The 54,520-nt window shown below is 68.4% G+C and carries 56 protein-coding genes (1 of these 56 cut by a window edge); 25 read left to right on the top strand and 31 right to left on the bottom strand.

Going from position 1 to position 54,520, the window contains the following annotated elements:
- A protein-coding gene (edd, locus tag F3H57_RS12100) for a phosphogluconate dehydratase (RefSeq protein WP_149756175.1) crosses the window boundary here: on the bottom strand, positions 1-1,162 show its 5' portion. It extends 644 nt beyond the left edge of the window; 1,162 of the gene's 1,806 nt are visible here — the first part of the coding sequence; it begins with the start codon at positions 1,160-1,162; its stop codon lies off the left edge, out of view.
- Positions 1,163-1,348: 186 nt separating this feature from the next.
- On the opposite strand from edd, the gene F3H57_RS12095 reads away from it, so the two are divergent.
- The 3 genes from F3H57_RS12095 (at position 1,349) to F3H57_RS12085 (ending at position 4,276) form a co-directional block, all read left to right on the top strand.
- Entirely contained in the window at positions 1,349-2,575 is a 1,227-nt protein-coding gene (locus F3H57_RS12095) for an RSP_2647 family RNA methyltransferase (protein ID WP_149756174.1), read from the top strand.
- Complete coding sequence (locus F3H57_RS12090) at positions 2,572-3,111, top strand: RSP_2648 family PIN domain-containing protein (protein WP_149756173.1); 540 nt, start codon at positions 2,572-2,574, stop codon at positions 3,109-3,111. The genes F3H57_RS12095 and F3H57_RS12090 overlap by 4 nt, the downstream gene beginning before the upstream one ends.
- A 67-nt stretch (positions 3,112-3,178) precedes the next feature.
- Entirely contained in the window at positions 3,179-4,276 is a 1,098-nt protein-coding gene (locus F3H57_RS12085; protein ID WP_149756172.1) for an ABC transporter ATP-binding protein, read from the top strand.
- Here F3H57_RS12085 and F3H57_RS12080 read toward each other — a convergent pair.
- Positions 4,273-4,938: a helix-turn-helix transcriptional regulator gene (locus F3H57_RS12080; protein ID WP_149756171.1), complete on the bottom strand. Its 666-nt coding sequence runs from the start codon at positions 4,936-4,938 to the stop codon at positions 4,273-4,275. The genes F3H57_RS12085 and F3H57_RS12080 overlap by 4 nt on opposite strands.
- Before the next feature lie 217 nt (positions 4,939-5,155).
- Here F3H57_RS12080 and F3H57_RS12075 point away from each other — a divergent pair, with 217 nt between their 5' ends.
- From F3H57_RS12075 to F3H57_RS12060, 4 genes are read left to right on the top strand one after another with little or no spacing between them, the layout of a single operon-like run.
- Complete coding sequence (locus F3H57_RS12075; RefSeq protein ID WP_037257233.1) at positions 5,156-5,374, top strand: twin-arginine translocase TatA/TatE family subunit; 219 nt, start codon at positions 5,156-5,158, stop codon at positions 5,372-5,374.
- Positions 5,375-5,848: a Sec-independent protein translocase protein TatB gene (gene tatB / locus F3H57_RS12070; protein ID WP_149756170.1), complete on the top strand. Its 474-nt coding sequence runs from the start codon at positions 5,375-5,377 to the stop codon at positions 5,846-5,848.
- A complete protein-coding gene (gene tatC / locus F3H57_RS12065; protein ID WP_149756169.1) occupies positions 5,845-6,717 on the top strand; it encodes a twin-arginine translocase subunit TatC in 873 nt (290 codons plus the stop codon). The genes tatB and tatC overlap by 4 nt, the downstream gene beginning before the upstream one ends.
- 11 nt (positions 6,718-6,728) lie before the next feature.
- On the top strand, positions 6,729-7,553 hold the full coding sequence (locus tag F3H57_RS12060) for an ATP-binding protein (RefSeq protein WP_394349832.1): 825 nt from the start codon (positions 6,729-6,731) through the stop codon (positions 7,551-7,553).
- Positions 7,554-7,612: 59 nt separating this feature from the next.
- Here the strand turns inward: F3H57_RS12060 and F3H57_RS12055 are convergent, their stop codons facing one another.
- From F3H57_RS12055 to purF, 7 genes are all read right to left on the bottom strand, one after another.
- Positions 7,613-8,839, bottom strand: a complete 1,227-nt coding sequence (locus tag F3H57_RS12055) for a peptidoglycan DD-metalloendopeptidase family protein (RefSeq protein ID WP_149756167.1) — start codon at positions 8,837-8,839, stop codon at positions 7,613-7,615.
- A 104-nt stretch (positions 8,840-8,943) separates the two neighbouring features.
- A complete protein-coding gene (locus F3H57_RS12050) occupies positions 8,944-9,588 on the bottom strand; it encodes a protein-L-isoaspartate(D-aspartate) O-methyltransferase (protein WP_149756166.1) in 645 nt (214 codons plus the stop codon).
- Positions 9,585-10,370, bottom strand: coding sequence for a 5'/3'-nucleotidase SurE (gene surE, locus F3H57_RS12045; RefSeq protein WP_149756165.1), 786 nt, complete (start codon positions 10,368-10,370; stop codon positions 9,585-9,587). The genes F3H57_RS12050 and surE overlap by 4 nt, the downstream gene beginning before the upstream one ends.
- Before the next feature lie 275 nt (positions 10,371-10,645).
- On the bottom strand, positions 10,646-11,290 hold the full coding sequence (locus tag F3H57_RS12040; protein ID WP_149756164.1) for an SDR family NAD(P)-dependent oxidoreductase: 645 nt from the start codon (positions 11,288-11,290) through the stop codon (positions 10,646-10,648).
- Between the two features lie 32 nt (positions 11,291-11,322).
- Positions 11,323-11,583: a pilus assembly protein PilP gene (locus F3H57_RS12035; protein WP_149756355.1), complete on the bottom strand. Its 261-nt coding sequence runs from the start codon at positions 11,581-11,583 to the stop codon at positions 11,323-11,325.
- Positions 11,584-11,686: 103 nt separating this feature from the next.
- Positions 11,687-12,259, bottom strand: coding sequence for a DUF2199 domain-containing protein (locus F3H57_RS12030; RefSeq protein WP_188129673.1), 573 nt, complete (start codon positions 12,257-12,259; stop codon positions 11,687-11,689).
- On the bottom strand, positions 12,256-13,728 hold the full coding sequence (gene purF, locus F3H57_RS12025) for an amidophosphoribosyltransferase (RefSeq protein ID WP_149756354.1): 1,473 nt from the start codon (positions 13,726-13,728) through the stop codon (positions 12,256-12,258). Before purF ends, F3H57_RS12030 begins: the two co-directional genes overlap by 4 nt.
- A gap of 200 nt (positions 13,729-13,928) precedes the next feature.
- Between purF and F3H57_RS12020 the strand changes: the two genes are divergently transcribed.
- From F3H57_RS12020 to F3H57_RS12005, 4 genes are all read left to right on the top strand, one after another.
- A complete protein-coding gene (locus F3H57_RS12020) occupies positions 13,929-15,371 on the top strand; it encodes a cytochrome ubiquinol oxidase subunit I (protein ID WP_149756162.1) in 1,443 nt (480 codons plus the stop codon).
- Between the two features lie 10 nt (positions 15,372-15,381).
- Positions 15,382-16,410 (top strand): cytochrome d ubiquinol oxidase subunit II, encoded by a 1,029-nt coding sequence (gene cydB / locus F3H57_RS12015; RefSeq protein WP_149756161.1) that lies wholly within the window; start codon positions 15,382-15,384, stop codon positions 16,408-16,410.
- Positions 16,410-16,514, top strand: a complete 105-nt coding sequence (locus tag F3H57_RS12010; RefSeq protein ID WP_149756160.1) for a DUF2474 family protein — start codon at positions 16,410-16,412, stop codon at positions 16,512-16,514. The genes cydB and F3H57_RS12010 overlap by 1 nt, the downstream gene beginning before the upstream one ends.
- A gap of 602 nt (positions 16,515-17,116) precedes the next feature.
- A complete protein-coding gene (locus tag F3H57_RS12005; RefSeq protein WP_223163064.1) occupies positions 17,117-18,406 on the top strand; it encodes an Nramp family divalent metal transporter in 1,290 nt (429 codons plus the stop codon).
- A gap of 207 nt (positions 18,407-18,613) precedes the next feature.
- On the opposite strand, the gene F3H57_RS12000 is transcribed toward F3H57_RS12005, so the two are convergent.
- The 13 genes from F3H57_RS12000 to F3H57_RS11940 all read right to left on the bottom strand — a co-directional run bounded on the left by F3H57_RS12000 (position 18,614) and on the right by F3H57_RS11940 (position 32,509).
- The gene (locus tag F3H57_RS12000; protein WP_149756159.1) at positions 18,614-19,186 is read right to left on the bottom strand and encodes a CvpA family protein; all 573 of its coding nucleotides are present in this window, start codon (positions 19,184-19,186) and stop codon (positions 18,614-18,616) included.
- A 38-nt stretch (positions 19,187-19,224) separates the two neighbouring features.
- A complete protein-coding gene (gene radA / locus F3H57_RS11995; protein ID WP_149756158.1) occupies positions 19,225-20,592 on the bottom strand; it encodes a DNA repair protein RadA in 1,368 nt (455 codons plus the stop codon).
- Between the two features lie 41 nt (positions 20,593-20,633).
- Positions 20,634-21,467 (bottom strand): DNA repair protein, encoded by an 834-nt coding sequence (locus F3H57_RS11990; RefSeq protein WP_149756157.1) that lies wholly within the window; start codon positions 21,465-21,467, stop codon positions 20,634-20,636.
- A 174-nt stretch (positions 21,468-21,641) separates the two neighbouring features.
- On the bottom strand, positions 21,642-22,076 hold the full coding sequence (locus F3H57_RS11985; protein WP_149756156.1) for a paraquat-inducible protein A: 435 nt from the start codon (positions 22,074-22,076) through the stop codon (positions 21,642-21,644).
- Positions 22,073-22,465 carry a hypothetical protein gene (locus F3H57_RS11980; RefSeq protein ID WP_149756155.1) on the bottom strand — a complete coding sequence of 131 codons (393 nt, stop codon included), beginning with the start codon at positions 22,463-22,465 and terminating at the stop codon, positions 22,073-22,075. The genes F3H57_RS11985 and F3H57_RS11980 overlap by 4 nt, the downstream gene beginning before the upstream one ends.
- Positions 22,462-23,499 (bottom strand): alanine racemase, encoded by a 1,038-nt coding sequence (gene alr / locus F3H57_RS11975; protein WP_149756154.1) that lies wholly within the window; start codon positions 23,497-23,499, stop codon positions 22,462-22,464. The genes F3H57_RS11980 and alr overlap by 4 nt, the downstream gene beginning before the upstream one ends.
- Positions 23,500-23,740: 241 nt before the next feature.
- The gene (locus F3H57_RS11970) at positions 23,741-25,255 is read right to left on the bottom strand and encodes a replicative DNA helicase (RefSeq protein ID WP_149756153.1); all 1,515 of its coding nucleotides are present in this window, start codon (positions 25,253-25,255) and stop codon (positions 23,741-23,743) included.
- A gap of 194 nt (positions 25,256-25,449) precedes the next feature.
- The gene (locus tag F3H57_RS11965; RefSeq protein WP_149756152.1) at positions 25,450-26,130 is read right to left on the bottom strand and encodes an orotate phosphoribosyltransferase; all 681 of its coding nucleotides are present in this window, start codon (positions 26,128-26,130) and stop codon (positions 25,450-25,452) included.
- Between the two features lie 73 nt (positions 26,131-26,203).
- On the bottom strand, positions 26,204-27,244 hold the full coding sequence (gene pyrC, locus F3H57_RS11960; protein ID WP_149756151.1) for a dihydroorotase: 1,041 nt from the start codon (positions 27,242-27,244) through the stop codon (positions 26,204-26,206).
- 54 nt (positions 27,245-27,298) lie between these two features.
- Positions 27,299-28,288 carry a phosphoadenosine phosphosulfate reductase gene (locus F3H57_RS11955; protein WP_394349830.1) on the bottom strand — a complete coding sequence of 330 codons (990 nt, stop codon included), beginning with the start codon at positions 28,286-28,288 and terminating at the stop codon, positions 27,299-27,301.
- Between the two features lie 160 nt (positions 28,289-28,448).
- Complete coding sequence (locus F3H57_RS11950) at positions 28,449-30,788, bottom strand: glycosyltransferase family 2 protein (RefSeq protein WP_149756150.1); 2,340 nt, start codon at positions 30,786-30,788, stop codon at positions 28,449-28,451.
- Between the two features lie 3 nt (positions 30,789-30,791).
- Positions 30,792-31,484 carry a sulfotransferase family protein gene (locus F3H57_RS11945; protein ID WP_188129672.1) on the bottom strand — a complete coding sequence of 231 codons (693 nt, stop codon included), beginning with the start codon at positions 31,482-31,484 and terminating at the stop codon, positions 30,792-30,794.
- Complete coding sequence (locus F3H57_RS11940; protein WP_149756149.1) at positions 31,481-32,509, bottom strand: glycosyltransferase family 2 protein; 1,029 nt, start codon at positions 32,507-32,509, stop codon at positions 31,481-31,483. Before F3H57_RS11940 ends, F3H57_RS11945 begins: the two co-directional genes overlap by 4 nt.
- A gap of 274 nt (positions 32,510-32,783) precedes the next feature.
- Between F3H57_RS11940 and F3H57_RS11935 the strand changes: the two genes are divergently transcribed.
- From F3H57_RS11935 to F3H57_RS11925, 3 genes are all read left to right on the top strand, one after another.
- Positions 32,784-33,689, top strand: a complete 906-nt coding sequence (locus F3H57_RS11935) for an AAA family ATPase (protein WP_149756148.1) — start codon at positions 32,784-32,786, stop codon at positions 33,687-33,689.
- 127 nt (positions 33,690-33,816) lie between these two features.
- Positions 33,817-35,076, top strand: coding sequence for a vWA domain-containing protein (locus tag F3H57_RS11930; RefSeq protein ID WP_149756147.1), 1,260 nt, complete (start codon positions 33,817-33,819; stop codon positions 35,074-35,076).
- A gap of 112 nt (positions 35,077-35,188) precedes the next feature.
- Positions 35,189-37,318 (top strand): OmpA family protein, encoded by a 2,130-nt coding sequence (locus F3H57_RS11925; protein WP_149756146.1) that lies wholly within the window; start codon positions 35,189-35,191, stop codon positions 37,316-37,318.
- Between the two features lie 256 nt (positions 37,319-37,574).
- Here the strand turns inward: F3H57_RS11925 and F3H57_RS11920 are convergent, their stop codons facing one another.
- The 7 genes from F3H57_RS11920 to pheS all read right to left on the bottom strand — a co-directional run bounded on the left by F3H57_RS11920 (position 37,575) and on the right by pheS (position 44,813).
- Positions 37,575-37,961 (bottom strand): HesB/IscA family protein, encoded by a 387-nt coding sequence (locus F3H57_RS11920; RefSeq protein ID WP_149756145.1) that lies wholly within the window; start codon positions 37,959-37,961, stop codon positions 37,575-37,577.
- Positions 37,962-37,993: 32 nt separating this feature from the next.
- Entirely contained in the window at positions 37,994-38,560 is a 567-nt protein-coding gene (locus tag F3H57_RS11915; protein ID WP_149756144.1) for a sugar O-acetyltransferase, read from the bottom strand.
- Positions 38,561-38,564: 4 nt separating this feature from the next.
- Positions 38,565-39,281: a tryptophan-rich sensory protein gene (locus F3H57_RS11910; protein WP_149756351.1), complete on the bottom strand. Its 717-nt coding sequence runs from the start codon at positions 39,279-39,281 to the stop codon at positions 38,565-38,567.
- Entirely contained in the window at positions 39,278-40,570 is a 1,293-nt protein-coding gene (gene serS / locus F3H57_RS11905) for a serine--tRNA ligase (RefSeq protein ID WP_149756143.1), read from the bottom strand. The genes F3H57_RS11910 and serS overlap by 4 nt, the downstream gene beginning before the upstream one ends.
- A gap of 74 nt (positions 40,571-40,644) precedes the next feature.
- Positions 40,645-41,274 (bottom strand): trypsin-like serine peptidase, encoded by a 630-nt coding sequence (locus tag F3H57_RS11900; RefSeq protein WP_149756142.1) that lies wholly within the window; start codon positions 41,272-41,274, stop codon positions 40,645-40,647.
- 106 nt (positions 41,275-41,380) lie between these two features.
- Positions 41,381-43,774 carry a phenylalanine--tRNA ligase subunit beta gene (gene pheT, locus F3H57_RS11895; RefSeq protein ID WP_149756141.1) on the bottom strand — a complete coding sequence of 798 codons (2,394 nt, stop codon included), beginning with the start codon at positions 43,772-43,774 and terminating at the stop codon, positions 41,381-41,383.
- A gap of 37 nt (positions 43,775-43,811) precedes the next feature.
- Positions 43,812-44,813, bottom strand: a complete 1,002-nt coding sequence (gene pheS, locus F3H57_RS11890) for a phenylalanine--tRNA ligase subunit alpha (protein WP_149756140.1) — start codon at positions 44,811-44,813, stop codon at positions 43,812-43,814.
- Between the two features lie 238 nt (positions 44,814-45,051).
- Here pheS and yajC point away from each other — a divergent pair, with 238 nt between their 5' ends.
- From yajC to F3H57_RS11840, 10 genes are all read left to right on the top strand, one after another.
- Positions 45,052-45,345: a preprotein translocase subunit YajC gene (gene yajC / locus F3H57_RS11885; protein WP_149756139.1), complete on the top strand. Its 294-nt coding sequence runs from the start codon at positions 45,052-45,054 to the stop codon at positions 45,343-45,345.
- Positions 45,346-45,400: 55 nt separating this feature from the next.
- Entirely contained in the window at positions 45,401-47,071 is a 1,671-nt protein-coding gene (gene secD, locus F3H57_RS11880; RefSeq protein ID WP_149756138.1) for a protein translocase subunit SecD, read from the top strand.
- A 10-nt stretch (positions 47,072-47,081) separates the two neighbouring features.
- Positions 47,082-48,050, top strand: a complete 969-nt coding sequence (gene secF / locus F3H57_RS11875; protein ID WP_149756137.1) for a protein translocase subunit SecF — start codon at positions 47,082-47,084, stop codon at positions 48,048-48,050.
- The gene (locus F3H57_RS11870) at positions 48,043-48,795 is read left to right on the top strand and encodes a sulfite exporter TauE/SafE family protein (RefSeq protein ID WP_149756136.1); all 753 of its coding nucleotides are present in this window, start codon (positions 48,043-48,045) and stop codon (positions 48,793-48,795) included. The genes secF and F3H57_RS11870 overlap by 8 nt, the downstream gene beginning before the upstream one ends.
- A 14-nt stretch (positions 48,796-48,809) precedes the next feature.
- On the top strand, positions 48,810-49,163 hold the full coding sequence (locus F3H57_RS11865) for an Mth938-like domain-containing protein (RefSeq protein ID WP_149756135.1): 354 nt from the start codon (positions 48,810-48,812) through the stop codon (positions 49,161-49,163).
- 151 nt (positions 49,164-49,314) lie between these two features.
- Positions 49,315-49,926, top strand: a complete 612-nt coding sequence (ccmA, locus tag F3H57_RS11860) for a heme ABC exporter ATP-binding protein CcmA (protein ID WP_149756134.1) — start codon at positions 49,315-49,317, stop codon at positions 49,924-49,926.
- Positions 49,923-50,579: a heme exporter protein CcmB gene (gene ccmB, locus F3H57_RS11855; protein WP_149756133.1), complete on the top strand. Its 657-nt coding sequence runs from the start codon at positions 49,923-49,925 to the stop codon at positions 50,577-50,579. Before ccmA ends, ccmB begins: the two co-directional genes overlap by 4 nt.
- Positions 50,580-50,644: 65 nt before the next feature.
- A complete protein-coding gene (locus F3H57_RS11850; RefSeq protein ID WP_149756132.1) occupies positions 50,645-51,373 on the top strand; it encodes a heme ABC transporter permease in 729 nt (242 codons plus the stop codon).
- Complete coding sequence (gene ccmD, locus F3H57_RS11845) at positions 51,370-51,525, top strand: heme exporter protein CcmD (RefSeq protein ID WP_149756131.1); 156 nt, start codon at positions 51,370-51,372, stop codon at positions 51,523-51,525. The genes F3H57_RS11850 and ccmD overlap by 4 nt, the downstream gene beginning before the upstream one ends.
- Positions 51,522-52,079: a DsbE family thiol:disulfide interchange protein gene (locus F3H57_RS11840; RefSeq protein ID WP_223163063.1), complete on the top strand. Its 558-nt coding sequence runs from the start codon at positions 51,522-51,524 to the stop codon at positions 52,077-52,079. The genes ccmD and F3H57_RS11840 overlap by 4 nt, the downstream gene beginning before the upstream one ends.
- A gap of 11 nt (positions 52,080-52,090) precedes the next feature.
- Here the strand turns inward: F3H57_RS11840 and F3H57_RS22240 are convergent, their stop codons facing one another.
- Entirely contained in the window at positions 52,091-52,243 is a 153-nt protein-coding gene (locus F3H57_RS22240; RefSeq protein WP_188129671.1) for a hypothetical protein, read from the bottom strand.
- A 192-nt stretch (positions 52,244-52,435) separates the two neighbouring features.
- Entirely contained in the window at positions 52,436-53,749 is a 1,314-nt protein-coding gene (locus F3H57_RS11835) for a short-chain fatty acid transporter (protein WP_149756130.1), read from the bottom strand.
- A 145-nt stretch (positions 53,750-53,894) separates the two neighbouring features.
- Between F3H57_RS11835 and F3H57_RS11830 the strand changes: the two genes are divergently transcribed.
- Positions 53,895-54,236, top strand: a complete 342-nt coding sequence (locus F3H57_RS11830; protein ID WP_149756129.1) for a hypothetical protein — start codon at positions 53,895-53,897, stop codon at positions 54,234-54,236.
- Positions 54,237-54,520: the final 284 nt, after the last annotated feature.

Genomic DNA, 54,520 nt, shown 5'->3' with positions numbered 1-54,520 from the left:
GCTTGGGCTCCTCGCGGTAGCGCGAGAGCCCGTCGCCGGCGACGGTGCGCACGTCCTCGTGCAGAAGGCCGGCATCCAGAAGCTCTCCGATCATGAACGACAGGCCGCCGGCGGCGTGGAAGTGGTTCACGTCGGCAAGGCCATTGGGGTAGACCTTGGCCATCAGCGGCACGGCGTTGGAGATCTCGTCGAAATCCTCGAGCGCGAGCTGCACGCCGGCGGCGCGGGCCATGGCCGGCAGGTGCAGGACGAGGTTCGTCGACCCGCCCGTCGCCATCAGCCCGACGATGCCGTTGACGAAGGCCTTCTCGTCGAGGATGTCGCCGACGGGGCGGTAATCGTTGCCGAGCCCGGTGATCTGGAGCGCGCGTTCGGTGCCTGCCACGGTCAGCGCCTCGCGCAGCGGTGTGTTCGGGTTCACGAAGGAGGCGCCGGGCAGGTGCAGGCCCATGAACTCCATCAGCATCTGGTTGGAGTTCGCCGTGCCGTAGAAGGTGCAGGTGCCCGGCCCGTGATAGGAGGCCATCTCTGCCTCCATCAGCTTGTCGCGGCCGACCTCGCCGGCGGCGAATTGCTGGCGCACCTTGGCCTTCTCGTCGTTCGGCAGGCCGGAGGTCATCGGCCCCGCGGGCAGGAAGATGCCCGGGATGTACCCGAAGGTCGCGGCCGCGATCACGAGCCCCGGCACGATCTTGTCGCAGACGCCGAGATAGAGCGCCGAATCGAACGTGTTGTGGGACAGCGCGACCCCGGCGGCGAGCGCGATCACGTCGCGCGAGAAGAGCGAGAGCTCCATCCCCACCTGGCCCTGGGTGACGCCGTCGCACATCGCCGGCACGCCGCCCGCGACCTGCGCGGTGCCGCCCTGGGCGCGGGCGGCTTCGCGGATCAGGGCAGGGAAGGTCTCGAACGGCTGGTGCGCCGAGAGCATGTCGTTGTAGGCGGTGACGATGCCGATATTCGGTGCCCGGCTGCCGGCGAGCGCGTCCTTGTCGTCCCCCATCGCCGCGTAGGCATGCGCCTGGTTGCCGCAGCTCAGATGCGCGCGGCGGGGGCCTTCTTCGGCGGCACGGCGCATGCGGTCGAGATAGGTGCCGCGGCTCTCCTCGGAGCGGGCGCGGATGCGGTCGGTCACGGCTTGGATCGTGGCGTTGAGGGTCATGGGCGGGGCTCCTTGTCCCTTGGCTCGGCCCCCTCGGGAGCGCGCTGGGTCGGCGACAATTTCGATGTAACGCGGTTAGCGCTAACAGTAAAGACGGCGGCTGGCGGTCCGGGTTGGCTACGGAAAGCCGGTACCCGCATGCGCTCCGGCTTTCCCTTGTACCGCGGCGCGGCTAAGAGGGGCGGCATGACGCAGCCCCCCGACGCCCCCGACGAAAACACCGCCGCCGACCTGCCGGTCGTGCGGCTGAAGCCGAAATCCAAGCCGCAGGCGATCCGCCGCGGCTATCCGTGGATCTATGCCGACGAGCTGGTGACGGACCGGCGTACCAAGGCGCTGGCCCCCGGCACCATCGCGCGGCTGGAGGATGCCGAGCGCACGCCGCTCGCGCGTGTGGCGGTCAATCCCAACTCCAAGATCATCGCGCGGGTGATCGACCGCGAGGGGAGGGGGATTCCCGATCATGCCTGGTTCGTCGCGCGGCTGAAGCGGGCGCTGGCGCTGCGCGAACGGCTCTACGACGCGCCGTTCTACCGGCTGGTCCACGCCGAAGCGGACGGGTTGCCGGGGGTTGTCATCGACCGGTTCGGCGACATCGCGGTGATTCAGCCGAACGCGGCCTGGGCCGATGTGCTGATCGACCCGCTCGCCGCGGCGCTGGCGGAGGTTACGGGCGTCACCACGATCCTCAAGAACGCCGGCGGGCGGGGGCGTACGCTGGAAGGGCTGGACGCCGAGGACGAGGTGCTGAGGGGCAGCGCGCCCGAGGGGCCCGTCGAGGTTGCGATGAACGGCGCGACCTACATGGCCGACCTGACCGGCGGGCAGAAGACGGGGCTCTTCTACGACCAGCGCGAGAACCAGGCCTTCGCGGCGCGGCTGGCGCGCGGGGAGGACGTGCTCGACGTCTTCTCTCATGTGGGGGGCTTCGCGCTCGCGGCGCTGGCGAACGGTGCGAGCTCGGCGCTCGCGGTGGACGGGTCGGCCCCGGCGCTGGCGCTGGCCGAGGCCGGGGCGACGGCTTCGGGCGTCGCGGAGAGGTTCGAGGCGCGGCAGGGCGATGCCTTTGCCCAACTCGAAGCGCTGGGCGCTGAGAACCGCCGCTTCGGGCTGGTGATCTGCGATCCGCCCGCTTTCGCGCCGGCCAAACCTGCGCTTGAGGCGGGCCTGCGCGCATATGAGCGCGTGGCAAAGCTGTCGGCGCCGCTGGTGGCGCCGGGCGGCGCGCTGGTGCTCTGCTCCTGCTCGCACGCGGCGGACCTGGCGGCGTTCCAGGGCGCCTGCCTGCGCGGCATCGGCCGTGCCGGGCGGCGGGCGCAGCTGATCTATACCGGGCAGGCGGGGCCGGACCATCCGCTGCTGCCGCAACTGGCCGAGTCGGGGTATCTCAAGGCGCTCGTGTTCCGGTTGTGAAGGTGCTGATCGACACCTGCGTGCTCTACCCCACGGTGATGCGCGAGGTGGTGCTGGGCGTCGCGGGCACGGGCGCCTTCACGCCGCTCTGGTCGGCGCGGATCCTCGAGGAATGGGCCCGGGCGGCGCGCAAGCTCGGCCCCGGCGGCGAGGCGCAGGCGCGAAAGGAGATCGCGGAGGTCCGGGCGCGCTGGCCGGGCGCGGAGATGACGTGGCCGCCGTCGCTGGAGGCGCGGCTCTGGCTGCCGGACGGCAACGACATCCACGTGCTCGCGGCCGCCATCGCGGGCTCCGCCGACGTGATCCTGACGGTGAACGCGCAGGATTTCCCGCGCGGCACTCTGGCCGAGGAAGGGCTGTCGCGCGCCGACCCCGACGGGTTCCTGCTCGGACTCTGGCAGGCCAGGCCCGAGGCGGTGGCCGGGGCGGCCGGCGCCGTGCTTGCCCGCGCGCGCGACATCTCGGGTGAGGACTGGCAGATGCGCCCGCTTCTCAAGAAGGCCCGGCTGCCGCGTCTGGGCAAGGCGCTCGGCTGAGCGGCTTGCCGGGGGCGGCCTGCGCTGCTAACGCCGATCCCTGAGCATTTTCATTGGACACCGCGAGATGGCCCGAGACGTGACCGTCGATCCCCCCCGGCTCGAAATCCGCAACCTTGCCAAGAGCTTCGCGGGCAAGGCGGTTGTCGACGACGTGTCCCTGACGATCGCGCCGGGCAACGTGACCTGCCTGCTGGGGCCCTCGGGCTGCGGCAAATCCACGACGCTGCGGATGATCGCGGGGGTGGAGATGCAGGACAGCGGCACCATCCACGTGGACGGCGCGCTGGTCTGCGACACCGTGTTCCGCGTGCCGCCCGAGCGACGCTCCATCGGGTTGATGTTCCAAGATTTTGCGCTGTTTCCGCATCTTACCGTGGGTGCCAACGTCGCCTTCGGCCTGACCGGCCCTAAGGCCGAGCAGGAAGAGAGGGTGCGCCACCTTCTGTCGCGCGTCGGGCTCGAAGGCTACCGGGACAACTGGCCGCACGAGCTGTCGGGCGGGGAGCAGCAGCGCGTCGCGCTCGCCCGCGCGCTTGCGCCGCGGCCGCGCATCATGCTGATGGATGAGCCGTTCTCGGGCCTCGACAACCGCCTGCGCGACGGCATCCGCGACGAGACGCTGGCCGTCCTGAAGGAAGAGGGCACCGGCGTCCTGCTGGTCACGCACGAGCCCGAAGAGGCGATGCGCATGGCGGACGAGATCGCGCTGATGCGCGACGGCAGGATCGTGCAGATCGGCGCGCCCTACAACATCTACACCGCCCCCGCGGACAAGGAGGCGGTGGCCTTCTTCAGTGATATCAACGTCCTGCAGGGCGTCGTTCACGGGGCGCTGACCGACACGCCGTTCGGCGCCTTCCTCACGCCGGGCCATCCCGACGGCGCGCGGGTGGAGATTGTGTTCCGCCCCCAGCACGTGTCGATCGACTTCGATCGTGGCGGGCGCGGCCCGAACCCGACCGACCGGGCGGGCACGCCGGCGCGCGGCGTGGTGGCCCGGGCGCGCTTCATGGGCTCCGAAAGCCTCGTGGAATTCCGCATGGACCATGACGGCGAGGTGCTGCGCGCGACCGTCCCCAACGTCTTCCTGCCGGCGGTCGGCACGCCGATGTGGCTGACCGTGCGCCGCGACCGCTGCTTCGTGTTCCCGGCTGCGGGCTAGGGCGTGCGGGCGCGGTAGTCCGACAGCCGCTTGCCAGGCTCGTCGACGAACAGGCCCGGCAGAGGGCTCAGCGCCCGCACCCTGTCGATCCGGAAACTGGTGAAGTCGCCGGACCCTTCGTCCCAGGCGATGCAGGTCCAGACGCGGCCCCAGTAATCCACGTGCAGCGGGCGGATGTCGCGCGGCGCGTCCTCCTCCGCCAGCGTCACCCGCAGCTTCTGCCGCGCCCGGATCGCGCGGCGGATCGCCGGCATGTGGCGGAACCCCTCCGCCGCCTCCGCGAACGGGTAGGTGGCAAAGCCGAACCGCTCCGCCGCCATGCCGGTATCCTCGGGTAAAACCGCCTCGATCTTCGCGGACAGGGTGCGCGAGGCCTCGGCCATGTCGTCGAGCCCGCTGGCGCCGATGGCCGCAAGACCGAGATGCAGTGCCTCCAGCTCCGGCTCTGTCAGGTTGAGGGGGGGCAGGGTGATCGCCGCGCGTGCGGTGTAGCCGGCGCCGCGCTCACCCTCGATCGGCACGCCCGAGGCGGCCAGCACGTCCATGTCGCGGTAGATCGTGCGCAGCGACACGCCGGTGTCGCGGGCCAGGTCCTCCGCCCGGTGCAGGCGGCCATCCTTCAGCCGCGACATCAGCGCGTAAAGTCTGTCGGCGCGTTTCATCCCGGGTGATTCGCCCTGTGTCGGACTGTCATTCGAACGTCATACTGACAAAAACCTGACAACTGACAAGATAATGTCAAAACCAACCCCGGATTCATCGTCCCGCGCGCCGGAAATCGGTCATTGCCCGCTTTCGCGCTGGGCCGCGAAGCCTTAAATGTGCAGGACGAAGTCCGGCGGCGGCTCCACGCCGCCCGCGCATCCGGGAGACAGATCCATGCTCAACAATATCGGCCTGCCGGGCCTTCTGCTCATCGCCGTCGTGGTGCTCGTGCTCTTCGGGCGCGGCAAGATCTCGGGCCTGATGGGCGAGGTCGGCAAGGGCATCACCGCCTTCAAGCGGGGCGTGTCGGACGGCCAGAAGGAGCTTGACGACGACGAGAAGGCCGAGAGTGCCCGTGACGTCACGCCCGAGGAAAAGAAAGACAACGCCTAAATGCTCGACCTGGGCTTTGCCGAGCTTCTGATCATTGGGATCGTGGCGCTGATCGTCGTCGGCCCGAAGGATCTGCCGGTCCTTTTCCGCAATGTCGGTCGCTTCGTCGGCAAGGCGAAGGGCATGGCGCGCGAATTCAGCCGCGCGATGAACGATGCCGCCGACGAGTCCGGCTTCAAGGACGCGGCGAACACGTTCAAATCGGCGACCAAGCCCATGTCATCGGCCATGGACGGGGTGAAGGACGCGGCCCGCAGCATGACCGACGCCGCGCGGCTCGACGATATCGAGGAAGAGGGCGGCAAGAAGAAGGCCGCCGATCCCGAGGCGGAGGCCAAGCGCAAGAAGATCGAGGCCGCGAGCGCCCGCGCCGCCGCAGAGCGCAAGCGGCGAGAGGCCGACGAGGCCGCCAAGAAAGCAGACGAGATGGAATCGGCGCTCCCCTCCGACGACGACCGCAAGGGTGAGGCATGAGCGTCCGCGACGACGACGAGATCGAGGACAGCTCCGCCCCCCTGATCGAACATCTGGCGGAGCTGCGCACGCGCCTGATCCATTCGGTCGTGGCGTTCATCGTCGGCATGGTGCTCTGCTTCACCGTCGCGACACCGATCTTCAACTTCCTGACCGCGCCGCTCTGCCAGGTTCTGGCCGACCGCGGGCAGGATTGCGACCTGATCTTCATCTCGCCGCAGGAAGGCTTCTTCGTGGCGGTGAAGGTATCGCTGCTGGGTGGCTTCATGCTGGCCTTCCCGTACATCGCCAACCAGATGTGGCGGTTCGTTGCGCCAGGGCTCTACAAGTCGGAAAAGGGCGCGTTCCTGCCGTTCCTGGTGGCCTCGCCCTTCATGTTCATCCTCGGCGCGGCCTTCGCCTTCTACGTGGTCACGCCGCTCGCGTACGACTTCTTCCTCGGCTTCCAGCAATTCGGCACGGAAGGCGAGGCCGTGGTTGGCGAAGAGGTCAGCCAGGGCCTGTCGGTGGTTTTCCAGGGCTCGGCGCAGGAATACCTCAACCTGACGATCAAGTTTATCGTGTCCTTCGGTCTGTGCTTCCAGTTGCCGGTGTTGTTGACGCTGATGGGCAAGGCCGGGCTGGTCTCGGCCAAGGGGCTGGCAGACGTGCGCAAATACGCGATGGTCGGCATTCTGGTGCTGGCGGCGCTGGTGACGCCGCCCGACGTGATCACGCAGGTCATCCTGTTCGTGGTGGTCTACGGGCTATACGAAATCTCGATCTTCCTGGTGGCCCGGGTAGAGCGCAAGCGCATCGCGGAGCTGAAGGCGCAGGGCGTCTGGTTCGAGGATGAGGACGACGACGGCGACGAGGACACCGGCCGGTGACAGACGACGCGATGACACGCATTGCCGAGGCGCTGGAGCGGCTGGCTCCGGCGCCTTTGGAAACTCCCGACTTCGACACGGCCGAGGCGTTCGTCTGGCACACCGCGCCGGACCGGCTGGAGCCGGTGGCCCAGGTGAACCGCGTGCCGCTGGACCTTCTGCTCGGGATCGAGCGGACCAAGGCGACCCTGCTGGACAACACGCTGCGGTTTGCACGCGGGTTACCGGCGAACAACGCCCTTTTGTGGGGCGCCCGCGGGATGGGAAAATCGAGCGCAGTCAAGGCGGTACACGCCGAAATTCTGGCAAAGGGCGAAGACCTGAAGCTGGTGGAGTTGCAGCGCGAGGATCTGCCTTCGGTCGGGCGGCTCCTCGGCCATCTGCGGCGGTCGCAGCATCGCTTCCTGCTGTTCTGCGACGACCTGTCGTTCGGGCATGACGACCAGCATTACAAGAGCTTGAAGGCCGTTCTTGACGGCGGGGTCGAGGGGCGCCCGGCAAACGTGCTGTTCTACGCGACGTCCAACCGGCGGCACCTGATGCCCCGCGACATGATCGAGAACGAGCGCTCCACCGCGATCAACCCGTCCGAGGCGGTGGAAGAGAAGGTGTCGCTCTCCGACCGCTTCGGCCTCTGGCTCGGCTTCCACCCCTGTTCGCAGGACGAATACCTCGACATGATCCGCGGCTATTGCGCGGCGCACGGTGTGGAGGTGGACGACGAGACGCTGCACGCCGAGGCGATCGAGTGGCAGGCCACGCGCGGTGCGCGGTCGGGCCGGGTGGCTTGGCAGTTCTTCACCGACCTGGCGGGGCGGCACGGCGTCGCCGTCTGATCCGGGCGGCGCGAATAAGGCCGCCCAAGCATTTGACTTTCAGTAATTATCTGCGGGCCTCAGCCGCGTAGATAGGTCATCGGATCGACGCTTTCGAAGCCGTTGCGCACCTCGAAGTGCATCCGCGCGGGGTCGCCGGCCTTTACCTTGCCGATGGTCTGGCCGCGGCTCACGCTGTCGCCCTTCTTCACCGAGATCCCGTCGATATGGGTATAGACGGTCAACAGATCGCCGGGATGCTTGACCACCAGGATCGGGATGTCGTCGGTGTTGGTCGTGATCGCGGCCACGGTGCCGCCGGCGGCCGCCTTCACCGCGGTGCCGGCCGGGGCGGCGATGTCGATGCCGTCGTTCCGGCCCTTGCTGTACTCGCGGATGATGCTGCCGGAGACGGGCATCGCGAACTCGCCCTCGGACGCGCTGGACTCCGTGGTCTCTCCCACGTCGGGCGCGGGGGCATCGGGCGGCGGCGCGGCGGCGGTCTGCGTCTGCCGCGGCTCTGGGCTTTCCTCGGGCAGCGGCCGGGACGAAGAGGGCGGCGTCGGTGTTGGAGAGCCGCGGCCGGGCTCGGAGACGTCCGGTTCCGCTGCGGCGCTCTGCTCCTCCTGCGCGACCGGGATCAGCAGGTACTGTCCCTCGCGCAGGGTGAAGTTCTCGTCGAGCCCGTTCCATTCCGCCAGCGCGCGCGGGGTGACGTTGTAGAGCCGTGCGATGGTGAAGGCGGTCTCGCCACGTTCGACCTGGTGGCGCACCGGCTCCGGCCCCGACGGGGCGGGTTTGGGCGTCGTGCGGTTCGGCGGCTCAGCCGACTGGCCCGACGCTGGGGAACTGTCGATGGCATTTCCGGCGAGCGTGGCGATGTCGACGTTACCGGCGGGCTCCAGCGCCTGGGTGCCACCCGGCGTGCCGGTCTGACCGGAGGGCTCGGAAACCCGGCGCGGCAGCGACACGACCTCCCCGGCCCGCAGCCGGTCCCCGGTCTGCACGCCGTTGTGGCTCGCGAGTTCCTCGGCCGGCAGGCCCACGCGGCTGGCGACATCGGCAAGCGTGTCGCCCCGCCGCGCCACCGCGACCTGGTAGTTGGGGTAGGAGATGACGCCGCGGGCGTCCGGCTCCGGCCGGTCGGCGGTGGCGTTGACCGCCGCCTGCGACGTGTCCACCGGTCCGCCGAGCCGGCCGCGCATGTCGAGATCCATCGGCCCGTCGCAGGCCGCGAGGGCGGTGGTCAAAAGAAGCGCGGCGCCGAGGCGCGGCCCGGTCAAGGCTTTGAGACTGCTCTGCGTCATCGCGTCGTTCCTCGGATGCGCCCCTTGTGGCCGGGGCGTCATGGGTTCGGGCACCGTCGCCTGTTCTGGTGCCCATGGATGTCGTGACGCCCCGTCGGAGCGCGTCATGTTTCCTTGCCCATCCCCTCGACCAGCGGCACGAAGCGCACCGGGCGAAGTTCGTCGTAGTCGAACCCGTCCTCGCCGCGTGTCACCCGGATGAGGCGTTGCACCGTGTCGGACTGGCCAACCGGCAGAACCATGATACCGCCTATCTTGAGCTGGGCCAAGAGCGGCCCCGGCGGATCCTCGGCCGCTGCGGTCACCACGATACGGTCGAACGGCGCCTGGTCGGGCAGACCGTGGCTGCCGTCCGCCGTGAAGGCGGTGATGTTGACGAGCCCCAGCCGTTCGAACACCTCGCGCGCCTCGAGGACGAGCCGGCGATGGCGGTCGACGGTGTAGACCCGCCGGACGAGCTGGCTGAGGATCGCCGCCTGGTAGCCCGAGCCGGTGCCGATCTCCAGCACCTTGTCGCGCGGGGAGAGCTGCAGCGCCTGGGTCATCAGCCCGACCACCGACGGCTGGGAGATCGTCTGCCCGCAGGCGATGGGCAGCGGCATGTCGTCGTAGGCGCGGTCGGTGAAGTAGTGCCGGATGAAGGCGGCGCGGTCGATCTTCTCCATCGCCGTCAGGACGGCCTTGTCGGTCACGCCGCGTGAACGCAGCGCGTAGAGGAACTGCATCTTGCGTTCCGCGTCGTCGCTCATCCGAAGGCGGCCTCGATCCGGTCCAGCGCGTCGTGGGCGGTCAGATCGGCGCGCATCGGCGTGACGCTGACATAGCCGTCGAGATTGGCGGTGGCGTCGGTGCCGGAACCGGTCGCGCGCTGCTGGTCGCCGCCCCTGATCCACAGGAACCGCCGCCCGGCCGGCGACAATTGCGGCTCGACGCCGAAGCCGGTGCCGACGCGCCGGCCCTGGCGGACGATGCGCGTGCCCTTGACCTCGGCCGCCGGAACCGGTGGAAAATTGACGTTGTAGAACAGCCGGTAATCGTATCCGCCGTCCGGCGCGCAGTCGAGGATGCGGCGGACGATCCCGGCGCCGTGGACGCGGGCGGCCTCGAACGGATCGTCGATGGCTACGTTGGCGGGGCCGTAATACTGCGACAGCGCGATTGCCGGCAGACCTTGCAGGGCACCTTCCATAGCACCGCCGATGGTACCGGAATAGAGTACGTTCTCGGCGGCGTTGTTGCCGCGGTTCACACCCGAGAGGATCAGGTCGGGCGGCGTGTCCTTCAACACGTCGTGCAGGCCGGCGAGCACGCAGTCGGCCGGGCTGCCCTCCGCGGCGAAGCGACGCGGGGCCAGTTCGCTGACCATCATCGGCCGCGAGTAGGAGATGCAGTGCCCGACGCCCGATTGCTCAAAGGCGGGCGCGACGGTCCAGACCTCGCCGCCGTCGCCGGCGATCTCGGTGGCGATGCCGTGCAGCACGTCGAGCCCGCGGGCGTTGATGCCGTCGTCGTTGGTGATGAGAATGCGCATGAAGGTCCTGCCCTGGCTTTGCCACTCTGTAGGAAATGTGCCGCGGCGGGGCAAGCGGAGGGCGCGCAATGCCGGCCCGCGCGCTCGCCCGCCCACCCACCCCGCGCGCGCGCCGGCAATGCCAGGGCATCGTGCTGGAGCGAGAGGCTGACGGAGAGGCGCCGTCAGCGCCTCTGCCAGCCTGCCGCCGCCCGGATCCGCGTCAACGACGAGCCGCCTGCCGGAAGTCGCCTGCGGCGATCCTTGACCCGGCTCCGGGCGGCGGCGTCGCAGGTTCAGCTAAAGGCGGCGATCAATCGGGCGGCCTCGTCGGCGGGTGGGGTGAGGCGATCGCGGTTCTCACCGGGGTAGAAGCGGGCGCGCATCGCCGTAGGCATCGGCTGCGGCGTCAGGATACGGACCTGCGGGCCGTGCTTCTGCGTCTCTGCCGCCCAGGACCTGGCGAGCGCGATCTGCGCCGCCTTGGTCGCGCCGTAGAGGCCGAAGAACTTCGCGCCCGGCGCTTCGGGATCGTCGAAGAACACCGCGCGGCCCGTGCGGCCGAGCAGGGGGGCGATGTAGGGGATCAAGTGGCCCATCGCGGTGACGTTGGTGGCCACCGATTTCGACCAGTCCTTCTGGGTGATGTGATCCGCCGGGGTGAGCGGGCCGGCATGCACCGCCGTGTGGCACCAGAGCGCGGCACCGCCCCAGCGGTCGTGGATGCCGCGGCACAGATGCGCCATCGCGTCCGGGTCGGTCACGTCCATCGGCGCCAGCGTCGCCGCGCCGCCGCGCGCCTGGATGCGGTCGTCGAGCGCCTCGAGCGCGCCGGTGGTGCGGGCGACGGCGACGATATGGTGGCTGTCGGACAGCGCCTCGGCCAGGGCGAACCCCAGCCCTCGGGAAGCGCCGGTAATGAGGGCGACGGGTCTGGACATGGGCGCGGCTTTCGCCCGCGCCCCGCCGATTGTCAACTGCCCGGAATCTCGATCCAGCGGGCGCGGCCGCCCCGGACGAGGGCCAGGCGCGTCTCCTCGATAGCGGCAACCTCGCTGCGGCCGATACGTGAGCCGCGCGCGACGCGCGCCACCTTTCCGGAAGGCAGGCGGACGAGCGCGGTGGGCGCATCCTGCGTACCAGACGTGCCAAGCAGCGTGATTTCTCGAAGGTTCAGCGGCGCCTCTGTCGTGGCAGTCCTGGCGACCTGGTCTGGGGTCTGTTGCTGGGCCATCATGCACCTCCTGCCGGGGTTCGGTCGCCTTGTCTACGCTGCGGCGCGGCGAAGGAAAACAGGAGGTTTCGTAGGCTGGCGGGGCGGCGCCGATGCCGCAGCGTCAATCCGCCAGAAGGTGCGGGCGCACGTCCATGCCTGCCGCGTCGTAGATGTCGAGCAAGTGGTCGAAGGAAATGCCCTCTGCCTGCGCGCGCGCCAGCGGCCCCTCCTGGGGCCGAAGGCGCGGGCGCTCGCCCGCCTCGCCGGGCACGATGTCGCAGGGCACCGGATCGCGCCCGAGGTCGAAGCCCGGGATCGTGTTCATCAGGTAGCCGAAGCAGCCCTCGAAAGGTGGCCCCTCACCGAGTGCGGCGTCGAGGTAGTGATAGAACCGGTCGGGCGCGACGCCGGCCCAGACGCCGAAGGCGAAACGGTCGTCCGCCCCGCGCAGCGGCAAGAGCAGGACGCAGCGGATGAAGCGATGCTCCCCCAGTCGGCAGAGATCAGTGCCGAGCTTGTCCTCGCCAACGACCAGCTCGTCGCCCCCCTGGTCCTCGAGCGCGCCGTGCGGCCAGGGGTCGGGATGGTCGAAGCCGATGTCGAAGATGCCGTCGAACTGCCTGCCGCAGCACGGGCAGGCGCGATCGGGGTCGTTGAACCGCCGCCAGCGTGCGTCGAGGTCAAGAAGGTTCACTCGGCCGCCTTGAGCTGGAAACCCTTCTCGATCTGGTCGGAGGGCTCCACCGGGTATTCGCCCGAGAAGCAGGCGTCGCAATATTGCGGGCACTCGGAATTGCGGCCCTGCGATTCGCCCACCGCGCGGTAGAGCCCGTCGAGCGAGATGAAGCGCAGGCTGTCGACGTTCAGGTGCTGGCGCATTTCCTCTTCGGACATGGTGGCGGCCAGCAGCTTCTCGCGCTGCGGTGTGTCGACCCCGTAGAAGCAGGGCCACGAGGTCGGCGGGGAAGCGATGCGGAAATGCACCTCGGCCGCGCCGGCGTCGAGGATCATCTCCTTGATCTTGCGCGAGGTCGTGCCCCGCACCACCGAATCGTCGACGAGGATCACCCGCTTGCCCCTGATGAGCGCGCGGTTGACGTTGAGCTTCAGCCGCACGCCCATGTTGCGGATCTGCTCGGTCGGTTCGATGAAGGTGCGGCCCATGTACTGGTTGCGGACGATGCCCATGGCGTAGGGCACGCCCGATTCCTGGCTGAAGCCGATCGCCGCCGGCGTGCCGCTGTCGGGCACCGGGCAGACGAGGTCGGCCTCGACCGGGGCCTCGCGCGCAAGCTCCACGCCGATCTGGCGGCGCGTTTCGTAGACGGACCGGCCACCGATGATCGAATCGGGGCGCGAGAAATAGACATGTTCGAAGATGCAGAAGCGCGCGCGCTGCGGCCGGAACGGGCGCAGCGATTCGATCTTGCCGTCGGGGGTGATGACCACCATCTCGCCCGGCTCGATCTCGCGCACGAACTCCGCCCCGATGATGTCGAGCGCGCAGGTCTCGGACGACAGCACCCAGCCGTCGCCGAGGCGGCCGAGGACCAGCGGGCGCACGCCCAGCGGGTCGCGCACGCCGATGAGCTTGGTGCGGGTCATCGCCACGACCGAGAACGCGCCCTCGACCCGGCGCAGCGCATCCTCCATCCGGGAGGGGATGTCGCGTTGCAGCGACCGGGCCATCAGGTGAATGATGCACTCGCTGTCCGAGGAGGACTGGAAGATCGAGCCGCGCTCGATCAGCTCCCGCCGGAGCGCTTCTGCGTTGGTGATGTTGCCGTTATGGGCAATCGCCGCGCCGCCCATGGAGAACTCGCCGAAGAAGGGCTGAACGTCGCGGATCTGCGTCGGCCCCTTCGATCCGGAGGTCGAATAGCGCACGTGCCCGATGCCGAGCGATCCCGGCAGCGTCTCCATCACCGATTGCGAGGTGAAGGTGTCTCGCACGTAGCCGAATTTTCGCGCCGAGCTGAAACCATGTTCGGGGGCGTAGGTGACGATCCCGCCGGCCTCCTGACCGCGGTGCTGCAGGGCGTGCAGGCCGAGCGCGACGAAATTGGCGGCGTCGGACACGCCAACCACGCCGAAGACGCCGCATTCTTCATGCAGCTTGTCGGCATCGACGGCGTCGAAGTCGAAAGGATGTGATGGCGGCAGGGAAGGGGTCACGCGCGAGGGCTCCGCTCCGGCTCGTTACAGCGGCTACCTAAGCGAGTGCGCGCCGCTTGTCACGCCTCTGTCACGTCACGTCGGCGATATCGGGGGAAAAACTGCGGCCTGTTGGCGCAACTCGTGGGACATGTCGGAAACGTCGCCTAGGTGACGGAGCAAGACGAGGCAATCCGAAGGGTCCGATCATGGAGACGACGTTCCTGGGGCTGGACGCGCTGATGCTCGCGCGGATCCAGTTCGCGTTCACCGTCGCATTTCACTTCATTTTTCCCGCCTTCACCATCGGCCTGGCGAGTTTCCTCGCGGTGCTCAACGGGTGGTATCTGTGGTCGAAGGACGAAGCGTATCTGCATCTGTTCAATTTCTGGCTCAAGATCTTCGCGATCACCTTCGCCATGGGCGTGGTGTCGGGAATCGTCATGTCCTACCAGTTCGGCACCAACTGGTCGGTCTTCTCGGACCGCACGGGCCCGGTGCTCGGCCCGCTCATGGCCTACGAGGTGCTGACGGCGTTCTTCCTGGAGGCCGGGTTCCTCGGCATCATGCTGTTCGGGCGGGGCAAGGTCGGCAACGGCCTGCACATGGTGGCGACGCTGATGGTCGCGGTGGGGACCGCGATCTCGGCCACGTGGATCCTGTCGGTCAATTCGTGGATGCACACGCCGGCGGGCTTTTCGGTCAATGACGCCGGCCAGTTCGTGCCGGAGGACTGGTGGGCGGTGATCTTCAATCCGTCCTTCCCCTATCGCCTCATCCACACGCTGACCGCGGCCTATCTGACCACGGCCTTCATCGTCGGCGGCGTGGGCGCCTGGCACCTTCTGCGCGGGCGCTGGCAGAACAAGAGCGTGCGCAAGATGTTCTCCATGGCGATGTGGATGGCCGCGATCGTGGCGCCGCTGCAGATCGTCTTCGGGCATGAGCAGGGTCTGAACACCTACGAGTACCAGCCGACCAAGGTGCTGGCGATGGAGGGGCATTTCGAGACGCACGAGAACGGCATCCCGCTCTACCTCTTCGGCATCCCGAACCAGGAGGAGGGGCGGCTAGACTACGCCGTGGGCATCCCGAAGATCGGCGGGCCGATCCTCGGCAAGGGGTGGAACGCGTCGATGGACGGGCTCGACACCGTGCCCGAGGCCGAGCAGCCGCCGGTGGCGATGGTCTTCTGGTCCTTCCGGATCATGGTGGGCATCGGTTTCCTGATGATGGGTGTCGGCCTCTGGTCGCTCTGGGTCCGCTGGAAGGGACGGCTCTACGAGGATCGCTGGCTGCACAGGGCGGCACTGGTGATGGGGCCCTCGGGGCTCGTCGCGGTGATCGCCGGCTGGATCACCACAGAGGTCGGGCGCCAGCCCTACGTCGTATACGGAGAGATGCTGACGGCCGAGGCTAGCTCACCGCTCGATGCCGGTGCGGTCGGGGCGTCGCTCCTTGCCTTCATCGTGATCTATTTCGCGGTGTTCGGGGCAGGGGTCGGCTACCTCTTCAAGCTGATGGGCAAGACGCCGGAGCGCGCGCCCTACGAGGAAGATATCGACTACGGCCCGCTCAGGGCCTCCGGCATCGTGCCGGGGGTGCAGCAGGAAGCGCCGAAAGGCGGCAACGACCGGCAACCGGCGGAGTGAGGGACGCATCATGGACGCATTGGCGACATCTATCGACCTGACCATCGCCTGGGCACTGCTCCTGGCCTTTGCGGTCTACGTCTACGTCGTGCTCGACGGTTTCGACCTTGGCATCGGCATCCTCTACCCGTTCTTCCGCAAGAAGGAGGACCGGGACCTGATGATGAACTCCGTCGCCCCGGTCTGGGACGGCAACGAGACCTGGCTGGTGCTGGGCGGCGGCGGGCTTTTCGCCGCCTTTCCGCTGGCCTACGCGATCATCCTGCCGGCGCTCTATCCGCCGATCGTGGCGATGCTGCTGGCGCTGATCTTCCGCGGCGTGGCCTTCGAGTTCCGCTGGAAGGCTGTCGGCACGTTCCAGGCCCGGTTCTGGGACGCGGCCTTCATCGGCGGCTCCACCGTTGCGGCGCTGGCGCAGGGCATCACGCTCGGCGCGCTCCTCCAGGGGATCGAGGTCGACGGCCGCGCCTATGGCGGTGGCTGGTGGGACTGGCTGACGCCGTTCTCGGTGCTGACCGGGGTGGCGGTCGTCGCCGGTTATGCCTTCATGGGGGCGACGTGGCTGAACATGAAGCTCGAGGGCGACATCCAGATCCGTGTGCGTCGTTTCGCGCGGATCTTCGGGATCGCCACGATGGGGGCCATCGTTCTCGTCAGCCTCTGGACCCCGTTCCTCGAGCAGGAATATTTCTCGCGCTGGTTCTCGTTCCCCGCCGCGCTGGTGGTCGCGCCGGTACCGCTGCTGGTGGCGCTGATCGGCTTTCTGCTGTGGCGGTCGATCACGGAGGAAGGGCGTGACTGGATGCCCTTCGTGCTGACCTGCGCGCTGTTCGGCTTGTGCTTTCTCGGGCTCGGGGTGTCGATGTGGCCGTGGGTGATCCCGCCGACCGTTTCGATCTACGATGCGGCGAGCCCGGCGAAGTCGCAGCTCTTCATGTTCGTCGGGGCCATCGTTCTGGTGCCGATCATCCTAGCCTATACGGGCTACGCCTACTGGGTCTTCCGCGGCAAGCTCAAGCCTGGCGAGGGCTACCACTGATGCCGCGGGGGCTGAAACGGCTGGGCTGGTTCGTTCTGATCTGGGCGCTCTCGGTGGGGGCGCTCGGGATCGTGGCCTACGGGATCAGGGCGATGATCCTGTAGGTCGGCGGAGGCGGACGCGGCGGACCGCCCGGTCCGATGCGACAAAAGGCCCGGCATCCGGCCGGGATCGGACTCGCGGCGCCCGGTCCGGCTGATTCGCCGTTTCGCGCGTGGCGGCAGCGGCAATATCGCCCGGCGCCCAAAAAAAGGACACAGGCGCTGTCCGCAGCGGCTCTGTCGCCGAAGACAGCGGGCGGCCATCTGCAATTACGAGGCCGACCACGAAAGCCATCATTGCGACCCTTCGTTTATTGGCGTTTTCCCATTTCGGGAAAGAGGGCGGCTCAAGCGAGAGAGGCATTTCTCGCGGGCAGTGATAACCAACTGTTATCGCGCGATAATTAAAAGCATGGGCATTTTTTGCGTGCCGGCAAATAAGTCTTCGTGGCTCTGAATAAGCCGAGTAATGGATTCGTCGGGCGGTGTGTAGGTGGAGGGCACCGCCGCCCGGGACCGGCATTTTCGGCCCGGTATATCCATCGGGAGGAATACCTTTGACGACCACAGATACTGGCATCATTGGAGGCGCCGGAACTGCTCCGTCGGGCGTCGACATCGAGATGCGCAATGGTGTCGTACATCTCAAGGCACCGGGGACGACCATGGGCGATACCTGGCGTGCCATGGGGCCCGGCGTCGCGGCGGCGATGACGGGTATCGGCGCGAGCCACATCATTCACGGCCCCACCGCGGGCGCGCAGTACGGATACCAGATGCTCTGGATCATCCCGGCTGCCTATATCCTGAAATACTGCGCATTCGAATTCGCTCACCGATATACCATGGTGAAGGGCGAAAGCGTGATGGAGGCCTATGGCCGCGTCGGCCGCTGGCCGTTCTGGTACCTCGGTTTCCAGTCGGTCGTGAACGCCGTCGGTATCGCCGGCCGCGCGCTCGGATGCGGCGCGATGTTCTACGCCGCCTTTCCGTTCATCCCGCTGCCGGCGTGGGCCGTTCTGATCCTGCTGTCCTGCGTCGCGATCCTGTGGGCCGGCAAGTACGCGGCTGTCGAGACGGTCTGCAAAGTTGCTCTCATCGTCTTCGCGCTGTCGACCTTCGTTGCCTTCGCGCTGCAGGCGCCGCCCCCGGGCGACTACATCGCCAACCTCTTGCCGGCGCTTGCTCCGGCGGGTGCGATGATCCTGTTCGGCGCGATGTGGGGCTACTTCCCCACCACGGTCGAGGTCGCCCCGATGCAGTCGAACTGGGCGGTCGCCAAGGGCGCCGGCATGGTGCGCGTGCGCCGGCTGGAGGCCGAAGGCCACAAGGTCGAGATGGAGCCGAACTACCTGAAGAACTCCATGACCCTGTTCCGCCGCGACATGAACCTGTCCTATGTCGTGTCGGCGCTGACCGGGATGATCTTCCTGATCATCGGCGCCGCGGTGCTGCATCCGATCGGGCTCGTGCCGTCGGGCAGCGAGATGGGCAACACCATCGCCCGGATCTACACCGACACGTTCGGCGCGTGGATCTTCCCGCTGATCATCGCCGGCGGTGTTGCGGCACTCTATTCCACGGTGTTCACCTATTTCGACGGCCAGGCCACCATCGTCGAGGAATGCGGCGCGCGGCTCTTCAAGTCGCTCGACAATCCGGGAACACGGATGCTGATGTACAAGGGCTTCCAGGTCGTGCTTCTGGTCATCGGCATCGCGGTGATCGTCGGTCTGCCGAAACCCGTTCTGGTGGTTCAGGTCGCCTCGGTGCTGGCGCTGTTGTTCTCGCCGATCCTGTACTGGCTGAACATCAAGGCGGTGAAGGACGGCTTCAAATCGCCGTTCGAGCGGGATTTCATGCCGTCCGCGCCGCTGATGGCCTTGGCATGGATCGGAGCCGTCGGCATGGCTGTCGTCAGCCTTTACGTCCTCTCCACGATGTTCCTCTTCTGAAATTGACATCCGAGATGCGCGACACCGAGTCGTGACCTGTAGGGCCCCCGCCGAAAGCCGGGGGCCTTTTGGTTCGGGCGGGGCGCGCGCAGGTCCCGAAATGTCGACAGGCGGGAAAAGTATACGGATTTGACGCGATCGGAGGAGTCTTCGGATCGATCCATCGCCGCCGCGTGCGCGGGGTGGATGATCCACCCACTTGGCCGATCAGGCGTCGTTCGGCCCCGGCGCCACGCAGATACCGACGAGTTCCTCGTATTGCAAAGTGATCCAGCCGAGCGCCTGATCGGGGTTCTGGGCCTGGATCCGGTCCGTGAACTGCGAGAAGACCGCCGCCGAGCGACTGTTCTCGACCATCTCCACGGTCTGCGTCGTCACGATCGTCTCGTAGACGAAGAACCCGATCGCAACGAGCAGGATGCCCCGTGCCACGCCGAACAGGAACCCCAGCCCCTGGTCGAGCCCGCCGAGCGCCGAGCGCTGCACCAGGCTCGAGAACAGCGGCGTGAACAACGACACCACGATCAGCGCCACCGCGAACACCGCTGCGAAGGCCGCGATGATGGACAATTCGCAGCTGTCGGCCAGGAACTCGCCGACCACCGGCAACTCCTTCACCAGCGGCTGAACCGGCGGCGCGAACATGAAGGCCAGAATCGCCGCGGCGATCCAGCCGAGGATCGCCAGCACCTCGCGCACGAGGCCGCGGGAATAGGCGAGAAGCGCCGACAGGACGATCACAACCGCCACCACGGCGTCGATAGCGGTGAAGCCTTCCATATGCCCTCGTTCTTTCCCTGCCCGGCGGCGCGCGGATCCTATCCGGCGCCGAAGATCTCACCCACGAAGCTCGTCAGATCGCCCATCTGGGTGAGCGTGAGCCCCGATGCATCCCCGGCCTTGCCGCCGCGGGGCGCAATCGCCGCGGTGAAACCAAGTTTCTGCGCCTCTTTCAACCTGTTTTCGGTCTGCGCGACCGGACGCAGCGCGCCCGAGAGGGATATCTCTCCGAAAACCACCGTCTCGGGCGGCAACCCGCTGTCCTCCCGCGCCGACAGAAGCGCCGCCGCAACGGCGAGGTCGGCGGCGGGTTCGGTCACCTTCATGCCGCCCGCGACGTTGAGATAGACATCGAGCCCGGCAAAGGGGATGCCGCAGCGCGCCTCGAGCACCGCGAGGATCATCGCCAGCCGCCCGCCGTCCCAGCCGACGACCGTGCGCCTGGGTTGCGCGTGCGGGGTCGGCGCGACCAGCGCCTGCATCTCGCATAAGACGGGGCGGGTGCCCTCGATCCCGGCAAAGACCACCGATCCCGGCGCCGGCGTGCCGCGTTCCGACAGGAACAGAGCCGACGGGTTGGTGACCTCCGACAGGCCCGCGCCGGTCATCTCGAAGACGCCGATCTCGTCGGCGGGGCCGAAACGGTTCTTCACGCTGCGCAGGATGCGGAACTGATGGCCGCGCTCGCCCTCGAAATAAAGCACCGTGTCGACCATGTGCTCGACCACGCGCGGCCCGGCGATCTGGCCGTCCTTGGTGACGTGGCCGACCATCATCACCGCCGCGCCGCGGGCCTTGGCAAGGGTGGTGAGCTCGTGCGCCGCCGCGCGCACCTGGGTGACGCTGCCCGGCGCGCTGCCGACATTGTCGGCCCACATGGTCTGGATCGAATCGATGATGGCAAGGTCGGGCCGCTCCGCCTCCAGCGTCGCGAGAATGTCGCGCAGGTTCGTCTCGGCCCCGAGCCGCACCGCCGCGTCGCCGAGGCCGAGCCGTTCGGCCCGCATCCGGACCTGGGCCGAGGCTTCCTCGCCCGAGATGTAGACCACCTTCAGGCCCGCCTCGGCGAAGGCCGCCGCCCCCTGCAGCAGCAGCGTCGACTTGCCGATGCCGGGATCGCCGCCGACGAGGATCGCGCTGCCCGGCACGAGCCCGCCGCCGAGAACGCGGTCCAGCTCGGCCATGGCCGAGGAGGTGCGGGGCGGCGGCGTTTCGGCATGGGCCAGATCGGTGAGTGGTACCGTCCGACCCTTCGCCGCGCCGAGCGATTTCGAGGGAGGGCCGGCACTGACCGGGCGCTCTTCCTGGATGGTGTTCCATTCGCCGCAGGCTTCGCAGCGGCCCGACCACTTCGACGTGGTGTTGCCGCAGGCGGAGCAGACGAAGATTGCCGGGGATTTGGCCATGCCCCGCGCTTTAGCCCGGCGCGGGACAGGGCTTCAAGCGCTCACTCGGCGGCGCGCTGGCCGAGGATCGACACGATGCGCGCGTCGTCCTGGTGTGGCGCGGCCTCGCGGCGAGCAGCCACCTCCGGCGACTCGGCGGATTCGGTCACCAGGCTCGGCGCCTCTTCTGTATCGTGTAGCTCGGGCAGGATCTCCGTCAGCTCGTCGCAGAGGCGGGCGAGCTGCGATTCGGCAACCGCCTCGTCAATCTCGACCCGTTCGAGCCATGTGCGCATCTCGGTCGCGACGGACTTGGCATGATCGAGCCGGCGGTTGAAATCCTCCACCTCCTGCTGGCGCTGGATGAGGAAGTCGCGCGCGCGCGCGACGTTTCGGTCGGAATAGACCCCGGCCAGCTCGCGCGACAGGTGGCTCATCTGCGAGGCCAGCTCCAGCACCGAGGGCTCCAGTTCCGACAGGTCGGGATGTTCGCGCAGGAAGGCCATGCGCTCGCGGATCGAATCGAATTCGGATTTCAGGTTGAAGACGCCTTCGCGGTCCGCCTTGTGGGCGACGTGATAGGCGCGTGCCACGTCCTGCATGCCGACGTGAAACCGGCGATGCGACGTCTCGAGGGCCATGATCCGCCCATTGCCCGGGAGGTAGAAGCACAGCCCGAGGGCAAGCGCGGTCACGCCGAGTTGCACGAAGGTGCCCGCCTCCGCGTAGGTGACTGCCCCGAAGGTCAGAGGCAGGTCGAGCCAGGCGGCATGACCGAAAGCGGATGCGACTGTGTATCCCAGAAGCCCGAGGGCCAAAACGACGATCAGGAGCATTGCGGCCCGCTGCATCAGAAACTGAACGACAAGGTAACTGGACCGCATGGTCTGAATCATTTCGGCGCCCTCGCTGGTATGGTCGCTCACTATCAATGGTGGCGATTTTACGCCGAACGCCCGAAATTACCTAAAGTTTCTTTGCCTAGGGTATTGAATTCCCCACCAGAGCATTTTTCGGCCCCCTGTCGGTGCGGGAGTTTCCCTTGCGTCGACAGTCTCCTGCGTCACGCGTTATCGTTCGCGGTTCCATTCGACGGCAAGGCTGGTCAACACGCATAGGGTGAACAGGTAAAGGCCCCATGCCGTCTCCACGCGTCCGACGCCGATGCCCTTGGCAACCGCCACGTAAAGCGCAATGAGGAAGATGTCCGCCATGGCCAGTCGCCCGAGCGCCAGAAGCGCCATATGGGCGCGCGGTCCGAGGGGGCGAATCACGTCGATCAGCAGGCCAGCGAGCTTCAGGTAGGGCGCGACAATTGCGAACAGCGCCACAACCAGCGCCAGCGCAGGGTCGGTGTCCCACAGCGTGGCGAGACCGGAGAGAACGCTGATTTCGGCCAGGCCGAAGAGCGGCAGCAAACCGGCCCGCAGGAGCGGCGCGGTCCAGGCAACCGGGTAGAGCAGCACCAGCACCGCGAGGATCGCCAGCCTGAGCCGCCGGCTCATGTCAGCGTCGCGACGGCCCAGAGCCCGAGCACTGCCGCGACCACAAGCGCGTGCAGCACGTCGATCCACATCGCGCGGCGGCCCGGCACCAGCGCCGAGACCGCGAAGAGGACAGAGACCGACAGCGGCAGCCCCAGCCCGCCGCCCGAGGTCAGAGCGCGGGCCGATGCCGGATACCAGGCGGCGCCGGTCAGCCCCAGCGCCGGGGCGAAGACGGTCGCGGTGATCCACGCGGCCGCCAGCGCGGCCAAGAGCGCCACGAGGCGCGACGCCCCCCGGGCGAGGAGCGCTCGGCAGAGCGCGAGGAGCAGCACCGCTTCGGCCAGCACGAATTTCTGCGCGATGAATAGCGCCGCGACCGGCCAGCTGGTCTGCAGAAGCGGGCTCATCCGCAGGTATAGCTACGGTGGTAGCGGTCCCCGAGGGCGGTAAGGATCTCGTAACCGATCGTGCCCGCCGCGTCGGCCAGCGTGTCGATGGATTGATGCCGGCCGAGCACCTCGACAGTCTCCGGCACCTCGGGCGCATCGGTGACGTCGACCCCGATGAGGTCCATCGACACCCTGCCGAGCACCTTGCACCGCGTCTCACCTGCAAAGACCCAGGCGTTCGGCCCCATGATCCGGTGAATGCCGTCGGCGTAGCCGGCGGCGATGGTGGCGACCTTGGTTTCGCGCTCCGCCGTCCAGGTGTTGCCGTAGCCCACCGTCTCTCCGGGCGCGACGTCGCGCAGCTGGATCACCGGGACGTCGAGATGGACGACCGGCTGGGCGTCGACGAAGGGCAGACCGCCGTAGAGGCCGACACCCGGGCGGGTCACGTCGAAATGGTAGTCCGGGCCGAGCAGGATTCCGCCCGTCGCCGCGAAGGAGCGGGGCGCGTCGATCCCGTCGGTCATCTCGCGGAAGGCCGCGAGCTGGTGGGCGTTCATCTCGTGATCGGGTTCGTCCGCACAGGCGAGGTGCGACATGATCAGCCGGGGACCTTGCGAGACGGCGATCTCGCGTAACGCCTGCCATTCCGCGGGCTCCATCCCCAGACGGTTCATCCCGGTGTCGAGCTGGATGCCGAACGGATGCCCGGGCAGCGCCTCCACGTGCCGAACCATCTGGTCGATGGAATTCACCATCGGCGTCAGGCCGGCCTCGGCGATCGGGCGGGCGTCGCCGTCCATATGGCCGTTGAAGACGCAGATCTCCGGACCTTCGCCGAGTATGCGGCGCAGCTGCGTCCCTTCCTCCGCGAGCGCGACGAAGAAGGTGCGCACGCCTTCGCGCGCCAGAACCGGCGCGACCTTGGACATGCCGAGCCCGTAGGCGTCGGCCTTCACGACGGCGCCGGTTTCGGCGGCGCTGGCGGCGGCAAGGTTGCGCCAGTTGGTCACGAGCGCGGCGAGGTCGATGGTCAGGGTCGGTGCAGCCATGGGGGCTGTTTCGCACGGGGGGCGGCTGCGTCAAGACGTTTTCGCGGGGCACGGGCGCCGTCGGCGGTGGCCGGCACCGGCAGACGGCGTAGTGCCTGTGGATAAGTCGGGGGAGTTTTCCCGGCCACGCCGGGGCGCGTTCCGGCGATCCCAGAGCGGTCGCCGCGCCCGGTGGCGGCACCGGCAGGACGACTGCCGCCGACAGGTCCGGCCGCGCCTGCCTGCTCGGGCGTCTTGTTCCCTAGAACTGTTCCACCTGGTTCTGCTGCCAGGGTTTCACGAGGTTGCCGAAGCGGGTGAAGCGGCCTTCGAAGGACAGCTCCACCGTGCCGATGGGCCCGTGGCGCTGCTTGCCGATGATGACTTCGGCCTTGCCGTGCAGGCGCTCCATCCGCTCCTGCCAGGCGGCCATCTCTTCCAGCCGGTCGTCCGAGGGCTTCTCGCGCTCGACGTAGTATTCCTCGCGGAACACGAACATCACCACGTCGGCGTCCTGCTCGATGGAGCCCGATTCGCGCAGGTCCGACAGTTGCGGGCGCTTGTCCTCGCGGCTTTCCACTTGGCGCGAGAGCTGCGACAGGGCGATCACCGGGATATTAAGTTCCTTCGCTATCGCCTTGAGACCCATGGAGATTTCGGCGATCTCGTTGACCCGACTCTCGCCCGATTTCCCGGTGCCGCGCACCAGCTGGAGGTAGTCGACCATCAGCACGTCGAGCCCGTGGGTCCGCTTCAGCCGCCGCGCGCGGGCGGCAAGCTGCGCGATGGGCAGGGCCGGGGTGTCGTCGATGTAGAGCGGGCAGGCCTCCAGCGACTTGGCGGCCTCCACGAAGCGGCGGAACTCGTCCTCGGTCATGTCGCCGCGGCGGATCTGCTCGGACGGGACCTCGGAGGCTTCCGAGAGGATCCGCGCGGCAAGCTGTTCGGCCGACATCTCGAGCGAGTAGAAGCCGACCACGCCGCCCTCGACCGCGCCCTCTGTACCGTCGGGCTTGGTGCCCTTGCGGTAAGCCTTCGCGACGTTGAAGGCGATGTTGGTGGCCAGCGACGTCTTGCCCATCGAGGGGCGACCGGCGAGGATCAGAAGGTCAGACGGGTGCAGCCCGCCGAGCTTCTTGTCCATGTCCACGAGGCCTGTGGATATCCCCGAAAGCTGTCCCTCGCGCTGGTAGGCGGCATTGGCGACGTTGACCGCGTCGGTGACCGCCCGGAGGAAGCTGACGAAGCCCTGTTCGCCCTGTCCCTGCTCGGCCATGGAATAGAGCGCCTGCTCGGCCTCGACGATCTGCTGGCGCGGTTCGGACTCGACGTCGACCTTGGACGCCTTGGCGGAGATGTCGCGCCCCAGCGCCATCAGGTCGCGGCGCACCGCGAGGTCGTAGATCATCTGCGCGTAGTCGCGCACCGCGAAGGACGACACCGCCGCGCCGGCGAGGCGAACGAGATAGGCACCGCCGCCGAGCTCCTTCAGGCCCTCGTCCTCGTCCATGAACGCCTTGAGCGTGACCGGGGAGGCAAGCTGGTTGCGGGCGATGCGGGCGGCCGCGACCTCGTAGATGCGGGCGTGGACGGGATCGTAGAAATGCTTGGCCGACAGGATCGAGGCGACGCGGTCGTAGACGTCGTTGTTGGTCAGGATCGCGCCGAGGAGCTGCTGCTCGGCCTCGACGGAATGGGGCAGGGTGTCGGCGGTGTCCGCGGTCGCTTCGGGCGCGGGATTCGCGCCGGTGGGATCGAATGCGGCGACCTTCGACATGGGGGGCTCCTGACGAATCTGAGATGCGGCGGCTGGGGCCGCCCGGATACCGCGAACCTGCCGCGCGGGGCAAAATGTATCTTTCTGTGGGTATCTCAGTATAACGAATGTGATTGATCTTCGCTACACTATATTGAGTTGTGGTCGGCTCGCCCCGCAACATGCAGCCGCCCGGCGGACGGGCGAAAAGCCGCTCAGCCTGTTTTGTGGGCATCCTGCCAGGTGCGCGGATCGCTCAGGAAGGACTCGACCTCCGCCAGGGTGGCGGCGTCGAAGGCGGCGCTGGCGCGCGCTTCGGCAAGAACGTCCCACCAGGTGCAGAGGTGGTGCAGGGCGACACCGTGATCGCCGAGCCGCGACTGCGTTTCGGGGTAGATGCCGTAGGAGAAGATCACCGCCGTATGGGCGCAGGACGCGCCGGTCTCGCGGATCGCGTCGACGAAGGACAGCTTGGAGCCGCCGTCGGTCGCCAGGTCCTCCACCAGCAGCACCCGGTCGCCTTCGGACATGACGCCCTCGATCCGCGCGTTGCGGCCGTAACCCTTTGGCTTCTTGCGCACATAGGTCATCGGCAGGGCCAGCCGCTCGGCCACGAAGGCGGCGAAGGGGATGCCCGCTGTCTCTCCGCCAGCGACGTTGTCGAAGGTCTCGAAGCCCGCGTCCCGCATCACCGTGACGGCGAGGAAATCCATCAGCGTCGCGCGGATGCGCGGAAAGGAGATGAGCTTGCGGCAGTCCACATAGGTCGGCGAGGGCAGGCCGGAGGCGAGCGTGAAAGGCGTCTCGGCGTTGAAATGCACCGCCTCGATCTCAAGGAGGGCGCGGGCGGTCAGGCGGGCGATCTCTTCGCGGGGCGGGAACGCGGTGGGGATCATCTTTGGTACCTTTCGGACGTCTCGCGGCGGGGTCCCGCCAATTGTACGGTTTCGCCGCCGTATCGCACGGCCGTTATTGCGCCACGCGCCAGTGCAGCGGCATGCCCGGGTCGAAGACGGTCACGGTCTCTCCGCCGGCGTCGATCTTCGCGGGGTAATCCACCGGCGCGGCCTTCTCCAGCGTGACCGTCTCTTCGTTGCGCGGCAGGCGGTAGAAGTCCGGACCGTTCAGCGAGGTGAAGGCTTCGAGCCGATTCAGCGCGCCGTTCTGCTCGAACACCTCGGCGAGGATCGACAGCGTGTTGGTCGCGGTGAAGCACCCGGCGCAGCCGCAGGCGGTTTCCTTCGCGGTGTCAGGATGCGGCGCGCTGTCGGTGCCGAGGAAGAACCGGCCCGGCCCGGCCATCGCGGCGGCGCGCAGTGCCTGGCGGTGGCTTTCGCGCTTGGCGACCGGCAGGCAGTAATAATGCGGCCGGATGCCCCCCACCAGCAGGTGGTTGCGGTTGATCACGAGGTGATGGGTGGTGATCGTCGCGGCGATATCAGCGCCGCCCTCGCGCACGTAATCGACGCCGTCCGAGGTGGTCAGATGCTCCATCACCACGCGCAGACCCGGCGTCGCGCGGCGGATCGGGTCGAGCACGCGGTCGATGAACACCGCCTCGCGGTCGAAGATGTCGATCTCGGGGTCGGTGACCTCGCCGTGCACGCAGAGCGGCAGACCGATCTCGGCCATCCGTTCCAGCACCGGGCGCACGCGGTCGAAATCGCGCACGCCGGAGGCGGAGTTGGTGGTCGCGCCCGCCGGGTAGAGCTTCACCGCCGAGATCAGGCCCGAGGCATGCGCGGCGGCGACGTCCTCGGGGTCGGTCTCCTCGGTCAGGTAGAGCGTCATCAGCGGCGTGAAGTCCGCGCCGTCGGGCCGGGCGGCGAGGATGCGGTCCCGGTAGGCGGCGGCATCGCCGGACGTGACCACGGGCGGCACGAGGTTCGGCATGATGATGGCGCGCGCGAAGTGGCGCGCGCTTTCGGGCAGGACGGCCTGCAGCATCGCGCCGTCGCGCAGGTGCAGGTGCCAGTCGTCGGGGCGGCGGATCGTGAGGCGCGTGGTCATGGCGCGGGCGTTAGCAGAGGCCGGGGGGCCGCGCCAGTGGCAAGCGGCGCGTTCTCAGCCGCCCTCGGTGCCGGTTCTGGCAGGCGCGAGGCGGGCCTCTTCGGCCGCTTCCAGCGCCTGCAGGCGGCGCCGGAAGCGCGGCGCGCGCATCCGGCCGGTCACGTTGCGGCAGAGCATCTTGATCAGGCCGTGGCGTTCCTCGGCCTCCAGCCGCGTCAGCAGGCGGCGCAGGTAGGTGCCGTAGTCGCGCCTCGCGCGGGCGAGCCGGGCGAAGCTCAGGGTATCGAGCTCTCCGGTCATCGCCGCCTCGAGGAGCGGCGCGTGGATGTCGAGCGCGAGCGTGTCGCCCTGCAGCGCGCCGCCCATGGACGGCAGCCGGAAGCGCTGCACGTTGCGGCGCGCAAACAGCGCGGCGTGCATCGCGTCGAGCGGCTCGCGCGGGTCGTAGACGATATAGGCGGCCTCGGCGGCATCGATCATGTCGGGCGCAAAGCCGTAGCGGTCGGTGAACGAGGTGCGGCGCCGGTGCACGAAGCGGTCGTCCCATTCGGTCATCCGCGGATCCAGCGTCGCCTGCGGTTGCAGCGCCAGCACTCGCGCGCCCGGAGCGGCGACCGAATAGGCGCAGGCGGCATAGCCGCAGGGGCCGGCGCCGTAGAACAGGATGGATTCGAAATCGTCGAAGAAGCCGTCGTCATTGAGCTGGTCGAAGAACTCGTAGACAGCCGGGTCGCGAAACCAGGTGTCGCGGCGTGCGACCACGGCGAGATGCGACCAGCCCGCGCCCTCGGCGACATCCTGGCCCAGCGGCAGGCCGCTGTCGGACAGCGCGCGGATCGCCGGGTAGCTCTCGAAGGTGACCAGCAGGCGGCTGCCGTCGGCTTCGAGGAAATGGGCGTGGTGATCGTCCCCGAGGGGCTCGAAAAAGCCGGCCGCGCTGCCGCGCCGGTCCATCTCGGTCACCCAGTCGGGGTAATCGAGATCCAGAAGGTCGCGGTCGGCCGCGTCCGTCTCCTGCCGATCGTCCTGAGGCTTGTCCTGCATTGCCAACTCGTCCCTGCTTTACCCGATCCGGCCGGACAGCCAGCCTCGGTCCGGACATTGCGCGCGTATCTGGGCGGAAATGCGCCCGCCCTTGGGAAATTAAGAGAAGTTCGTGGCAGACAAGGCCGGTCTGCCCTGTGCCTTCGGGAGCGGGGCCAACTCAGCTTTCCGTGTCGAGGGCAAGAGCGTAGGCGACGCGCTCGGTCTCGGTCAGGCGGAGGGAGAGCGCCCGCGTGTAGAGATCCTCGAATTCGGGCGTGGCGTGCAGTTCCTCGGCCTTGGCGCGGTGCCAGGCGAGAGCATCCGCGTGCAGCCGTGCCAGTTCGGGATCCGCCATCAGGCGATCGTATTCGGCCCGCAAGCGCGGCAGATTGCGCTTGATGGTGATGTCGCGGGCACCCGACCAATCCATGCGGATCCAGTAATTCAGCCCGATGGACCGGTCCACATGCAGCGCGCGGCCGCGCTGGCGCTTGATGAGGAAGCTCTCGGCCGAGCGCAGCGCATAGTGGTTCAGTTGCAGAAGGTCGTAGCCGATCGTGCCCTTGGAAGACCGCCAGCCGTTCCGGGCCGCCGCGCGCGTGATGTCGGCGCCCGAGCCGTTGACCCAGCGCACGCGGTCCTCGAATCCGGGCGCCAGCTTGTTGGGGCGGTGGCACGAGATCTTCTGATAGGCGCCGATGTTGCGGGACATTGTCTTGTAGCCCCACGCGGTGTGGGGCTTGGGGCAGAAGGCAGGCGCGCATGCCTCGAACTGGTCGATGACGAAACGGTCCGAGAGCCGCGCCACGCCGTCATGGCCGAAGAGCCGCCAGGTCATGGCGACGTTGGTCGCCTCGGGCACGCGGGCCAGGAAGGCGTCGAGCGTGCCGTCGCCGCAGCGCACGTTGATGAACTCGTCCACGTCGATGTGGATGATCCACTCGGCGTCGCGGATCACCGGCTCTGTCAGAGCCCGGTTGAGCGCGTGCTGCTGGGGCGAGTTGCCCGTCCAATTGTCATTGGACCGGTGTTGCACGACACCCATCGTTTGCAGCCGCGACAGGATCGCGTCTGTGCCGTCGTCGCATCCGTTGGTGTAGATGAGGAAGTGGTCGATGCCGATGGCGCGATGGTAGGCCACCCATTCGACGATGTAGGGGCCTTCGTTCTTCATGCAGCCGACGATCACGCGGCCCGAGGTGCCCTCGGGCAGGACCCGCTTGGGCGTCGGCGGGTAGGGGGCCGCAAGTTCCTCCTCGTTCACTCTGCCGAGCCGGTTGTGTGGCGCGTAGGGCGAGCCCTTGAGTTTCTGGACGTGCATGCGCGCGAGCGGCGGCAGAACCTCGCGCGCGGTGTCGGTCAGCCCCTCGGTGGGCGCGGCCCGACTTGCCGCTTCGTCCTCGGCGCGGTCGGCGGCCTTCATCTCGGGGATCGACTTGCCGTTACGCTCCAGCGCAGGGCCGAACGCGGTGAGGTACTGCGTCGCGCGGTAGCCGAAGAGCGGATCGGCCTCGGCCCAGGGTTTGGCGGGGGCCGGGGGCGACAGGTGGCCGGCCAGCGCCGGAAAGCGCGCTTCTAGACGCGCGTTGGCCGCCGCGAACCGCTCCGACACCGCCGAAAGCGCGCCGGGGTCGAGCGCGGGGCCGTCCACCGCGATCTCACGCGCGAAGCGGCGGCGCAGGTCGCGCGGGCAGTGCAGGCCGCGTCTGGCCTGCCAGGCGAGCAGCACCTCGTTGAAGCGGCGCAGGCGCGTTGTGGTGGCGGCGCTTGGCGGCGCGCCGAGCGCCATCGGCTCGGCCGGGCCGAGCCGGGTGTCGAGGCTCAGCGCCTCGGCCAGAACCTGAGGCGCGTCCCCGGACGCCAGGCGCCCGAGGTCGAGCGGGCGCAGCGTCATGCTGCCGGCGCCGAACGTGTCCTCCCAATGCGCGACGAGCGCTTCGTAGTCGAGCCAGTGGGCCGGCGCCTCCAGCATCGGGTAGCGGGCGAGATAGGGCCGCGCGTCCGGCCAGCGCGAGAGCGCGCCATCCCACCACGGCCCCGGATCGCGCGCGAGCGCGAGCTCGGCGGCGAGCGGCGTGATCCGCCCTTCCGCGACGCGGCCGGGATAGAGGCGGGCGAGGTGGCGGGACTGCTCCTCGACATGCGCGGTGATGCGGATGTCGCCGGAGAGGCGCGACAGGAGCACGCGCAGGCGCCGCAGCTCCTCCGGGCGCGGCATGAGGCGGCCGAGATGGCCCGAGACGATGACCAGCGTGTCGATCCCGATATGTCCGAGCGCGTCGATCTGCGACTCGAGCTCTGCCAGAAGCCGCGTCTGCGCGCCGACGCTGCGGTAGCCGCGGGCGAAGCGCAGGATACTGGAGATGTCGGGCTCGGAGCAGGCGAGATAGAGCCGGATCGGGTTCCAGTCGGGCGCGCCGATCCGGAGCCTGGCGAGCGCACCGGCCTTGTCCTTCAGAAGTCCGCGCAGCCGCGCCGCGGCGCGCTCCGACGGGCCGACAAGAAGGTGGATGCGCATCGCTCAGCGCGCCTCGCGCGGAAGGGGTGGGACCTCATCGGCCGTGCCGGCCTCTTCGGTCGGATCGGTGTCTGGCACCGCGGCTTCGTCGGCTTCGGGATTGCTGTTGGACACCCCCCACCAGGGCAGCGCGCGGCCGATGAAGGCGCCGATCCGCGCCGGAGCCTCCCGATCCTCGATGTCGTAGGCCAGGAACCGGTCCGAGCCGGCGAAGATCGCGGCGCAGAAGCGCTGGTGCCCGTCGATCCAGCGCGCCAGTTCGGTTTCGGTGCCGCCCCAGCCCTTAGGCAGGCCGGGCACCTGGTGGCGCGGCAGGCGGCGTGTGCCCATTGCCTTCCAGCGCATCATGCTGCCGGCGGTCCTGGCCGGGTCGCGCCAGGACAGGATGAACCGCGTCTCGGGATGATGCGTGCGCATTGCGTCGATCAGCGCCCAGTCGGTCTGCGGCCAGTAATTGCCGCGCGGTGACAGGGCGTTCATCTCGGTGATTCCGTCGAAGACCTTCAGCCGCGCAAGCGGATCGCCGGTAGCGAAATAGTCGGTATAGAGGATCTCTCCGACGAAGGCGCCGTGCATGGCGGCATCGTCGGTCTGACCGGCGCGCACCTTCCAGTCAGCGGTACTGAGCCCCGCGCGGCGCAGAGCCCGCGACAGCGTGGTGGTGCCGGTCTTGGGCAGGCCGAGATTGATGATCATGCGAGGCCCAGCTCCGCGCGAAGGGCGGCTTCGGTCGGCGGCAGGCGCGGCGCGGCGCGGAGCGCACCCAGCAGGGCGCGGTAATGCGGATCCGAGATGAGCGCGGCGGCGCGCGCACGATGGGCTGCGACGGCGGCGTCGTGCAGCGCGGCGACACCCGGCAGGGCCTTCAGCCGGTCGATCTCCGCCGTAAGGGCCGGCAGGTAGCGGTGGATGGAGGCGTCCTGCCACGCGGCATCGTTGCGCTCGCGCCAATAGGTGACGTCAAAGGTGCGGTTCTCGCGGTTCACGTCGCCGCGGTCGGTCTTGACGAGGTAGCTCTCGGCCGAGCGCAGGGCGTAGTGGTTGAGCGTGGCGAAGGCGCGCGCGCCCTTCGCCGGGAGCGCTCGGATGCGGCGCTTGTTGGCGTGCCGGCGGAACGGGCGCGGCACCTGGCGGCCGGCGGCGTCGGTCCAGGCGAGGCCTTTGTCGGCCGGGCCCTCGGGGTCGTGGAACGGCCGGTGCGCACCGTAATAGGCCAGCGGGAATTCCTTGCGCACCAGCGACTTGACCTCGATCGCCGTTTCGCCACACCAGAGGTCGGGATTGTGCGACCAGGTGAACTGCTCGATGATGGGGCGGTCCTTGAACGCCTCCACCCCGGCATTGGCGAAGAACTGGAACGGCACGGAGATCGCCTGCGGATCGCCGCAGGCCGCGATAAGCGCGGGGATCGTGTGATCGCCCACGTGGATGTTGAGAAACTCGTCCACGTCCGCGATCCACACCCAATCGGCCGTCTTCACAAGGCGGCGGCGGCGCGCGTCCTTCAGCGCCTCCATCTGGTAATGGCGGCCCTTCGCGGGATTGGCGCGATGCTCCACCACCTCTGCCGCGGCGAGCGCGTCCAGAAGCGCGTCGGTCCCGTCGGTGCAGTCGTTGGAATAGAACAGGTGATCGGTGACGCCGATGACGCGGTTGAACGCGATCCATTCCAGCAGGAACGGGCCCTCGTTCTTCACGCAGGTCACCGCGGTCACGCGCATGGGTCGCCCGGAATCCCGTAAGGTCGTCTCGTCATGGCGATCTGCCCATCCCCGTGCCGGGTGCCGTGGCCCCGGTGGGGCCTGCCCGTTCACTGCCCCTTCGCTCCGGGGCGGTAAACCCGACCGCGTTGCAATGGAAGCTACCGGCGCGCGCGGTGCCGCGTCAATCGGGTCGCAGCAGCGCGGGGTAGCGGCCGTGCGACCTATGCATACTTGACCCACCCGGTCCCGGCGGGCGAGCAAGTCGGGACATGCCGCCAAGAGGGAGCCCCGCATGAGTGCAGTCACGTCCATCGACGACGTCCAGACCCGGCTGGGCGCGGCGGGCTATGTCTGCGGCCGGCCGCTGGCGACGGTGACCTATCTCGCGCTGACGCTCGGGCGGCCGCTATTCCTGGAAGGGGAGGCCGGCACCGGCAAGACCGAGATCGCCAAGGCGCTCGCGGCCGCGCTCGGCCGCCGCCTGATCCGCCTGCAATGCTACGAGGGACTGGACGCGGGAAGCGCGGTCTACGAATGGAACTTCCCCGCGCAGATGGTGGCGATCCGCACCGCCGAGGCGGCGGGCGGCGCCGACCGCTCGGCCTTGCAGGACGAGCTCTTCTCGGAGGAGTACCTCATCGCCCGGCCGCTCCTGGAGGCGATGCGCCCGCAACCGGGCGGCCCGCCGGTCCTGCTGATCGACGAGCTTGACCGTACCGACGAGCCGTTCGAGGCGTTCCTCCTCGAGGCGCTGTCGGATTTCCAGGTGACGATCCCCGAGCTCGGCACCATCGCCGCGCCCGAGCCGCCGATCGTGGTCCTGACCTCCAACCGCACGCGCGAGGTACACGACGCGCTCAAGCGCCGCTGCCTCTACCACTGGGTCGACTATCCCGGCTTCGACCGCGAGATCGAGATCCTCGCCGCCCGCGCGCCCGAAGCTTCCGCCGCGCTCAGCCGCGAGGTCGTCGCCTTCGTCCAGCGCCTGCGCACCGAGGACCTCTTCAAGCGCCCCGGCGTGGCCGAGACCATCGACTGGGCCAAGTGCCTTCTCGCGCTCGACGTGATCGACCTCTCGCCCGAGGTCATCTCGGACACGCTGGGCGCGGTGCTGAAGTACCAGGATGACATCCAGAAGGTGCAGGGCTCGGAGGCGGCGCGGCTTCTGGACGAGGCCCGCGCGGATCTCGCCTCATGAAAGACACGCCCGGACCCACCGTCATGCCGCGAGTATTTGGAGCCCAAAGAAGCAGGCGTGCGCGCCCCTGGGTTCATCTGCCCGCAAATATCCCGGGGGTGTGGGGGCAGCGCCCCCACGCAGACTGATGCCGCGATACGCCCCGATCGACGTGCCCGATAATCCGAGGCTCGCGCACAACATTACCCATTTCGCGCGCGCCCTGCGCGCCGCCGGCCTTCCCGTCGGCCCCGGCCGGGTGATCGACGCGGTGCGCGCGGTGGAGGCGGCGGGCTTCACGTCGCGCACGGACTTCTACTGGACGCTGCACGCCTGTTTCGTTTCGCGCCCCGAGCACCGGGCGGTATTCCACCAGATCTTTCGGCTCTACTGGCGCGATCCGCGGTATCTCGAACACATGATGTCGATGATGCTCCCGGCGGTGCGCGGCGTGCAGGAGGACCGCGCCGCCGACGCCGCCGAGAAGCGCGCCGCCGAGGCGCTGCTGGACGGGGCGGAGCCGCCGCCTCCGCCCGAGGAGGCTCCGCTAGGAGACGAGGAGGAGCTGCCGATCGAGGTCGACGCCAGCCAGACCATGTCGGCCGAGGAACGCCTGCGCAGCCTCGACTTCGAACAGATGTCGACCGCCGAGATCGCCGCGGCCAAGCGCATGCTGGCGCGGCTGACGCTGCCGGTAAAGCCCATCGCCTCGCGTCGCGCCGTCGCCGCGCCGCATGGGCGCCGGCCTGACTGGCCGCGCACGATCCGCGCAGCCATGCGCCAGGGCGGCGAGGTGCAGCGCCTTGCCCGCCAGCGCCCGCGGATGCGCTGGCCGAGCCTCGTGGTGCTCTGCGACATCTCCGGCTCCATGTCGCATTACTCGCGCATGGTGCTGCATTTCCTGCACGCCGTCGCCAACCAGAAGGGTGCCGGCTGGGCGAAGGTGCACGCCTTCACCTTCGGTACGCGGCTGACAAACATCACCCGCCACCTTGCGACCCGCGACGTCGACCAGTCGCTGAAGGCCGCAGGCGCCGAGGCGCAGGACTGGGAGGGCGGCACCCGCATAGGGGCCTGCCTGCACGCGTTCAACCGGGACTGGTCGCGCCGCGTCATGGGGCAGGGCGCGGTGGTGCTGTTGATCACCGACGGGCTCGACCGCGACGACGCCGGCGCACTGGGTCGCGAGATGGAGCGGTTGCACCTGTCGTCGCGCCGGCTGATCTGGCTCAACCCGCTCCTGCGGTGGGACGGGTTCGCGCCGAAGGCCGCCGGGATCCGCGCGATGCTGCCGCACGTGGACAGCTTTCGCGCAGGCCATTCGATCCGCTCGCTCGAGGATCTCGCCGAGGCGATCTCGCGGGAACGGGACGAGGGTGACAAGCGCCGGCTTCTTGACATGATGTGATCGCACTCGGCGGCCCCTTGCCGTTTTGTGTTCGCTGTTGCGGGAACCGTGCATGGCGTTCGAAACGTTCTCGTCCCGACGCTGCACGCAGCAGCAAGGGAAGGGAGATGTCATGAAACCAGGCATTCTGAAAACATCGACGGCGCTGGCGCTGTCGCTCAGCCTCGTCGTTCCGGCCCCGGTCCTCGCACAGGAACAGGAACCGGGTCAGGAAATGACCGACGAACAGCGCCGCCAGTTCCTGCTGCAGCAGCGCGAGAACGCCGAGGAGGCCGAGTCGCAGAGCCGGGACCAGCGGCAGAACGATCAGGGTCGGGGTGACGGCCAAGGCAACGGTCAGGGCCAGGGGGCCGGGGGGCAGGAGTCTCCCCAGGCCGAACAGCCCGCGCCGGAAGCGCAGCCCGATCCTCAAGAGCAGGCTGAGCCGCAGGGTCAGGGCAGCGGTCAGCCCGAGACCGAGGGCCAGGATGCGGCGCCCGAGCCGCAGTCTGAGGCCGCGCCGGAGGTTCGGGAGGACCCGGAACCGCAGGCCGCTCCGGAACAGGAGGCGCCGGCACAGCCCGAGACGGTGACGGAGCCCGAGCCGCAGCAAACCGACCCCCAGGGGCAAGCCGGCTCGGCCGCGACCGACGAGAGCCGCACCGGCGCGGACGAACTGCGGGAGTCGCTGGGAGCGGGCGGAGCCACCACGGAGTCAGCGGAGCAAGATGCGCCGGCCGCCACGGCCGCGGATGACGCGCCGGCCGAGGGCGACGCACCGTCGCAGGGCGATGATCCTGCGGCGGCAGAGCGTCCGCTCGAAAGCGAAGAGCCGGCAGCTGCGGAGGCGCCGGCCGAGAGCGATGATCCCGCGGAGAGCAACGCCCCTGCGGCGACCGAGGCTCCGGCCGAAAGCGACGATCCGGCCGGCGAGAGTGCCGAGACGCCGGACGAGGGCACCGCGCCCGCTGCAGCTGGTGAGGACGTCCAGTCCTCCGAGGCCGAGGAGGATGCGTCCAGTGTGGACGAGCTGCGCGAGCGGATGCGGTCCGATGGCGAGGGCGAGTCCGCCGAGGGTGAAGCGGCGGACGAGACGGCACAACAGGATCCGCAGGATGAGGCGCAAACGGCCGAGCGGCGCCAGCAGGACGCCGACGCGCTGGCCGAGCAGGACCGAGCAGCCCAGTCGACCGCGGCCGCACAAGAGGGCACGGACGGCGCCGAGGTGGTCGAGGAGACGATCACTGATGAGACCGCCCGTAGTTCCAACGAGGAGTTCGGCACCGCCGTCGACGAGAACGTGGAGCGTCAGGAACGCCGCGACGACGACGATGACGACGAGGATGACGGCGAGCGTGCCGAGAAGCTTCGCACGTTCTTCGGCGGCGCCGCGGCCGGGGCGCTGGGCGCGGTCGCGCTCGACCGCATCCTGCAACCGAACGAGGAGGTCGTCTCGGATACCGGTGACCGGATCGTGGTGGAGCGTGACGGCCAGTACCGCGTGCTGCGCAACGACGACGCGCTCCTGCGCCAGCCGGGCGCCAATGTGACCTCGTACCAGTACGACGACGGTTCCACGCGATCGGTGGTGATCCGCGAGGACGGCACCGAGATCGAGACCATCCGCGCCGCCGACGGCCGGGTTCTGCGCCGTGTGCGGACGCTGCCGTCGGGCGATCAGGTCGTGCTCTTCGACGACACGCAGTCGTTCCGGGAGGTATCGGTGAGCGAATTGCCGCAGGTGAGCGAACAGCGCCAGATGATCGAGTATCGCGGCAACGATCAACAGGATCTGGCCAATGCGCTGGCCAATGCGGGGGTGCAGACCATCGACCGGTCGTTCTCGCTCAACCAGGTGCGAAACATCGCCGAGGTGCGCAAGCAGGTGCCCGAGATCAACGTCGATTCGGTCAACTTCGAGACCGGCTCGGCGGTAATCCGGCCAGAGGAGGCCGAGGCGCTGTCGGCGCTCGGCAACGCTATGCGCGACATCATCGACGAGCGGCCCGGCGAGGTCTTCCTGATCGAGGGGCATACCGACGCGGTGGGTTCGGCCTCAATGAACCTCGCGCTGTCGGACCGACGCGCGGAATCGGTGGCGCTGGCGCTGACCGAGTATTTCGACGTGCCGCCCGAGAACATGGTCGTTCAGGGTTACGGCGAAAGCGATCTGCTGGTGCGTACCGAGGACGCCGAACGGGCCAACCGCCGCGCCGCGGTGCGCCGGATCACGCCGCTGCTGACCGCCGCGCAGCAGCAGTAAGCGCGCCCCCGGTGGTTTTGAACGCCCCCGCAGGATATGCGGGGGCGTTTCTTTGTTTGCACGACATATTTTGGCTCAAAACAGCGCGGCGCCTGTCCTGAGGCGGGCCGGCGATCAGCAGCGGCCTTCGGCCATTGCTCCGTGAAGGCATCCCGATCGAGCTTGTCCTAGGAGCACCCTAGAGAACCCCGCGATTCGAAAAAACGCCCGGCGCGAGGCCGGGCGTTAATCGCAGCGTCGGCAAATAGCGGCGCGATCAGCCCTGTGCGCTGTCGCGCTCCGTCTGAAGCTCGTCCACGTCCTTGAACTTGATCGATTCGCCGCAGCCGCAGGCGTCTTCCACGTTCGGGTTGCGGAACTTGAAGCCCGATTCGAGCAGCGATGTCTCGTAGTCGATCTCTGTGCCGAACAGGAACATCTGCGCCATCGGCGCGATCAGCACGCGCGCGCCGTCCTTTTCCACGACCTCGTCGTTGCTGTCTGCGTCGTCGACATAGTCCATGGTATATTCCATGCCCGCGCAGCCGCCCTTCTTGACGCCGATCTTCAGACCGTAGCGCCCGTCCTTTTCCATCAGCTTCGAGATCTGGCGGACCGCCGCGTCGGTCATCGTTACGGGTGCCTGGCCGGGGATGCCGAACATGGGATGTGCCTCCTGAGCCTTTCGTCAGGAAACTAATGCCCGTCGCCGCGCCGAACAAGGGGGCGGGCCGGATTGCCGCCTACGGTGGTTCCCGGCCCGACGTCGCGGGTGACCACGGCACCCGCACCGACGATGGCCTCATCCCCGATGCTCACCCCGGGGAGCAGGATCGCGCCGGCTCCGAGCCAGACATCGCGGCCGATCGTGACTGGGCGCGTCGTCTCCAGCTCGGCCTTGCGGGCCTCGGGATCTCGCGGATGATCGGCGGTGAGGATCTGCACGTAGGGGCCGATGTCGCAGCCGTCGCCGATGGTGATGGGCCCGGCATCGAGCAGGTAGCAGCCGTAATTGACGAACACGCCCGACCCGATGCGGATATTGTAGCCGTAATCGACGTAGACGGGCGCTCGGATCGCCACCTTCTCGCCCAAGGCGCCCAAGAGCGCACGCAGGATCTCTTCGCGCCCGTCGTCGCCGAAGATCGTGGCGTTGTAATCGCGCATGAGCGACTGCGCTCGCTTGCGGTCGTCCGAGAGGCCGGGATCGCCGGGATGGTAGAGCGCGCCCGAGATCATCTTGTCGCGTTCGGTCTCGGCCATGCGGCTACTCGGTATCGGTGCCGCGAATGGCGAGGATCGCCGCGATCCCGATCACGGCAAGCCCGACCACCGCGGCGTTGAAGGGACGGGCATTGGCGACGATCACCGCCACCAGCGCCCAGATCACCGTGATGCCGTATTCCGGCGCCCGGTGCAGCCGGTACTGCACGGTAACAGAGATGACGAGCGCGAGGGTCAGCGCGACCAGCGCCGCCGGGGTTTCGGGCAGGAGTTCGTAGCCCGCGAGGACGAGGCCGATCGACACGCAGGCCGCCGCTGTCAGCCAGCCGGCATAGATCGCGACGGGTGACATCTGCCACCAGCGGTCGGTATCGCCGGTGCGAGTCAGCGCGATCAGCGCAGTCGCCAGCATGACCCAGATCATGATCGTCGCAAGCGCCACCGATTGCTGCGCCGCCGGCAGCCAGAGCGCACCGACGGCGAGGCTCATTACCATGGGCTTGCGCATCTCGGCCCAGTCGGGGTCGTCGGCGCGCTTCAGGAGGCCGAAGCCTGCGCCGAGAATCAGCCAGACATAGATCAGCCCCCAGATCGCGAAGGCGTAGCCGGCGGGCTGAACAGGGGGATCTCTCTGGGGGTTTGGGAATTGCGACGGTTCGAACCCGTTGAATCCGGGTGCGAAGACGGGCGACGCGGCAAAGGCCAGCGCGGCAAGAAGCAGCGCGCCGGCCCAGAGCTTTCTGCTGGTCTCGGGAGTCAGGCGAGCTCTCCTTCCGCGGTCAGCCGGGTCTTGCCGCCCAGCCACGGGTGCAACGCGGCGGGGAGGTCGACCGATCCGTCCTCCTGCTGGCCGTTCTCCAGGACCGCGATCAGGCAGCGCCCGACAGCGAGGCCGGAGCCGTTAAGCGTGTGCAGGAACACCGGTTTGCCGCCGTCCTCGGGTTTCATTCGCGCGTTCATGCGCCGCGCCTGGAAATCGCCGCAGACCGAGACCGAGGAAATCTCCCGGTACGTCTTCTGGCCCGGCAGCCAGACCTCGATGTCGTGCGTCTTGCGCGCGCCGAAGCCCATGTCGCCGGTGCACAGCACCACGGTCCGATAGGGCAGCTCCAGTGCTTCGAGGATGCCCTCGGCGCAGCGCGTCATGCGGCCGTGTTCCTCAAGGCTGCTGTCGGGATGGGTGATCGACACCATCTCCACCTTCTCGAACTGGTGCTGGCGCAGCATCCCGGCGGTGTCGCGCCCGGCGCTGCCTGCCTCGGAGCGGAAGCACTGGGTGTGCGCGACGTAGCGCCGGGGCAGGTAGCTTTCGGCCACCGTCATGTCGTTGACGATGTTGGTCAGCGTGACCTCGGCGGTCGGCACGAGCCACCAGCCCTCGCGGGTGCGGTAGCTGTCTTCACCGAATTTCGGCAGCTGCCCGGTGCCGTACATCATCTCGTCGCGGACGAGGACGGGCGTCCAGGTCTCCGTCAGACCGTTCTCGGTAACGTGGGTGTCGAGCATGAACTGTGCCAGAGCGCGGTGCACGCGCGCGACTGCGCCCGACAACACAACGAAACGCGAACCGGACAGCTTCGCGGCGGTCTCGAAATCCATGCCGTTCGCGACGGCCGGAAGGTCGTAATGCTCCCTGGCGGCGAAGGCGAAGTCGCGCGGGGTGCCCCAGCGGCGGATCTCCACGTTGTCGTCTTCGTCCGTGCCGTCCGGCACGTCGTCCAGCGGCATGTTTGGCAGGCGCATCAGCGCGTCCGTCAGTTCCGCGTCGAGATCGCGGGCGCGGGCCTGCATCTCGGTCACCGCGGCCTTCTTCTCGGTCACCAGGGCGCGCAGACGTTCGAACTCCGCCTCGTCGCCCTTGGCCTTGGCGGCGCCGACCTCTTTGGCGGCGCGGTTCTGCTCGGCCTGCGCGGTTTCGGCTTCGTGGATGGCCGCGCGCCGCGCCTCGTCCAGCGCCAGGAGCGGCGACGACGCGTCCTCGACCCCGACCCGGCTGAGCGCGGCGTCGAAGGCGGCGGGGTTGTCGCGGATGGCGCGGATGTCGTGCATCGCTCAGGCTCCCATGTGATTCCGCGCCGTTATGCCGCAAAGGCGGGGCGAGGTGTAGGGGCGAGGGGGCGCGATCAGTGCAGCCGGGCCAGTGTCCGGCGCACCCAGCCGTCCACCGGCACCGCGAGCGCGCCGTCCCCGCTTCGGGCGGAGATCACCGCAACGATGTGCGGCGCGTCCGTTCCGAAAAGCACCGGGCCGCCGGATTGCCCGCGCTCGATGGTGCAGCCGATGCGCCAGACCGGCCCGGGCGTGCCGGTGCAGCCTTCGCTGCGCGACAGCCGGTGCGGGCGCGTGCGGGTGTAGCCGGCGAGCGCGAACGGCCCCTCGGGCGGCGCGGTGCCGAGCGGCAGGGGCGCAAGGTCCAACGGCTGCGACAGGCGCAGAAGAGCGAGGTCGTGGGCCACGTCGATGCCGCCCGAGTCTGTCGCGGCGGGATGAACCTCGGCGCCGTCGATGCGGGTGGCGCCGGCATGGCCCGCGCCGTCCCAGCCGGCGACGAAGACCATGTCCGACAGGTTGCGCCGCGCGCCGTCCGGGCCGAGGACGCAATGCGCCGCGGTCAGCACCACGCGCGGCGCCACCAGCGTGCCGGTGCACATGCCGCGCGTGTTGTAGCCGGCGATGTTCACGCGGCCGATGGCGTCCTGCGCAAGCGCCGGGGCGGCCATGAGTGCCGCGAGAAGGATCAGAATGGGCCGCATGGGGCGGAGTTAGGCGCGGGTGCGCGGCGGGAAAGGGCCGCGATCTCCGCGCGGCGTTTCGGACACCGTCTGCCGGTCGCCCGCGGGGGCGGCCGGCAGGCGCGTGTCAGGTCGACAGGCTCTCGACCTTGCGCTCTTCGAGATAGCGCAGGAGGTCTGCGCGGAATTCCGCGATATCGTCGGACGTCACGGTCCGATCCGGGCGCTGGACGTGGAAGTAGAAGGTGTAGTTCGCCTTCGCCTCGCCCGGCTTGTGGAAGGCGTCCGTGAGCCGCCAGTCCGCGAGGAGCGGGTTCTCGTATGCCGCGAGCACCGCGTGAAGCTTGCTGTAGCCCTCGGCCACGGGCCAGGAGAAGGTGAAATCCTGGCGCGAGCCCGGGAAGGGGGTGTCGGCCCGGTGCTGGTGCGCGGGATAGAGATCGGTGGCCATCTCGTCGATGTCGATCTCGAACCAGATCGCGTGGCCCGCGTCGAGGCACGTCTTGACCAGCTTTTGTGGCAGCACCCCCATCGTGCCGATGGTGCGGTCCCCGATCCGCAGCGCCACGGCAGAGCCGTCCTGCCACGGCCCCTCCCGGTCCTCGGCCGCGATGTGCCAGGCGTCGAAGCCGGGGTGGTTGGCGGCGACGGCGATATCCTCCAGCGCGCGGCGCAGCTCGAAGAAGCTGTCGCGCGCGCTCGCCTTCTTGCGCTGGTTCACCATCAGGCCGGCGAGGCGGTTAAACTCCACCTTCTCGCCCGCTTCTATCCAGAACACCTTGCCGATCTCGTAGACGCGGAAGGCCTGCGCCTGGCGCCGGTTCTCGTTGGCGACCATCAGCAGGTTGGGGATCAGCGTGTCGCGCATGTCGGCGGTGTCGCTGCCGCGCGGGTTGACGATGGTCAGCGGCGCATGGCGGCGTTCGAAGCCGAGCTTGGAAAGCCAGTCCTTCGAGTGCCAGCCATAGGTCTTCACCTCCGCGAAGCCGTAGCTTTGCGACAGGATGCGACGGGCGCGGTGCTGGCCGCGGATGCGGATGTTGAAATCCGGCGTGCCGATCTGCGGGCCCGGCATCTCGGGCGTGATGTTGTGATAGCCGAACAGGCGCATGACCTCCTCGGAGAGGTCCTCCCAGGTGGTGATGTCGGCCTCGCCGCGGAATTCGGGCACGGTGACGGTGTAGCCGTCCCGCGCGTCCTCGCAGCCGAAGCCGATGGAGCGCAGGAGGCCTTGAGACTGGGCGTCAGGGATGTCGGCCCCGGCACGGCGGGTCATGGCCCCGGCGGCGACGTGGATGCGGCGCGGCTCGGTCGCGTCCCGGCGCAGGATAGTGCGCTGCGCGGTCGCCTCGGTCTCGGGCACGGCGTCCTGCAAAAGCTTGAAGATACGTCCCGGCGCCTGATCGGCGAAAGCGACAGGAAGCTTCTTCTCGTAGCGCTGGCTCGCGTCCGTGCGGATGCCGAGGCGCGCGGCGGTGCGGCGGATGCGCGTGCCGTCGAAATTGGCGCATTCCAGCGTGACGTCCTGCGTGTCGGGCGCGATGCGGGAATTGGCGCCGCCGATGACACCGGCAAGACCAACCGGCTCGTCGCCCGAGAAGATCATCAGGTCCTCCGCGGCGACCTCGTGCGTCTCGTCGTCGAGCGAGGTGAACTGCCGCGCGGCACCGACACGGTCCACGCGCAACGACGGAACGATGCGCGCGTCGAAGCAGTGCGAGGGCTGGCCGAGCTCGAACTGGACGTAGTTGGACACGTCCACGAGGATGTCGCGCGAGGGCGAGGACACGAGGCCGAGCCGATGCCGCATCGTCAGCGGCGCGACGCGCGCCTGCGGCACCCGCAGCCCGGCGGCCGAGAAGAACGGCACCACGTCGGGCGCGTCGACGGCGATGTCCACCTGCGGCAGCCCGGCGGCGTCGAGCGCGTCGCTGACCGGCAGCGGGGCGAGGTCGCGCGACAGGATCGCGGCCAGCTCGCGCGCGAAACCGTACTGACCCCAGAGGTCGGGGCGGTGGGTCAGCGACTTGTTGTCGATCTCCAGCAGCGTGTCGCGCGGCTGGATCAGGTCGGCAAGACCGGTGCCCGGCGCGACGGAGGTGGGCAGCTCCACGATGATCTCGTGGTTATCCCAGAGCCCGAGCTCCTTGGCCGAGCAGAGCATGACCTCGGAGGGATGGCCGGCGATCTCGCCGCTCTCCACGCTCTTGCCCATCGACAGGGTGGCGCCGGGGAAGGCGGCGAGCGCGATCATGCCCGCGCGCACGTTCGGCGCGCCGCAGACGGTGCGGGCCGGGCCCTCGCCGGTCTCCAGCGTGACGGCGGTGAGGCCGGGGCGGTCCGGCAGATCGAGCTTCGTGACGTCGGTGACGCGCACCGCGGCGATGCGGGCGGTTTCCACCACCTGTTCCTCGATCTCGTCGACCTCGGCGGTGTGGATGGTGATCCGGTCGCCGAATTCCTCGGGCGAGATGCCCGAGACGTCGACGAAATCGGAGATCCAGTTGAGCGAGATTTTCATGTCAGCACGTTCGGTTCGAGGGGCGCGGAAGGGCGGATCAGAGCGTCGCGGTAAACTGACGGGCGAAGCTCAGGCTGCCCTTGTTGAACAGGCGCGCGTCCTGCACCCCGAATTTCAGCATGGCGAGGCGGGTCAGACCCAGCCCGAAGGCGAAGCCGGAATAGCGGTCGGGATCGACACCGGCATGTTTCAGCACCTCGCGGTGGACCATCCCGCAGGGCATGAGTTCGAGCCAGCGCCACTTGCCGTTGATCTCGGTCCAGAAGTCGAGCTCGAAGCCCGGCTCCACGAACGGGAAGTAGCCGGGGCGCAGGCGCACCTTCACGTCACGGCCGAACACCTGGTCGAGCAGTTCTTTCATCACCGCGATGAGGTTGGCGACGGTCACGCCCTCGTCGATGTAAAGCCCTTCGAGTTGGTAGAACGTGTTCTCGTGCGTCGCGTCCGTGGCCTCGTTGCGGTAGCAGCGGCCGGGGAAGATGGCGCGCACCGGCACGCCGAAATCGCGCATCGCCTCGTTCTGCATCGACGAGGTGTGCGTGCGCAGCACCATCCCGTTCTCGAGCCAGAACGTATCCTGCATGTCGCGTGCCGGATGGTCGGCGGGGATGTTGAGCGCGTCGAAGTTCTTGAACTCCGTCACCGCCTCTTCGCCGTTATAGGTGCGAAAGCCCATCCCGCGGAAGATGTCCTCGATTTCCATCTGCGCGGCGGTGATCGGGTGGATCGCTCCGATTCCGCTGGTCATCGGCGGCAGCGTGGTGTCGAAATCCACGGCCGGGGCATTGGAGGTCGGACCGTCCTTGTCCTTGGCGGCCGCGATGCCGGCCTCGATCCGCGCGGTGGCCTCGTTCAGCTCCTTGCCGAGGGCGGCGCGCTCTTCCGGCGAAAGGGACGCGAAGTCGACGGTGGAACGGAAGGCGGCGATGGCGCCATTGCGGCCGAGATATGCGGCGCGAAGCTGCTTCAGCGCCTGATCGTCCATGTCGGCGGAGACCGAGGCTTCGAACTCTGTCACGATGTCTGCAAGTTTCGACACGTTGGGGCTGCCTTCTGTCGCGCATTCGGGGCGGGGCCGGAGCGCCGCGCGCGAACCTCTTACTCACTCGGTCCTGCGAACAAAACCCCATTCTTGGGGCGGCGCCGGGGCCCCGGACGCGGCCGATCGGCGCGGCCGGCGGCATCGGCTTGCATCGGATGCAGCCCCGCCATAGTTTCCGCGCAACTTTGCGGGCCGCCCCTCGTCCCGCGCATCCCAGAGCTACAGGAGCCCCTCGATGGAAGGCAGCGCGATCGCCCAATTCATCCCGCTCATCCTGATCTTCGCGATCATGTATTTCCTGCTGATCCGTCCGCAGCAGAAGAAGCTCAAGGATCATCAGAAGATGGTCCAGAGCCTGCGCCGCGGCGACCAGGTGGTCACCCAGGGCGGGTTGATCGGCAAGGTCGTGAAGGTCAAGGAAAACAACGAGCTCGACGTCGAGCTGGCCGAGGGCGTGAAGGTGCGCGTGGTGCAGAACACCGTCGCGCAGGTCCTGTCCAAGACCGAGCCCGCCAACACCGACGCGTAACGTCGGCGACGTGAAGACCGGGGCGTAAGCCCCCGAGCCCAAGGCGGTTTTCCGCATGTTGCAGATCGACCTCTGGAAGCGCGTGATGATCTGGGCGGCGGTGGCCGCCGGGATCGCCCTTGCCGCGCCCAACCTGTTCTACAACCGGGTGGAGCAGCACAACGACGCCGTTGCCGCGATCGAGCGGCAGGGGTCGACCGACGAATTGCGCGAGCAAGCGTCGGGCTGGCCCGATTTCCTGCCCTCGGGGCTGGTCAATCTCGGGCTCGACCTGCGCGGCGGTGCGCATCTGCTGGCCGAGGTGCGGGTTCAGGACGTCTATGCCGCACGGCTCGAGAGCCTCTGGCCACAGATCCGCGATGCGCTGCGGCCCCTGCGGGACGAGATCGGCACGATCCGGTTGCAGAACAGCCCACCGGATGTGCTGCGCATCGCGATTTCCGATCCCTCGGGCCAGGGCGCGGCGCTGCAGGCGGTACGCGACCTGGCGCAGCCGGTCAGTTCCACCACCGCGCTGCCCCAGGGCGGCGCGCAGAACATCGAGGTGAGCGGCGCGGACGGGGTCATCACCGTCACGCTGTCGGAGGCCGAACGCGCGGCCACGGACGAGCGTACGCTCCAGCAGGCGCTCGAGATCATCCGCCGCCGCATCGACGAGGTCGGCACCCGCGAGCCGACGATCCAGCGGCAGGGGGCACAGCGGATCCTGATCCAGGTGCCCGGCATCGGATCGGCGCAGGAGCTCAAGGAGATCATCGGCACCACCGCGCAGCTGACCTTCCAGCCGGTCGTCAATCGCGGCACCGACCCGGACGCCGATCCCGGCGTCGGAGAGGAGATCCTGCCCTCGCTCGATGAGGAGGGGCTGTATTACACGCTGGAACGCTCCCCCGTCGTCACCGGCGAGCAGCTTGTCGACGCGCAGCCGACCTTCGACCAGAACAGCCGGCCGGCGGTGAATTTCCGTTTCAACACGCAAGGGGCGCGAGCCTTCGGAGATTACACGGCGGCCAATATCGGATCGCCCTTCGCCATCGTGCTCGACGACGAGGTGATTTCCGCCCCGGTGATCCAGAGCCACATTCCCGGCGGCTCGGGCATCATCACCGGCGATTTCAGCATCGAGGAATCCACCAACCTCGCCGTCCTTCTGCGCGCCGGCGCGCTGCCGGCGGGGCTCGACTTCCTCGAAGAGCGGACCATCGGGCCGGAGCTCGGCGCGGATTCGATCGAGGCGGGGCGCATCGCCACGCTCGTCGCCTTCGCGCTGGTGCTGGTCTTCATGGTGCTGTGCTACGGCCTGTTCGGGATCTTCGCGAACATCGCGCTGATCCTCAATATCGGGCTGCTCTTCGGGCTTCTGAGCCTCATCGGGGCGACGCTGACGCTGCCGGGGATCGCCGGGATCGTGCTGACCGTCGGCATGGCGGTCGACGCCAACGTGCTGGTCTTCGAGCGTATCCGGGAGGAACTGAAAACCGCCCGTGGCCCGGCCCGCGCCATCGAGCGCGGCTACGAAAAGGCGCTGTCGGCTATCGTCGACGCCAACATCACCACGATCATCACCGCGATCATCCTCTTCGCCATGGGCTCCGGCCCGGTGCGGGGCTTCGCCATCACGCTCGGCTTCGGGATCTGCACCTCGGTCTTCACCGCGGTCTTCGTCACCCGTCTGCTGATCGTGACCTGGTTCGAACGCCGCCGTCCGAAGACGATCACGGTCTGAGGAGAGACCCATGCGCCTGAAACTGGTCCCCGACGAGACGAGCATCGATTTTTTCAGCCGCACGAAGCTGTGGCTGGGGATTTCGGCGGTGCTGATCGTGGTCGCTCTGACCTCGTTCTTCCTGCAGGGGCTCAACTACGGCATCGATTTCCGCGGCGGTACGACGATCCGCACCGAAAGCGCGGAGCCGGTCGATGTCGGCGCCTACCGCGACGCGATGCAGGGGCTCGAGCTCGGCGATGTGGTGATCTCCGAGGTGTTCGATCCGTCCTTCGGGCCGGACGAGAACGTCGCCATGGTGCGCATCGCCCCGCAGGACGACGTGGAGGCAGTGAGCCAGGAAACCATCGCCGCGGTCGAGGCCGCGCTGCAAGAGGTGGCGCCGGACATCCGCTTCACCTCCGTATCCTCGGTCGGGCCGAAAGTGTCGTCGGAACTGATCCAGACGGCCGTGATCGCGGTGCTGCTCGCGATCGGGGCGGTGCTGGTCTACATCTGGCTGCGCTTCGAATGGCAGTTTGCCGTCGGCGCGGTTGTCGCGCTCGTGCACGACGTGGCGCTGACCATCGGCATCTTCTCGGAGCTGCAGATCCGCTTCGACTTGGCCATCATCGCGGCGCTGCTGACCATCGTGGGCTATTCGCTGAACGACACCGTGGTGGTCTTCGACCGGGTGCGCGAGAACCTCATCAAGTACAAGAAGCGCCCGCTGAAGGAAGTGCTCAACATCTCCATCAACGAGACTCTGAGCCGGACGCTGATGACCTCGCTGACGACGCTGCTGGCGCTGATCTCGCTGCTGGTGCTGGGCGGGGACGTGATCCGGGGCTTCGTCTTCGCGATGACGTGGGGCGTGATCATCGGGACCTATTCGTCGATCTTCGTGGCCTCGGCGATGCTCTACCGCCTCGGGGTCAAGCGCGACTGGTCCAAGCCCGACAACCCGACCGGCAACCAGTTCGCTGACGTCGATGCCTGACCTTCTCCGGCAGCTCCTGGAGCTGCCGGGGCTGGGCTGGATCCTTGCCACCACCTTTGTCGCGGGCGGCGTCTACGGCTTCGCAGGCTTCGGCTCCGCGCTGATCTTCATGCCGGTCGCCGCCGCGCTGGTCCCGCCGGAGATCGCCGTCGCGGCGTTCAGCGTCTCGGCCGCCTCGTCGCTGGTCACCGTGGTGCCGCGCGCGCTGCGGGATGCCGACACGCGGGGGCTGGCGGTGATGATCGCCGGGGCCGTCCTGGCCGCCCCGGCGGGCCTTTGGGTGCTGCGCCGCGGCGACGTCGAGGCGCTGCGCTGGGGGGTGGTGCTCGTGGCGGCGGTCACGCTGGCGGCACTGGTCTCGGGCTGGCGCCATGCCCTGCGGCCCGGTGTCGCGGCGCGGGCCGGGATCGGAGCCGCTACCGGGTTCGTGGGCGGGGCCACCGGGTTGATGGGACCGGTAATGATCCTGTTTCAGCTCTCGGGCCGCGACAGTGCCGCCCGCAATCGGGCCACCGTGCTGGTTTTCCTGACATTCACCACCGCCCTGCTGCTGCCGCTGATGACGCTGCAAGGCATGCTGACCCCGCGCGCGGTGCTGCTGGGGCTGGCCATGACGGTTCCCTACGGGCTGGGCGCGCGACTCGGGGCGTGGTTGTTTCAACCAGATCGCGAAGGACTTTACCGCACTGCAGCATATGTGATTATTGCGATAGCCATCGCGGCCGGTTTGCCGGTCCGGGACTGAAGGGGGACGTGGACATGCGCCTGAACGAGATCACCTTCACCGATGCCGAGCCCGTGGAGGGCTACGGCCCCGGTTTCTTCCGCGTCGGCGGCAAGGCGGTGGACGGGCCGCTGTGCCTGTCGCCGCGGGGCACGCGCGCCTGGGGCGGCCTCGAGGATGCCGACACGCTGCGCGGTCTGGCGACCGAGATCGACGTGCTGTTCGTCGGCACCGGGCCGGAGATCGCGCATCTGCCATCGGGGCTGCGCGACGAGCTGGAAGCGGAAGGCATCGGGGTGGAGGTGATGAACTCCCCCTCGGCGTGTCGGACCTACAACGTGCTTCTGTCCGAGGGCCGGCGCGTGGCGCTGGCGGTGCTGCCGGTCTGAGCTTTGCGGTGCGCGCTGACGCGCGCCCACGATGTTTGGGGGAGGACCCCCAAACCCCATTTGCGAGGGCGCTGCCCTCGCGCTCCCGGAGTATTTCGGGCCCAAAGAAGCAGGGGCTTGTGGTTGTTTCGGTCGGGGGCTAGGCCAACCGATGATGCTGGAACTTCGGGATGTGAGTGTGGCGCGCGGCGGGGTGCCAGTGCTCGATGGCGTCGGGCTCGTGCTCGGGCCGGGCGAGGCAATGGTGCTGCGCGGGCCGAACGGGTCGGGCAAGACCACGCTCCTGCGCGCCGTGTCCGGACTGCAGCCGGTCCTTGCAGGCGAGGTGTCGGGTGCGGAGCGTGTGGCCTATTCGGGCCATGCGGACGGTCTGAAGGCGAACCTCAGCGTGGCGGAGAATCTTGCGTTCTGGGCCGCGGCCTTCGGCACGCGCGGGATCGAGGCGGCCATGGAGGCCTATGCGCTGGCGCCGCTTTCGGACCGATGGGCCGGCAATCTCAGCGCTGGGCAGAAGCGTCGGCTGGGGCTGGCGCGGATGCTGGTCACCGGGCGGCCGGTCTGGGTGCTGGACGAGCCGACCGTGTCGCTCGATGCGGCTTCGGTGGCGCTGTTCGCGGCGGCGGTGCGGGGGCATCTCGGGGCGGGCGGTGCGGCGCTGATCGCGACCCATATCGACCTCGGCCTGAGCGAGGCGCGGGTGCTGGACGTGGCGGCGCACCGGGCGATGGCGCCGCTGCCCGGCAGCGACGAGGCCTTTCTGTGAGGGCGCTTCTGTGGCGCGATCTGCGGCTGGCGGTGCGGGCCGGCGGCGGCTTCGGGCTGGGCCTCGCGTTCTTCCTGATCGTGACGGTGCTGGTGCCCTTCGCGGTGGGGCCGCAGACCGGGCGGCTGGCGAGTATCGCGCCGGGGATCCTTTGGCTCGGTGCGCTCTTGGCCTGCCTGCTGTCGCTCGACCGGATCTTCGCGCTCGATTTCGAGGACGGCTCTCTCGATCTGCTGGCGACGGCGCCCTTGCCTCTCGAGGGGGTGGTGGCGGTGAAGGCGCTGGCGCACTGGTTCACCACGGGGCTGCCGCTGGTGGCGGCGGCGCCGGCGCTCGGCGTGCTTCTGAGCCTGCCGGGGCCGGGATTCTTCTGGCTGTTCTTATCGCTTCTGATCGGCACGCCGGCGCTGTCGGTGATCGGTGCGTTCGGCGCCGCGCTGACCGTGGGGCTGAAGCGCGGCGGGCTGCTGATGTCGCTCCTGGTGCTGCCGCTTTACGTGCCGACGCTGATCTTCGGGGCGGAGGCGGCACGGCGCGGTGCCGAGGGGCTGGCGGTGGAGACGCCGCTGATGCTGTTGGGCGGGATCAGCGCGGGGGCACTGGCCCTGCTGCCATTTGCCTCGGCTGCCGTGCTGCGGGTGTCGCTGCGGTGAACTGGACAAGCGGCGCCCGGACATGTGATTTGTACGGGCCGGACGCGAGGGAGTAGCTACGGGTCATGTCGCTGTGGGAATACGCCAACCCGGTGCGGTTCATCCGCCTGACCGACCGCGTGCTGCCGGCCCTGTCGGGGGCGGCGGTGCTGTGCCTCGTTGTCGGGCTGGTCTGGGGGTTTTTCTTCACGCCGGACGATTACCGGCAGGGATCGACGGTCAAGATCATCTACCTGCACGTGCCGGCGGCGCTGATGGCGATCAATGCCTGGCTGATGATGCTGGTCGCCTCGCTGATCTGGATCGTGCGGCGGCATCACGTGAGCGCGCTGGCCGCGCGCGCCGCGGCGCCGGTGGGGGCGACGATGACGGTGATCGCCCTGGCGACGGGGGCGATCTGGGGGCAGCCGATGTGGGGTACCTGGTGGGCCTGGGATCCGCGGCTGACCTCGTTCCTGATCCTGTTCCTGTTCTATCTCGGCTACATGGCCTTGTGGGAGGCGATCGAGAATGACGATGCCGCGGCGGACCTGACCTCGATCCTCTGCCTCGTCGGGTCGGTCTTCGCGCTGCTGTCGCGCTACGCGGTGAATTTCTGGAACCAGGGGCTGCACCAGGGCGCGTCGCTGTCGCTCGATGCCGAGGAGAACGTGGCGGACGTGTTCTGGTTGCCTCTTCTGGTGTGCATCGCGGGGTTCGTGCTGCTGTTCGTCGCGCTCGTCTTCCTGCGCACGCAGACCGAGATCCGCGCGCGGCGGATGCGGGCGATCCTTGCACGGGAGCGGATGGCATGATGCCGGATCTTGGGAAATACGCCGTCACGGTGCTGTCGGCCTACGGCGTGTCGCTGGTGCTGATCGCGGCGCTGGTGGGGGCGAGCCTGTGGCGCGCGCGCCGGGTGCGCGCGGCGCTTCGGAAGGTTGAGACGCGGAGGACAGCGCGATGAAGATCCGGCCGCTCATGATCCTGCCGCCACTCATCTTCGCGGCCTTCGCGGGACTGGCCTATGTGGGCATGTATCGCGAGGATCCGCAGGGCCTGCCCTCGACGCGGATCGGCCAGCCGGCGCCGGCGATCACGCCCGAGGGGCTGGAGGGCTACCCCCGCGTCGGGCAGGAGATGCTGACCTCGGGCGAGGTGACGCTGGTGAACTTCTGGGCGAGCTGGTGCCCGCCTTGCCGGGCGGAGCATCCGCAGCTTCTGGACTATGCGGCCGAGGGCATCGACATCGTCGGCGTGAACTTCAAGGATCAGTCCAACGCGGCGCTGACCTACCTGCGGGAAGAGCAGAGCCCGTTCACCGGTGTTGCCTTTGATCCGCAGGGACGCACGGCGATCGACTGGGGCGTCACGGCGCCGCCGGAGACCTTCATCGTGGATGGTGACGGCACGGTGCTGATGCGCTTCCAGGGGCCGCTCGTGGGCACCGATTTCGAGCGGCGTTTCGTTCCGGCGCTGGAAGAGGCGCTGGGGAACGCGGAGCTGTCCGGGGCGAGCTGAGCGGGCGGCGCTCAGCCGCCGTGGGAGGGCCGCGCGCAGCGGCCCTCTTCTTCGGTGAAGCACGCGGGATCCGCGCCGGTCACTGCACCGTCGCTCGCCGCGTAGGCGCCGAGGACCGTCAGCACCACCAGAGCGGCGGCCTGGATGAGCGTGATGACCTTCATTCCTGTCCGTCCTGCCTTCATCGCCTTCTCCCCTCTCATGTGGGTTCACGATGACCGAGATGTAGACCGAAGATGCCCGTCATTGCGTCTCACGTCATCGTGACGGGTCGGAGCTATCGGCGGAAACCGGCCGCGTGCCCGTAGGGGTGGCCGGTTCCCGCTGCGCTGCCGGTTTTGGCGGCAGCGCAGGGATCAGAGGATTGTCAGGCCGATGGCGATGATCGCGCCCGACACGATCAGGTGCACGGTGCAGAACCCCATGATGTCCTTGGCGCGCAGGCCGGCGATGCCGAGGATCGGCAGGGCCCAGAACGGCTGTACCATGTTGGTCCACGCGTCGCCCCAGGCGACGGCCATCGCCGCCTTCGCCTGATCGAGGCCGATTGCCTCGGCCGCGGGCATGATCACCGGCGCCTGCACCGCCCATTGCCCGCCGCCCGACGGCACGAAGAAGTTCACGATACCGGCGGACAGGAAGGTGAAGAAGGGCAGGGTGGTGGCGGTGGCAAATCCGACGAGCCCTTCGGAGATCGAGGCGGCGAGGCCGGACTCCACCATGATCGCCATGATCCCGGCATAGAACGGGAACTGGATGACGATCCCGGCGCCGCCCTTCACCGCCTCGGAGAGCGACCGCAGGAGGTTGCGCGGCGTGCCGTGCAGCAGGATCGCGAGCGTCAGGAAGAGAAAGTTGATGACGTTGAGTTCCAGCCCGCCGCCGGTCAGGAAGTGCTGCAACAGCCAGGCGACGCCCATGGCGCCGATGAAGAACGGCAGCACGCGGCTCGTCTCCACGCGCTCGGCCGGAGTTTTCGGGCCGTCATCGGCGTCGGCATCGTTTGCTTCGAGCAGCTTGGGGTCGATGAAGACGCTCTCTTCCTCGGTTTTGGGCAGCATCGCGCGGTTGATCAGCGGCACCGCGATGAAGAGCGCGACCACGATGGCGAGGTTGTAGAACGAAAAGATCGTCTCGCTCGTCGGGACCACGCCGATCTGGTCGGCGAAGGGGTGCCCTTCGGTCGCGATCGACAGCGGGATGGAGCCGGCGAGCCCGCCATGCCAGACGATGAAGCCCGAATAGGCCGAGGCGACGAGCAGCCGGTAGTCGACCCGCACCACGCGCGCCAGTTCCTTGGCGAAGAGTGCGCCGACCACGAGCCCGAAGCCCCAGTTGATCCAGGAGGCCAGGAGCGACACGACGCTGACCAGAAGGATCGCCTTTGCCGGTCCGTCGGCGAAACCGGCGAGCGCGGCGAGCCCGCGGCGGACGATCGGGGTGGAGGCCATCATGTAGCCGGTGACCAGCACCAGCAGCATCTGCATGGAGAATTGCAGCAGGGACCAGAAGCCGTCCCCCCACATCGCCACGACCGAGAGCGGTGCGGTGCCCTCGAAGATCAGCGCGGAAATCGCGGCGACGAGCGTCAGCACGACCACGAAGACGAACGGATCGGGCAGGTAACGGTCCATCAGCCGCACCAACGGGCGGGACATCGCGTTGAGCATGGGGGCCTCCTCTGAGCATCGGGATACGCGTTGCGCCGAACGCCGCGTGGTCTATCCGGCATTCCGGTGCCGGGTTGCATCACGATCTCGCAGCTCGCGCGGGGGTTCAAGACATCGTGCATGGACTTCAGCCCGGTGACGGGCGATGCCCGTGCCGATGTCCGGAGTTTTCAAAGCCCTGATTGCCGTTCTAGCCTTCGCGCTGCTGCCGTGGGGGGCCTATGCGGGCGCGGCCGACGTCGGGTCCGATCCGGCGGAGGCCGTGGCGGTGCAAGACGCCGTTGATACCCATGCCGGAGCAAAGCCGGCGGGGCGCTGCCGGACGGCGCTCGTGGCCGGGTCCTCCTGTGTCCACGTCCTGGCGCCGGCGCTGGTCGGCGCGCCGGCCGCTCCGGCCGCGACGGGCCGGCTGTCGCGGCCTATGGGCTCCCGCATGGCGAAGGGCCGGGCCGTCCGCCCGCCACACAATCCGCCGCGCACGGTCTGACGACCATCGAACCCGGCGCCGCCGGCGCCGACATCGTCAGACCGAAAGGACATCTCATGCACAGCCGAAGAGGCTTCATCGCCGCCTGCGGCGCGGCCGCCGTTGCGGCCTGTACCCGGAGCGGCCCGGACCGCACTGCCGACCCGAAGGGCGCCACATCCGGGCCCCCTGCCGATCCGCCCATGCCGGAGGCGGTGTCCGCATAGCGTGTTGGTGCGCCTTCATTTTGCCGGAAACGGCCAATATTGCACCTCCAAGCCTACTGGAGGACCCCCATGCACAAG

It is taken from the genome of Roseivivax sediminis (genome assembly GCF_900112685.1).
Taxonomy (GTDB): domain Bacteria; phylum Pseudomonadota; class Alphaproteobacteria; order Rhodobacterales; family Rhodobacteraceae; genus Roseivivax; species Roseivivax sediminis.
Note: the sequence above shows the minus strand (reverse complement) of the source record. Positions and strands in the feature narration are given on the sequence as shown.

What these genes read in the sequence shown, in the direction of transcription:
- pyrC (WP_149756151.1), bottom strand. Translation starts at nt 27,244, where the DNA reads ATGACCACGCGCCTCACGATCCGCCGCCCCGACGACTGGCACCTGCAC.
- F3H57_RS12050 (WP_149756166.1), bottom strand. Translation starts at nt 9,588, where the DNA reads ATGAGCGACGACGCGGAACGCAAGATGCAGTTCCTCTACGCGCTGCGT.
- yajC (WP_149756139.1), top strand. Translation starts at nt 45,052, where the DNA reads ATGGAAGGCAGCGCGATCGCCCAATTCATCCCGCTCATCCTGATCTTC.
- F3H57_RS11840 (WP_223163063.1), top strand. Translation starts at nt 51,522, where the DNA reads ATGAAGATCCGGCCGCTCATGATCCTGCCGCCACTCATCTTCGCGGCC.
- F3H57_RS12085 (WP_149756172.1), top strand. Translation starts at nt 3,179, where the DNA reads ATGGCCCGAGACGTGACCGTCGATCCCCCCCGGCTCGAAATCCGCAAC.
- secD (WP_149756138.1), top strand. Translation starts at nt 45,401, where the DNA reads ATGTTGCAGATCGACCTCTGGAAGCGCGTGATGATCTGGGCGGCGGTG.
- F3H57_RS11830 (WP_149756129.1), top strand. Translation starts at nt 53,895, where the DNA reads ATGCCCGTGCCGATGTCCGGAGTTTTCAAAGCCCTGATTGCCGTTCTA.
- F3H57_RS11865 (WP_149756135.1), top strand. Translation starts at nt 48,810, where the DNA reads ATGCGCCTGAACGAGATCACCTTCACCGATGCCGAGCCCGTGGAGGGC.
- radA (WP_149756158.1), bottom strand. Translation starts at nt 20,592, where the DNA reads ATGGCCAAATCCCCGGCAATCTTCGTCTGCTCCGCCTGCGGCAACACC.
- F3H57_RS12010 (WP_149756160.1), top strand. Translation starts at nt 16,410, where the DNA reads ATGCCGCGGGGGCTGAAACGGCTGGGCTGGTTCGTTCTGATCTGGGCG.
- secF (WP_149756137.1), top strand. Translation starts at nt 47,082, where the DNA reads ATGCGCCTGAAACTGGTCCCCGACGAGACGAGCATCGATTTTTTCAGC.
- F3H57_RS12095 (WP_149756174.1), top strand. Translation starts at nt 1,349, where the DNA reads ATGACGCAGCCCCCCGACGCCCCCGACGAAAACACCGCCGCCGACCTG.
- F3H57_RS11925 (WP_149756146.1), top strand. Translation starts at nt 35,189, where the DNA reads ATGAAACCAGGCATTCTGAAAACATCGACGGCGCTGGCGCTGTCGCTC.
- ccmD (WP_149756131.1), top strand. Translation starts at nt 51,370, where the DNA reads ATGATGCCGGATCTTGGGAAATACGCCGTCACGGTGCTGTCGGCCTAC.
- F3H57_RS11985 (WP_149756156.1), bottom strand. Translation starts at nt 22,076, where the DNA reads ATGAGCCGGCGGCTCAGGCTGGCGATCCTCGCGGTGCTGGTGCTGCTC.
- cydB (WP_149756161.1), top strand. Translation starts at nt 15,382, where the DNA reads ATGGACGCATTGGCGACATCTATCGACCTGACCATCGCCTGGGCACTG.
- F3H57_RS11940 (WP_149756149.1), bottom strand. Translation starts at nt 32,509, where the DNA reads ATGCGCGTGACCGCGGTGACCTGCGTGAAGAACGAGGGCCCGTTCCTG.
- tatB (WP_149756170.1), top strand. Translation starts at nt 5,375, where the DNA reads ATGCTCGACCTGGGCTTTGCCGAGCTTCTGATCATTGGGATCGTGGCG.
- F3H57_RS12040 (WP_149756164.1), bottom strand. Translation starts at nt 11,290, where the DNA reads ATGTCCAGACCCGTCGCCCTCATTACCGGCGCTTCCCGAGGGCTGGGG.
- pheT (WP_149756141.1), bottom strand. Translation starts at nt 43,774, where the DNA reads ATGAAAATCTCGCTCAACTGGATCTCCGATTTCGTCGACGTCTCGGGC.
- F3H57_RS11935 (WP_149756148.1), top strand. Translation starts at nt 32,784, where the DNA reads ATGAGTGCAGTCACGTCCATCGACGACGTCCAGACCCGGCTGGGCGCG.
- F3H57_RS11870 (WP_149756136.1), top strand. Translation starts at nt 48,043, where the DNA reads ATGCCTGACCTTCTCCGGCAGCTCCTGGAGCTGCCGGGGCTGGGCTGG.
- F3H57_RS11990 (WP_149756157.1), bottom strand. Translation starts at nt 21,467, where the DNA reads ATGATTCAGACCATGCGGTCCAGTTACCTTGTCGTTCAGTTTCTGATG.
- ccmA (WP_149756134.1), top strand. Translation starts at nt 49,315, where the DNA reads ATGATGCTGGAACTTCGGGATGTGAGTGTGGCGCGCGGCGGGGTGCCA.
- F3H57_RS11950 (WP_149756150.1), bottom strand. Translation starts at nt 30,788, where the DNA reads ATGCGCATCCACCTTCTTGTCGGCCCGTCGGAGCGCGCCGCGGCGCGG.
- F3H57_RS11920 (WP_149756145.1), bottom strand. Translation starts at nt 37,961, where the DNA reads ATGTTCGGCATCCCCGGCCAGGCACCCGTAACGATGACCGACGCGGCG.
- F3H57_RS11915 (WP_149756144.1), bottom strand. Translation starts at nt 38,560, where the DNA reads ATGGCCGAGACCGAACGCGACAAGATGATCTCGGGCGCGCTCTACCAT.
- F3H57_RS12080 (WP_149756171.1), bottom strand. Translation starts at nt 4,938, where the DNA reads ATGAAACGCGCCGACAGACTTTACGCGCTGATGTCGCGGCTGAAGGAT.
- F3H57_RS11835 (WP_149756130.1), bottom strand. Translation starts at nt 53,749, where the DNA reads ATGCTCAACGCGATGTCCCGCCCGTTGGTGCGGCTGATGGACCGTTAC.
- F3H57_RS11900 (WP_149756142.1), bottom strand. Translation starts at nt 41,274, where the DNA reads ATGCGGCCCATTCTGATCCTTCTCGCGGCACTCATGGCCGCCCCGGCG.
- F3H57_RS11970 (WP_149756153.1), bottom strand. Translation starts at nt 25,255, where the DNA reads ATGTCGAAGGTCGCCGCATTCGATCCCACCGGCGCGAATCCCGCGCCC.
- F3H57_RS12005 (WP_223163064.1), top strand. Translation starts at nt 17,117, where the DNA reads ATGGGCGATACCTGGCGTGCCATGGGGCCCGGCGTCGCGGCGGCGATG.
- F3H57_RS11955 (WP_394349830.1), bottom strand. Translation starts at nt 28,288, where the DNA reads ATGCAGGACAAGCCTCAGGACGATCGGCAGGAGACGGACGCGGCCGAC.
- F3H57_RS11980 (WP_149756155.1), bottom strand. Translation starts at nt 22,465, where the DNA reads ATGAGCCCGCTTCTGCAGACCAGCTGGCCGGTCGCGGCGCTATTCATC.
- serS (WP_149756143.1), bottom strand. Translation starts at nt 40,570, where the DNA reads ATGCACGACATCCGCGCCATCCGCGACAACCCCGCCGCCTTCGACGCC.
- tatC (WP_149756169.1), top strand. Translation starts at nt 5,845, where the DNA reads ATGAGCGTCCGCGACGACGACGAGATCGAGGACAGCTCCGCCCCCCTG.
- F3H57_RS12020 (WP_149756162.1), top strand. Translation starts at nt 13,929, where the DNA reads ATGGAGACGACGTTCCTGGGGCTGGACGCGCTGATGCTCGCGCGGATC.
- F3H57_RS12075 (WP_037257233.1), top strand. Translation starts at nt 5,156, where the DNA reads ATGCTCAACAATATCGGCCTGCCGGGCCTTCTGCTCATCGCCGTCGTG.
- F3H57_RS11930 (WP_149756147.1), top strand. Translation starts at nt 33,817, where the DNA reads ATGCCGCGATACGCCCCGATCGACGTGCCCGATAATCCGAGGCTCGCG.
- F3H57_RS11850 (WP_149756132.1), top strand. Translation starts at nt 50,645, where the DNA reads ATGTCGCTGTGGGAATACGCCAACCCGGTGCGGTTCATCCGCCTGACC.
- F3H57_RS11945 (WP_188129672.1), bottom strand. Translation starts at nt 31,484, where the DNA reads ATGATCATCAATCTCGGCCTGCCCAAGACCGGCACCACCACGCTGTCG.
- surE (WP_149756165.1), bottom strand. Translation starts at nt 10,370, where the DNA reads ATGCGCATTCTCATCACCAACGACGACGGCATCAACGCCCGCGGGCTC.
- F3H57_RS22240 (WP_188129671.1), bottom strand. Translation starts at nt 52,243, where the DNA reads ATGAAGGTCATCACGCTCATCCAGGCCGCCGCTCTGGTGGTGCTGACG.
- F3H57_RS11965 (WP_149756152.1), bottom strand. Translation starts at nt 26,130, where the DNA reads ATGATCCCCACCGCGTTCCCGCCCCGCGAAGAGATCGCCCGCCTGACC.
- F3H57_RS12000 (WP_149756159.1), bottom strand. Translation starts at nt 19,186, where the DNA reads ATGGAAGGCTTCACCGCTATCGACGCCGTGGTGGCGGTTGTGATCGTC.
- alr (WP_149756154.1), bottom strand. Translation starts at nt 23,499, where the DNA reads ATGGCTGCACCGACCCTGACCATCGACCTCGCCGCGCTCGTGACCAAC.
- F3H57_RS12060 (WP_394349832.1), top strand. Translation starts at nt 6,729, where the DNA reads ATGACACGCATTGCCGAGGCGCTGGAGCGGCTGGCTCCGGCGCCTTTG.
- F3H57_RS12055 (WP_149756167.1), bottom strand. Translation starts at nt 8,839, where the DNA reads ATGACGCAGAGCAGTCTCAAAGCCTTGACCGGGCCGCGCCTCGGCGCC.
- F3H57_RS12035 (WP_149756355.1), bottom strand. Translation starts at nt 11,583, where the DNA reads ATGGCCCAGCAACAGACCCCAGACCAGGTCGCCAGGACTGCCACGACA.